Genomic DNA, 54,455 nt, shown 5'->3' on the forward strand with positions numbered 1-54,455 from the left:
TCGCCCTCCCGTTGGCGGTGATGCTGCGCATGGGGGCCGCCACGGTGGGCGCCACCTTCTCGATCGACCGTGAGGGCGCCTTCGCCATGGTCACCGAGCGGTTCGGGACGAACTCCCAACAGTACCGGGGCGTGCTGTCGATGTACATCTTCGGCTCGGTGTTCGGGGCGGTGATCATCAGTCTCATCGCGTCACTGGCGTCCTCGCTGGGGATCTTCGACTGGCGGGCGCTGGCGATGGGTGCCGGTGTGGGGTCGGGGTCGATGATGGCCGCGGGCACGGCGTCGGTGACGGCGGCGCACCCGGAGTTCGCCGACCAGATCCTCGCGCTGAGCACCACGGCGAACCTCATCGCCTCGATCGCCGGCGTCTACCTGGGGGTCTGGGTCGCGCTGCCGCTGGCGGACCGGTTCTACCGCTTCCTCACCCGGCGTCAGGGTGAGAAGGACGGGGCGGCCGACAAGGTCCTGAAGACCTCGGGGGACCTGGCTGCCGCGGTCACCGACGTACCGCTGGTGAAGATGCCGTTGTGGATCTCCCTGGCGATCATCGGCCTCGCCGGCGTCGCGGTCTCGTCCGTGCTCGCCGGGGGCTTCTCCTGGGACATGGTCCTCACCTTCCTCGCCCTCTCGGCGCTGACCACGCTGGGGCTCACCGTCGCCAGGCTCACCCGGGGCAAGGTGCCGGCGATCATCGTGGTGATCACGGTGGGCACCCTGCTGACGGTCCCGGCGTCGCCGGTGGCGCCGTGGCTGCTGGAGATCTCGTCGAGTGTGGACTTCCTCGCCGTGATCACCATGATGCTCACGGTGGCGGGGCTGAGTATCGGCAAGGACATCCCGCTGCTCCGCCAGATCGGCTGGAAGATCATCCCGGTCGGCGTCGTCGTCATCGTGTCGACCTACCTGGCCTCCACGGTGATCGCCGAGGGTGTGCTGCGGTTCATCGGGTAGGTCCGCGGGAACACCAGGGTGACCTCCCCGTCGACGTCGACGCGGGTCACCGGCCGCCGGTACACCGGCTCCAGGACCTCCGGGACGAGCACCGCCCCCGGCGTGCCCTCGGCGACGACCCGTCCGGCGTCGAGGACCACGATGCGGTCGCAGTAGCGGGCGGCGAGGTTGAGGTCGTGGAGCACCACGGCGGACCCGGGCAGGCCGCCGACGAGTTCGAGGATGTCGTGCCGGTAGCGGATGTCGAGGTGGTTCGTCGGCTCGTCGAGCAGGATGTGCGGGGTCTGCTGGGCCAGTGCGCGGGCGATGAGGGTGCGTTGACGTTCCCCGCCGGAGAGCCCGGCCACGTCGCGCCGGGCGAGGTCGGTGAGTCCGACGGCGTCGAGGGCGCCGGCGACCACGGCCCGGTCGTGGCCGGTGGTGCGTGCCCCGAACCCCCGGTGCGGCAGCCGGCCGAGGGTGACCAGTTCGGTGACGTTCATCGGCACGCCGGTGTCCGCGCTGTCGCGTTCCTGGGCGACGACGGCGATGCGGGTGGCGATGTCGCGGCGTCGCATGGTCGCGAGGTCGTGGCCGTCGAGCAGGACGCGCCCGCCGCTCAGCGGCACCGCCGCGTGGAGGGCGCGCAGCAGCGTGGTCTTCCCCGACCCGTTGGGCCCGACGATCCCGAGCGTCCCGGTGGAGGGCACGGTGAGAGAGACGCCGTCGACGACGGTCCGTCCGGCGCGGCTGACCCGGATGTCCTCGGCGGTGATCACCGGTTCTCCCGCAGGTAGGCGTCGAGGATCTCCACGCCGTCGAGGGCGAGCGGGGTCGGCGGTTCGGCGTGGTTCAGCAGCATCGGCAGGATGTGCTGCCGGCGTCCGGCGGTGGTGCGGTCGATGCCGGGGAGACGGTTCACGTCGTCGACGACGCGGCGACTGTTTCCGGAGCTGTACAGGGCGACGATGACGTCGGGGTCGCGGGCCACGACGTCCTCGGCGGCGACGTCGAAGACCCGTTCGGGCTGGTCGGCGTAGACGTTGGACGCCCCGGTCGCGGCGACGACGGGGGCGGCCATCGAGCCGGTGCCGTAGGCGTAGGTCGTCCCGCCGGCGGTGGGGTAGAGGACGGCGACGCTGCGTCCGGCGCCGGGGGCGTCTGCACGGGCGCGCAGGGCGTCCAACCGGTCGCGGAGCTGGTCGACGACCTCGTCGGCCCGGGCCTCCCGGTCGAAGACGGTGCCGTAGAGCCGCACCTGGTCCCAGACGTCGTCCCAGGTGACGTCGCCGTCGACCGCGCCGCAGAAGGCCGGTTCGTCGATGAGGGGTGTGCCGGTGCCGGCCAGGGTGCGACGGTTGACGGTGTCGGTGGAGCCGAGGACGAGGTCGGCGCCGGAGGCCACGACCTCCTCGCGGGAGATCTGCAGGTGGCCGGAGTCGTCGGCGCGGTCGGTGATCGAGGGGATGTCGGCGAGGGCCGCGGTGGTGGCGTCGTCGTAGTACCCGTCGGGATAGTGTCCGGCCCGGTGTGTGACGTGGTCGAGCACGCCGAGGGCGCTGAGCGTGGTCACCGCCGCGGGATTCAGCATGGTCACGTTGTCCGGGACGTGGTCGAGGGCGACGGTGTCGCCGCAGTTGTCGACGCGGACCGCGGCGTCCTGCGCCTGGGCGGTGCAGGACGCCAGGAGCAGGGAGGACGCGACGACGGCCGACGCGGTGCTGCGCTTCATGAGGCGGCCCCCTGGTGCATGCGGTGGACGAGTAGCAGGAGGAACGGGGCACCGACGAGTGCGGTGACGACACCGACGGGGATCTCCTGCGGTGCGAGCAGGGTGCGGGCACCGGTGTCGGCCCAGCACAACAGGACGGCGCCGAGGAGCGCGGCGACGGGGACGGACGCGCGGTGGGTGCCGCCGACGAGGCGTCGGGCGAGGTGCGGGACGACCAGGCCGACGAAGCCGATGGAACCGGCCATCGCCACGACGGTGCCGACGAGGAGGCACGACAGGACGAGGAGCAGGACCCGCAGCCGTTCCGGGGAGACACCGAGGGTGAGGGCGGTGTCGTCGCCGGCGGCCAGCGCGTCCACCCGCGGGGCGACGACCAGCAGGACGGCGGTGACCGCCAGGACGGTGACGACGACGGCGGCCAACGGGCCGGACCAGGACGCCAGGCCGAGGGAGCCGAGCAGCCAGAACATCACCGAGCGGGAGGACTCGGTGGAGTCGGAGGCGAAGACCATGAAGCTGGTCACCGCGGACAGGGCGTAGCCGACGGCGATGCCGGCCATGACCAGCCGGGTGGCGGTGACCCGCCCGGCGGTGCGGGCGACACCGAAGACGACGGCGGAGGCGACGGCCGCGCCGAGGAAGGCGCTGGTCTGCAGGGCGTAGTCGCCGGCGGCGGCACCGGCCCCGGTGAGGATCGCGGCGGCGGCCCCGACGGAGGCACCGGAGTTGACGCCGAGGACGTAGGGGTCGGCGAGGATGTTGCGGACGGTGGCCTGCAGGATCACCCCGGCGACGGCGAGTCCGGCACCGACCGCGGCGGCGAGGACGGCCCGCGGGGCACGGATCGTCCAGACCACCGCGTCAAGGCGGGAGAGGTCGGTGCCGTCCGGTATCTCGAGGGAGGTGCCGAGGAGGTGGTGGGCCAGGATGCGGGCGGAGTCGGCGGGGGAGACGGCGACCGGGCCGACACCGACGCTCACCACCATGGTGCCCAACAGGGTGACGGCGAGTGTGGAGGTCCACAGGACGGTCCGTCGGCGCGCCGACCGGTCGGCCGGGACAGCGGTCCGGATGTGGCCGGACGTCGCCGGGTGCTCTGCAGTGGTGATCACGGGCGACGACGCTACCGCCCCGGAGGCGGCGATGGCAGGGGGCTCCGGAGGTGGAAACGAAGGTTTTACCTGGGTGAAACACGTCGGCGGCGCCTCCGGGCACCCCACAGGCGGTGGTGGCCCACGTACCCTCGGTGGGGCAACCGAACTCTCTCAAGGAGGACACGGACATGAGCACGATCACCACACGTGACGGTGTGAACCTGCACGTCGACGACAGTGGCGACGACGGCGACCTGGGGCGGGCGGTCGTCCTGATCCACGGGTGGCCGCTGTCGGCGGAATCCTGGTCGGCGCAGACGGAGGTCCTGCGCAAGAACGGCTACCGCGTCGTCGCCTACGACCGTCGGGGTTTCGGACGGTCGGACAAGCCCGACTCCGGTTACGGGTACGACACGCTCGCCAGGGACCTGGACGACGTGCTCGCCGGGCTCGATCTCACCGACGTCACACTCGTCGGGTTCTCGATGGGTGGTGGTGAGGTGGCGCGGTACTTCAGCGTCGGTGACACCTCGCGGATCCGCAGTGTCGTCTTCGCCGCGGCGGTGCCGCCGTACATGTTGACGACCGACGACAACCCGGACGGGCCGCTCACCGAGGAGGCTGCGGCGGGGATGGCGGACGGTCTGAAGGCCGACCGGGACGCCTTCTTCGAGGACTTCACCACCGGTTTCTTCTCCGTCGGGGACGACCTGAAGGTCGCCGAGGAGACACGGCAGGAGGCGGTACGGCTCGCCCGGCAGAGCGACCAGACGGCCGCGCTGGGCTGCATGGACGCTTTCAGCACCACCGACTTCCGTGGGGACCTGCCGAAGATCGGGGTGCCGGCGCTGATCGTGCACGGCGACTCCGACGACATCGTCCCCTTCGAGGGCTCCGGTCGGCGGACGGCGGAGGCCGTGCCGCACAGCCGGACCACGGTCATCGAGGGTGCGCCGCACGGCCTGAACGTCAGCCACGCGGCGGAGTTCAACGCCTCCCTGCTGGAGTTCCTCGCCGACTGACGAGGTGCCCTGGGGAAGCCTGTCGACGATCGCACCCCATAGGTAGATTAAGAAAAACTGACCTGCGGTTTTGCATTCATAAAAAACTTATGGGGTGCGAATGCCGCCAGGCGGATGTCGTCACTACCCGGGTTGGGCGATGGACCCCGCCGGCCACCCCCACCGTGTTTCCACCCGGTAAAACCTCCGTGCGCACCACACTCCGGGCCCCGGTCGGCCACTAGCGTGGGCGGGGTGACGGCTGCCTGGCCGGCAGCAGGAAGGACGCGCCGTGGAACTCACCCCCCGGGAGCAGGAGAAGCTCCTCATCTTCACCGCTGCGGAGGTCAGCCGACGGCGGCGGGCCCGCGGGCTGGCCCTCAACGTGCCCGAGGCCACCGCACTGATCACCGAGGCCGTCATCGAGGCGGCCCGCGACGGCCGCACCGTCGCTGAGGCGATGGCGATCGGCGCGCAGGTCCTGGGCCACGACGACGTGCTGGACGGCGTCCGCGACCACCTGACCCTGATCCAGGTCGAGGCGACGTTCCCGGACGGGACGAAACTCGTCAGCGTCCACGACCCGATCGGGATGTGACCGGATGTCCGTCGAACCGTCCACCGTCCTCTACGCCGGCGCCGAGGCACCGACACCCGCCGCACTGCAGGACGCCACGGGTGTCGCGGTGGCCACCGCGCCGCGTGACCTCGCCGGACATGCCGAGCGGGCGCGGGCGCAGGACGTCCCGCTGGTGGTCGTCCCGGCGGGGACGGGACGGGCGCTGACGTCGGTGACCCAGGCCGCCCAGGCGTTGCGGTGGGCGCAGCGCTCCGGGACGCAGGTGGTGCTCGCGCCGTCGTTGGTCGACGCCACCCGGGCGATCGCCGAGATGCGACGCCACCTGCGGTCCGCGGCGACGGGGTACGACGCCGTGCTGTTCCGTGCCGGCACCGTCGACCCGTTCGCCGACGCCGAACTGCTGCGCCGTGTGCGCCTGGCGCAGCAGTACTCCGAGGACCTGCTGGTGGAGGTCGCTTTCGAGGGGTCCTGGCCGTCGGTGGACACCGCCCGCGGACGGCTCGGCCTGCTCGGGGCGACGCAGGTCGCCGAGGTCCGTGCGGACCTGGGCGTGTACCCGGGGACGGATGCGGCAACCCCGTTGTTCCGCCCGTCGTCCCTGGCCACGGCGGTGCAGCGGGCGGTGCACACCGCCCTGCACCGGCTCCACGACCACGGGGACGACGGCGTCGCCGGCGGTCTGCTCGCCGACCACGCGACCGGGTTCGCCCACTCCCACGGCCATGACCACAGCCACGACCACACCCACACCCATTAGGAGACACCGATGCCCGGACCGACCGTCGAGCTGAACCAGGGGCGTTCCACGGCCACCCTGCGCGTGTCGAACACCGGCGACCGGGCGGTGCAGGTGGGGTCGCACTACCACTTCTTCGAGGTCAACCCGGCCCTCAGCGTCGACCGGGAGGCGGCGTGGGGGATGCACCTGGACATCCCGTCCGGGCTGGCGGTGCGCTTCGAGCCCGGTGACACCCGCGAGGTGGACCTGGTGGCCTTCGGCGGACGGCGCGTCCTGCACGGTTTCGCGGGCCTCGTCGAAGGGCACCTCGACGACCCGGCGGTGAAGGCCCGTGCCCTGGAGGACCTGCCGGGGTTCCTCGCCACCAACGACCCCCTGACCGACCTGGAGACACGCCCATGAGCACCATCGACCGGTCCCGCTACACCGAGATCTACGGGCCGACCACCGGCGACACGCTCACCCTGGCGGACACCTGCCTCACCGTCCGCGTCGAGCACGACCATCTCGCCGGCTCCTACGGGGACGAGTCGGTGTACGGCGGCGGGAAGGCGGTGCGCGACGGCATGGCGCAGGACCCCACCGCCACCGCCGCGTCCGGGGCGCTCGACACCGTGATCACCGGGGTCGTCGTCCTCGACGCGGTGGCCGGTGTGGTCAAGGGCGACGTCGGCATCCGCGACGGCCGCATCGTGAAGATCGGCAAGGCCGGCAACCCCAACACGCAGGACGGCGTCGACCCCGACCTGGTCATCGGCCCGGGCACCGAGGTCATCGCCGGGGAGCACCGGATCCTCACCGCCGGGGGCGTGGACACCCACATCCACTACATCACCCCGCAGCAGGCGGAGCACGGCCTGGCGAACGGTGTCACCACGTTCTTCGGCGGCGGTACCGGCCCGGCGGAGGGCACCCTCGGCACCACGTGCACCCCCGGGCCGTCCGGTGTGCGCTTCATGCTGCGGGCCGCCGAGGGCATGCCGGTGAACACCGGTTTCCTGGGCAAGGGGTCCGGCTCCCTGCCGGAGGCGCTGGCCGAGCAGGTCCGCGCCGGGGCGGCGGGGCTGAAGATCCACGAGGACTGGGGTGCCACCCCGGCGACGATCCGCACCGCGGTGGACGTCTGCGACGAGTTCGACGTCCAGCTCGCCATCCACACCGACACCCTCAACGAGGGCGGCTTCTTCGAGTCCACGGCACGCGCGTTCAAGGGACGCCCGGTGCACACCTTCCACTCCGAGGGTGCCGGCGGCGGGCACGCCCCGGACATCCTGCGCGTCACCGGGATGCCGAACGTGCTGCCCGCCTCCACGAACCCCACGCTGCCCTACACGGTGAACTCGGTGGAGGAGCTGCTGGACATGGTGATGGTCTGCCACCACCTGTCGCACGACATCCCGGAGGACGTGGCCTTCGCCGATTCCCGGGTACGCGCCGAGACCATCGCCGCGGAGACGGTGCTGCACGACCTCGGCCTCATCAGCATCTTCAGCTCGGACTCCCAGGCGATGGGGCGCGTCGGCGAGTCCTGGATCCGCGCGTTCCAGACCGCCCACCACTGCCGGGAGCAGCTCGGGCCGCTGGAGGAGGACGCCGGCCGAGGCGACGACAACAACCGGGTGCTGCGCTACGTGGCGAAGATGACGCTCAACCCCGCCCTCGCCCAGGGCATCGGCGGGTACGTGGGCAGCGTGGAACCGGGGAAGCTGGCGGACCTGGTGCTGTGGCCGGTCGACTCCTTCGCCGCGAAGCCGCGCCTGGTGCTGCGCCAGGGCAGGATCGCCTACGCGCGGATGGGCGACCCGAACGCGTCGCTGGCGACGCCGCAGCCGGTGCTCTACCGCGGGCAGTTCGCCGGCTACGGCACCGCACTGCAGGACACCCGGGTGACGTTCATGTCCGCCGCGTCGATCGCCGCCGGGGTGCCGGAGCAGCTCGGGCTGCGCTCCACCGTCCTGCCGGTCGCGGGCACCAGGGACATCGGCAAGAAGGACATGGTCCGCAACGACCGCATCGCCGACATCGCCGTGGACCCGGACACCTACCGGGTCACCGTGGACGGGGTCGCCGCGACGATCGACCCGGCGACGACGCTGCCACTGGCGCAGAAGTTCTTCCTGTTCTGATGCTCCCGTTCCTGCAGGCCCTGACCTACGCCGACTCCGCCTACCCGTCCGGCCGCTACACCCTGTCCCACGGTCTGGAGGGCCTGGTGCAGGCCGGACGGGTCCGCGGGACGCGGCAGGTCACCGACGCCCTGCTCGACCACCTGCGGTACACCGCCGGGCCCGGCGACGGGGTCGCCACCGCCGTCGCGACGACGGCCGTCGACCTGTCCACCCTGGTGGACCTCGACCATGAACTGTCGGCGACGAAGGTCACCCACGAGCTGCGTCGGGCGTCGACGCGCGTGGGACGCCAGATGCTGCAGGTCACCGGGCAGGTCGCCGGACGTCTCGGCGAGGAGCCGTCGGGCGTCCTGCGGGACTACGCCGCCGCGGTCGCCGCGAAGGAGACCCCCGGCAACCAGGCCGTCGCCGCCGGGGTGGTACACGCGTCCCACGGCATGGACGGGGCGACGGCGGTCGCCACCGAACTCACCGGCCTCGCCGTCGGCTGGGCGGGGGCGGCGCTGCGGCTGCGCCAGTGCGACCACATCGGCGCCCAGGTCGCCGTCGCCGCGTCTCACCCGGTGATCGCCGAGGTCACCGACCGTGCCGTCCGCACCGCCCGGGACCTCCTCGCCGACGGCGACTGGAGCCTGCTGGGGCGGGCGAGCCCCGGCAGCGACCTCGCCTCCGCCGCGCACGAGACCGCCCCCGCCCGACTGTTCATGAGCTAGAGAGGACACGACCATGACCGCACCGAGTACACCCGACCCCGTCACCGGCACCGGATCACCGCTGCGCATCGGCATCGGCGGGCCCGTCGGCTCCGGGAAGACCGCCCTGATCGAGGCCCTCGTACCGCGCTTCGTCGCGGCGGGGCGCCGGGTCGGGGTGATCACCAACGACATCTACACCCAGGAGGACGCCATGCACGTCCGCCGGGAGCTGGACGGCGTGATCGGCCCCGACGTGGTCATCGGGGTGGAGACCGGGTCCTGCCCGCACACCGCGGTGCGCGACGACCCGACGATGAACCTGATGACCGCCGCCGACCTGCTCGACGACCACCCGGAGATCGACACCCTGTTCTTCGAGTCCGGCGGCGACAACCTCACGCTGACCTTCTCCCCGGCGCTGGTGGACGTGTTCGTCTTCGTCCTGGACACCGCCGAGGGGCAGAAGATGCCGAAGAAGCGGGGGCCGGGCATCACCGAGTCGGACATCCTGGTGATCAACAAGACCGACATCGCCCCCTACGTGCGCTGTGACCTGGCGGTGATGAACGCCGACGCCGTCGACGTCCGCGACGGCGCCTCCGTGGTCCTCACCGACTGCTTCTCCGGGCAGGGGATCGCCGACCTGCAGCGGCAGCTGGAGGGGTACCGGGGGTGAGTCTCACCCCGCCGGTCCCGCACGAGATGGCGGCCTTCGCCGGGGAGCGGCCCGGCGTCGGGGCGGTGCCGGTGGGCCGTCCCGGCAAGGTCGGGATCCTCGACGTCACGCTCGGCGTCCGTGACGGTCGCACCGGGGTGGACTCCCGGTTCGTCAAGGCGCCGATGCAGCTGACCCGCCCGTTGTACATCGACCCGGCCGCCCCGGGCCAGGCGTTCCTCTACATCCGTACCACCGGCGGGGGACTGGCCCAGAACGACCGCGTCCGACAGCGTGTCTCGCTGGCGCCGGACGCCTGCGCCACGGTGACCACCCAGGCGGGCACGCCGGTGCACCGGATGGACGCCGGGATGGCGTCGCAGTGGGTGAGCCTGCACGTGGCCGACGGCGCGGTGTGCGAGTACCTGCCCGGCCAGACGATCCTCTTCGCCGGGTCGAGGCTGCTGCAGACCACCGACGTCGACGTCGCGCCCGGGGGCACGCTGCTCGCCGCGGAGGTGACCCTGACCGGCCGGCTCGCACGCGGCGAACGCGACGGTTTCGACGCCCTCGCCCAGCGCGTGCGGGTCACCCGTGCCGGCCGTCCGCTGCTGTCGGACACGCTGTGCGTCACCGGTGCCACCGCGCACTCCGCGATGCTGCTGGCCGGCTGGCCGGTGTGGGGCACGGTGCTCGTCGTGCCGCCGTCCCCGTCCACCGTCCCGGCGCTGCTGGATGCGGTGCGCGCCGTCCTGCCGGCGGCGTCGGGGCGGCTCACGGCCGCGGCGTCGACGATGGTCGGTGACGGCGGGGTCACCGTGCGCGTCGCCGGCGACGACCCGGTCAGTGTGCGGGCGCTCGTCGGGTCGGTGCACGGTCTGGCGCGGGAACACCTGCTGGGGCGGGGCGCAGTCGACCTGCGGCGGATGTGAACGCGTCGATCTGTGCGTCGGTGTGCGTGGCCATCACCGTGGCCCGCAGGATCGCCCGGCCGCGCGGCACGGTGGGGTAGCGGATCGCCGGGACGTGGAACCCCTCCTGGCGCAGCGACTCCGCCACGGCCACCGCCTGTGTCTCGTCGCCGACCGGGACCGGGACGATCGGGGTGCCGGAGGCGTTGTGCACGCCGAGCCCCCGGCGCAGACGGTGCACGTTGTCCTGCAGGCGCCGGACGTGGCCCGGGTCGGTGCGCACCAGCCGGACCGCCGCCAGGGCCGCGGCGACGGTCGGTGCGGGGGAGGCGGTGGAGTAGATGAAGGGCCGTGCCTGGTTGCGGACCAGGTCACAGGTGGTGGTGTCGGCGCAGAGGAAACCGCCTTCCGCGCCGAGCGCCTTGCTCAGCGTGCCGACCAGGACGTCCGGCGCGGGGGAGCGGGGTGCCGCGCTGCCGCGCCCGTCGCCGAGGGTGCCGATGCCGTGGGCGTCGTCGACGAGCAGGGGGCAGCCGTGCTCGCGTGCCACGGCGACCAGCCCGTCGACCGGGGCGACCGTCCCGTCCATGGAGAACACCCCGTCGGTGACTATGAGGCCGTGCGGCGTGGTCCGGGTGCCGAGCAGCCGGCGCAGCGCGGGGAGGTCCCGGTGGGCGTAGACGTGGACGGTGGCTCCGTTGCCCTTCGCCGCCCGGCACCCGTCGATGATGCTGGCGTGGTTGCGTTCGTCGGAGTAGACGGTGACGGTGTCGTCGGCCAGGACGGTCAGGGCGGAGAGGTTCGCGGCGTAGCCGGTGGGGAACAGGACGCAGTCCGGGTAGCCCAGCCAGTCGGCGAGCTCCTCCTCGAGCCGGCGGTGCAGGGTGGTGGAGCCGGTGGTCAGCCGGGAGCCCCCGGCGCCGGTGCCGAAGGTGCGGGTGGCGTCCACGGCGGCGGCCACGACGTCCGGGTGGTGGGACAGTCCCAGGTAGTTGCTGGAGGAGAACAGCAGCCGTCGGTCACCGTCGACGTCGACGACGGGGTGCTGTCCGCTGGCCAGGTCGACGGTGGTGCGGCCCAGTCCGGCCGCGCGCCAGGTGCGCAGACGGTCGGTGAGGTGGGGGCTCAGACCGGTGGGGGTGGTCACGGCGGCTCCTTGGTTGAAGGATGTATTGAACACTGTATTGAACGGTGTATAGCCTGGTGGCGTGAATAGTGTAGACCACAGCACCGAGCACTGGGCCCCGTCGCGTGTCACCGACGCCGACCGGCGGCACGTCTGGCACCCCTACGCCCCACGCCACGGCGCGGCGGAGAACCTGCCGGTGGCCGCCACGTCCGGCACCCGCCTGCACCTGGCCGACGGCCGCGAGGTCATCGACGGCATGAGCTCCTGGTGGGCCGCGTGCCACGGGCACGGGCACCCGCACCTCCGTGCCGCCGCGCACCGGCAGATCGACCGGATGAGCCACGTGATGTTCGGCGGGTTGACCCACCGCCCCGCCGCGGAACTCGCCGAACGCCTCGTCGCCGCGGTTTCCGTACCTGACGGGCCTGACGGGCCTGACGGCACCGACCTGCGCGGCGACCCGCTGACATCGGTGTTCTTCTCCGACTCCGGCTCGGTGGCGGTGGAGGTCGCGATGAAGGCGGCGCTGCAGTACCAGCGCGGCGTCGGACGTCCCGACCGCACCCGCTTCCTGACCTGGCGCGGCGGCTACCACGGCGACACGCAGGGGCCGATGGGCGTCTGCGACCCCGACGGCGGCATGCACGCCCTGTGGACCGGGGTGCTCACCCCGCAGGTCTTCGTCCCCGCCCCACCGCCCCGCGGCAGTACCGCCGAGACCGTCGACACCTACCTGGCGCAGATGCGCGCCACCATCGAGGACGGGGACGTCGCCGCCGTCATCGTCGAACCGGTGGTGCAGGGCGCCGGCGGCATGCGCTTCCACGACCACGCGCTGGTCACCGGGCTGCGCCGGGTCTGCGACGAGACCGGGGCGCTGCTGGTCCTCGACGAGATCGCCACCGGGTTCGGGCGCACCGGCGACATGTTCGTCGGCACCGCCGCCGGGGTCGTCCCCGACATCCTCTGCCTGGGCAAGGCGCTCACCGGCGGGTTCATGAGCTTCGCCGCCACGCTGACCACCGACCGCGTCGCCGCCGCCGTGGACTCCGCGCCCGGGGGCGGGGCGTTGATGCACGGCCCGACGTTCATGGGCAACCCCCTGGCCTGCGCCGTCTCCCTGGCGGCGCTGGACCTGGCGGAGTCCGGCTACTGGCGCGACCGGGTGCCGCGCATCGCCGCGCTGCTGCGGGAGGGGCTGGAACCGCTGCAGGACGGTGCCGACGGTGCCGACTGTGCCGACGTCCGCGTGCTGGGGGCGATCGGCGTGGTGGAGACCCGCAGCCCGGTGGACGTCGCGCGGGTCACCGCCGCACTCGTCGACCGCGGGGTGTGGCTGCGGCCCTTCGGCCGGCTGCTCTACACCATGCCGCCGTTCACCTGCACCGACGACGAGGTCCGCCGGATCACCACCGCCATGTGCGAGGCGGTGGTGCAGCCGTGATCCTCCTGGTCACCGGTACCGGAACGGACGTGGGGAAGACGGTCGCCACCGCCGCGCTCGCGGTCTGCGCCGAGGAGGCCGGACACCACGTCACCGTGGTCAAACCCGTGCAGACCGGGGAGCCGCCGGGGCACGGGGACCTGCGCACCGTCACCGCGCTGACCGGGATCACCGACACCCACTGCTTCGCCACCTGCCCCGAACCGCTGGCGCCGGTGGCCGCGGCACGACGGGCCGGCGTGGAACTGCCCGCGCTGGACGAGACCGCCCGACGGATCCGGGCCCTCGACGGTCCGGGGCGGGTCGTGCTGGTCGAAGGTGCCGGGGGACTGCTGGTCAGTCTCGGTGACCATACGCTGGCCGATCTCGCCGTCCGGCTCGGAGCGCCGGTGGCCGTGGTGACGACGACGTTCCTGGGCAGCCTCAACCACTGTGCCCTCACCCTCGAGGCGCTGGAGCGCCGCGGTATCCGCTGCCTGGGGACCATCGGCGGTTCTGTGCCCCCTGTCCCCACCGCGACCGACGTCGCCACCGCGACCACGCTGGAGGAACTGACGGCCGGCCCGTGGCTCGGCGGCATCCCCGCCAGTGCCGGGGCGCTGGACCGGGCGGTGTTCCGCGCCGGTGCACCGCGGTGGCTGGACCTGCCGGAACCGTAACCTCCGGGAAACCCCTACGGGACGCTGCCGGAAAAACGGCGGCCGTAGCGTCCGGTGGCATGACCCAGACAGCAACCCAGACAGCACCCCATCCAGCACCCCGACCGACATCCCACCCCGCCGCGCCGTCCAGCCCGGTGGGCACCGAGGACTTCTCCCTCCGGTTCGCCCCGCGCCACTACCGCAGGTGGACGCCGGCCGCCGTCGCCGCCAGCGCGCTGGGCGGTATCGCCTACCTCGCCGACTTCTCCATCGGCGCGGCCATCGGCGTCGAGCACGGCACCACCAACGCCGTCGGCGGCATCGTCATCGCTGCGGTGCTGATCTTCGTCTCCAGCTTCCCGCTGGCCTACTACGCCGCCCGCTACAACGTGGACCTCGACCTGATCACCCGCGGCTCCGGGTTCGGCTACAAGGGGTCGGTGATCACCAACCTCATCTTCGTCTCCTTCACCTTCATCCTGTTCGCCACGGAGGGGGCGATCATGGCGCAGGGGCTGAAGGTCGGGCTCGGGCTGCCGCTGTGGGCCGGGTACGCGGTCAGCTCACTGATGATCATCCCCCTGGTCGTCTACGGCATGAAGCTGCTGTCGAAACTGCACTCGTGGACCAACCCGCTGTGGCTGGTGATGATGTTCGTCCCCCTGGCCGTCCTGGTCGTCCAGGAGCCGTCCTCGGTGGGCACGTTCCTGGAGTACGGCGGCGAGAACAACGCGCCGGTCTCCTTCGCGGCGATGATGCTCGCCGCCGCCGTGTGCCTGTCACTGACCGCCCAGATCGCCGAGAACATCGACTACCTGCGGTTCATGCCGCCGAAGACGGACGCCAACCGCCGTTCCTGGTGGGCCGCGGTGGTCTGCGGCGGACCCGGCTGGGTGGTGCTCGGGGCGGTCAAGCAGATCCTCGGTGTCTTCCTCGCGGTGTACATGATCTCGGTGGTGGGCCAGAACGCGGACATCGCCGTGGAACCGGTGAACCAGTTCATGACGGAGTACCGCCAGATGATGCCCAGCTGGCTGGCGGTGACCCTGGCGGTGGTGCTGGTGGTGATCTCCCAGATCAAGATCAACACCACCAACGCCTACTGCGGGTCGCTGGCCTGGACGAACATCTACTCGCGCACCACCAACCGCTACCCGGGGCGTGTGTGGTTCGTGGTGCTCAACGTGTCGATCTCCCTGGCGCTGATGGAGTTCAACATGTTCAGCGTGCTCAGCTTCGTGCTGAGCTTCTACTCCAACCTGGCGATCGCCTGGATCTTCACCGTCGCCGCGGACATCGTGGTGAACAAGTACCTGCTGGGGATCTCGCCGCGGCGCCCGGAGTTCCGCCGGGGCATGCTCTTCGACTACAACCCGGTCGGGATCGTGTCGGTCCTGTTGTCCGGCGGGGTGTCCATCGCCATGTTCTTCGGTGCGTTCGGTGACGCCGTGGCACCGTTCTCCCCGCTGGTCGCCGCCGGGATCGCGGTGGTCGTCACCCCGCTGACGGCGGTGCTGACGAAGGGCCGCTGGTACCTGCGCCGCAGCTCGGACGGCATCGACCTGCCCATGGAGGACGCCGACGGCAACCCCTCGGACGTGCGGCTGACCTGCGCGGTGACCGGTGAATCCTGTGAGCGTCCCGACATGCTGGCCTCCGCCGTGCCGGGGCCGGACGGGGAGACGAGGTACATCTCCTCGTTGGCGCTGACCCTGGACGCCTCGGGGGAGCACGTCCTACCCTTGGAGCATGACCCTGCCCGATGATCTGCCCGCTGACCTGCAGACCGCCGTCCGCGACGCCCGACGCGTCGAGGTGTTCACCGGCGCGGGGATGAGCGCGGACTCCGGCCTCGACACCTTCCGGGACGCCACCACCGGGCTGTGGAGCCGGGTGGACCCGCAGGCGCTGGCGAGCGTCGACGCCTGGTCCCGGGACCCCGGGCCGATGTGGGCCTGGTACCTGTGGCGCGCCGCGAAGGCCCGCGCCGCCGTCCCCCACGCCGGCCACCGGGCGGTGGCGGCCTGGCAGGACGCGCCGGGCGTGTCCGTGCACGTGACCACCCAGAACATCGACGACCTGCACGAACAGGCCGGCAGCAGCGACGTCTCGCATCTCCACGGCAGCCTGTTCGCCTTCCGCTGCGCCGTCTGCGGCGCGCCCGCCGACGAACCGGACCTGCCGTCCCTCGACGACGCTCCGGCCGACCGCCTTCCGCCCCCGGCGTGCCGGGACTGCGGGGGACTGGTGCGGCCGGGCGTGGTCTGGTTCGGCGAGTCGCTGCCGCAGGCTGAGTTCGCCGCGGCCGAGGAGTCCATGCGGACCTGCGACCTGGTGGTCGTCGTCGGGACGAGCGGGGTGGTGTACCCCGCGGCCGGCCTGCCGCGGATCGCGGCGTCCCGGGGCGTGCCCGTCGTGGAGGTCAGCCCCGACGACACCGACCTGACACCCCTGGCCACCTGGTCGCTGCGCACCACCGCGGCCGTGGGGCTGCCGCAGCTGCTCAGCTGAAGCGGACCTCGTCGATGCTCAGGGCGTCGCCCGGGGGAACCTGCGCCTTCGCGATGTCCACGTAGTGGCCCGCGTGGGTGACCAGCCCGGTGCGCTCCTCCGGGGTCAGCTCACGCCGGACCTTCGCCGGGAGCCCGGCGGCGAGCACACCGTCCGGCACGTCCTGCCCCTCCAGCACGGTGGCGCCGGCGCCGATGAGCGTCCCGGCGCCCACCGACGAGCCGCTGAGCAGGGAGGACGACATGCCGACCAGGGTGCCGTCGCCCACCCGGCTGCCGTGGACGAGCGCCTGGTGCCCCACGGTCACGTCGTCGCCGAGCACACTGGACGTCCCGGTGTCGACGTGCAGCACGCTGTTGTCCTGGATGTTGGTGCGCGCACCGATGCGGATCGCCCCGACGTCGGCACGGATGACGACGCCGTAGAAGACCGAGGAGTCCGGGCCGATCTCCACGTCGCCGATGATCACCGCCGTCGGGGCGATGTAGGCGGACTCGTGGATACGCGGCACCCGTCCGTCGAACGGGAGGATCAGGGGGCCGCTGGTACGGGGGTTCTGGTAGATGTCCATGTTCCCCACTCTAACGACCCCGTCAGTCGATGAGCCCCACGCTGCGGATCCACTCCACCACCATCTGCTGCGACGGTTCGACCAGATGCGGGGCCATCTCCGCGGTCTGCCGGCGCAGCCCGCCGACATCCACCCCCTGGTGCACCAGGTCGGTGTGGTGCCCCAGCAGCCACCGTTCGACATGCTCCGGGACGATCTCCGGATGGAACTGCAGCCCGAGGGCGTGGTTCGACCGGAACGCCTGGACCGGGGTGTCGTCGTCGTAGGCGAGACGCTGCACCCCGGCCGCTGCCGCCGCCGGGCCGACCGGCAGCTCGATGCGGTCACCGTGCCAGTGCAGGACGGGACGGCCCTCCAGGGCACGCAGCGGGCCGGACGCCCCGGCGTCCGTGAGCGTCACCGGCGACCAGCCGATCTGCATCGGACCGGAGGACGGGACCACCCGGCCGCCCAACGCGAGGGCGAGGAGCTGCGCGCCGAGGCACACGCCCAGCACCGGCCGTCCCGCGGCGTGGCGGGAACGGATGAGCTCGATCTCGTCGGCGAGGTACGGGTAGTCGCCGTCCTCGGCGTTGACCGGACCACCCATCACCACCAGCAGGTCGGCGTCCACCGGGCCGGGCGGGAAGTCGACGCCGACATCGACGTAGGTGGGCCGCAGGAGCCCGTCCCACGAGCCGGCGTCCTCGAAGGAGACGTGCCGCAGGACGGTGGTGCTGAGGTCGGTGTCTGCCATGCCGCCCAGGATACGTGCATCATGGAGGTATGGCTCATGTGCTGATCGTCCACCACAGTCCGACCGACAAGCTCCGCATGATCGCGGCCACCGTCGTCGACGCCGCCCGCGACGCGGCCGCCCAGGTCAGTGAGCAACTCGACGAGCCCCTGGAGATCCGGGAACGCGACGCCCTGGACCCGGACGGCGACGAGCTCCACGACGCGGCGGCGGTGATCCTGGGGACCACCGCGAACTTCGGGTACATCTCCGGGGCGCTGAAACACTACCTGGACTCCACGTTCCTGCAGAACCAGGACCGGGACAAGCTGTACTCCTACTGGATCCGCGGCGGCTACGACACCACCGGCGCCGAGAACGCGCTGGAGAAGATCGCCACCGGGTTCGGCTGGACCTCAGCCGCCGAACCCGTGGCCTTCACCGGCGACGTCGAGCCCCACCTCGACGAACTCCGGGCCCTGGCGGAGAACACCGTGGGCGCCTACTTCCTGTCCGCCAGCACGTAGGACGCGCCGGCCACGCCGGCGGTCACGGCGAGCACGGCCGGCCAGGAACCCATCTTCTTCGCCAGCGGGTGGGAGAGGCCGAAACCGGCGACGTAGGCGGTGGTCAACCCGGCGGTCAGCGCCGGGCCACCCTTGGCCAGCCAGGTCCGTCCGGCGTACACACCGGCGGCGGCGAGCAGGACCCCGCCGAGGGGCCGGACGCCGGTCTCGCGGGCGCTGACCCACCCGCCGACGAGGCCCAGGGTGGTGACGGCGGCGGTGTTGACGTCCGTGGCGTTCTTCAGTGTCATGTCCATGCGTGCCAGGCTACCCTTGAGGCGAACGCCGCGAAGACAGACCGGAAGACAGACTGGAGGAAGCACCACCGTGACACAGTTACCCGACACGCTGCTGACGAGACTGTGGGGCATCGACCTGCCGATCGTCGGAGCCCCGATGGCTGGCCGGGCCGGCGGTGACCTCGCCGCCGCGGTGAGCCGCGCCGGGGGACTCGGGATGATCGGCGTGGGTGCGTCGACGTCCCCGGAGTGGATCCGGGAACAGGCCGCGGTCGCCCGTGAGGGAGGCAACTTCGGCATCGGGCTGATGGTCTGGGCCCTCACCGAGGAGGTGTTCGACGCCGCGGTCGAGGCCGGTCCGACCGTGGTGTCGCTGGCCTTCGGCGACCCGTCGCCGTGGGTCGTCCGCGCACACGCCGCCGGGATCAGCGTGGTGGCGCCGGTCAACGACATGCCGCAGGTCCGCCAGGCCCTCGAAGCGGAGGTGGACGTGCTCTGCGTGCAGGGCACCGACGCCGGCGGACACACCGGCCGGATCGGGACGATGCCGCTGATGCAGCAGGTGCTCGGCTACACCGCGGTCCACGCCCCGGGCGTCCCGATCGCGGTGGCGGGCGGGGTGGGTACCGGACGTGGGCTCGCCGCCGTCCTCGCCGCCGGGGCGGACGCGGCCTGGATCGGGACGGCCCTGCTGGCGTCGCCGGAATCGCTGGGGTCCGAGGAACTCAAGGCCGCGGCGGTGACGTCGTCCTCCCGCAGCACGGTGCTGACCGGGATCTACGACCGTGCCGAGCAGGTCGCCTGGGACACCGCGACATGGCCGACACGGACCGTGCGCAACGACTTCGTCGACCGCTACGGCGACGACGCCTCGGTGACCGACGAGGAACTCGTCGCCGCGCGCGCCCCGGGCGGACGCTACGCCGACGACCTCAAGCTCCACGCCGGGCAGGCCGTCGGGCTCGTGCGGCAACGCGAACCGGCGGGGGAGACCGTCGCACGGATGGCCCAGGAGGCCGGCGAGCTGCTGAAACGGTTCTGACGGGGCGGGGTCGGCAGGGGGCGGTCGGGGTCAGTCGGGCAGGTCGGCGACCATGGCGGCGACGGTCGCCCGCGCGGACTCCTCGGTGACACGACCGGCCATCAGCAGTGACCCCAGGCCGTGCCCCAGCGCCATGGCGGTGTTGACGATGCTGCCGGCGGTCTCCTCCCCGAGCTCCGGTACGGCGTCCAGGCAGGCGGCCGTGAACTCGGCACCGGTCGCCGCGAGATGGGCGCGGTAGGCGGAGGCCGCCGGTTCGGTGCCGGTGACCGCCATGTGCTCCATGGACACGCTGATGCGGTGGAACGCCCGGGTCTCGTCGTCGACGGGGAGCGTGGCCGCGAAGTACCCGCCGATGACGGACCGCAGGGAGGCGTCCCGGGAACGCTGTTCCCGCCACCGGCGGATGCTGCGGTCCGACAACCGTTGCAGGGACGCGGTGAGCAGGGTGTTCTTGTCCTTCCCGTAGTACTGGACGAGGCGGAGGGACACACCGGCCTCCGCGGCGACGGCACGCATGCTCACCGCCTGGATCCCCCCTGTGCCGATGAGCCGGTCGACGGCGTCGAAGATCCCGTCCCGGCGGGTGGTTGTACGCATGTACCGGATCGTAACGTGTGACTGGTGTGACTCACTGGCAGGGTCGCGTAGGGTGGGAAACGCCATGACTGCTGTACCTGAGCACGCGCCCTGTCTCGACGTCGACCTCACGGCCACGCCCTGGCTGTACCCCGGACCCTGGCCCACCACCTCCGGGACGCTGACCGCCGACGGGTATTTCCCCGGCGAGGTCGGGCTGGTGGGGATCGCCGACGACCTCGACCGCACGGCCGTCGTCGCCGTCGGCTCCAATGCGTCGCCGGGGGTGATGCGCAGCAAGCTGAGGACCCACGGGGTCTCCCCGGTCGTCCCGTTCATCCGGGCGTGCGTACCCGACACGGCGACCGCCTTCACCGCCCACGTCAGCCCACGCGGCTACATCGCCGCCGCACCGTACCGGCGTCCCGGTGCGCAGACCACGATGTGGGTCAGCTTCCTCGACAAGGAACAGCTGGAGTGCGTGGACGAGACCGAGTCGCCGAACTACGACCGCATCCACGTCGACGACACCGTCATGCTGGACAACTGCGAGGAACTCCACGGCTACGACATCTACCGGAGCAGCTGGGGGTTGATCCCCGACGTCCAGCACCACACGGGACGCGACATCGCGCCGGTACCGTTCGCCCGGCGCCAGGCGCAGAGCCGGGTGTTCCGGCATATGCGGGAAGGACTGGTCGGCGCCGTGCCGTCGCTGCCGGACGGTAGCAGTGAATCCGTCGTCACGACCTTGTGGGAGGACCGGGCGCTGGCGGGGAAGGTGTCGGAGGAACTGCACGAGGTGGCCATGGACGACGGGTACTGACCGCCTCGGGCGCGTACCTGTGACCCCGGCACCCGGGGAGGGGCGGGGTGTTGGGTTGTCCCGGGTGGTCCGGACGTCAGTCGGGCTCGGGGTCGTCGGGGGTGTCGTGCCAGGCCCGGGCGAGTGGTCCGGTCGCGTGGGTGGTGTAGCTCCGGCCGTCGGGACCGGTCCAGTGGATGGTGAAGCCGTCGTCCGGGGTGGAGCAGGTCCACGTCCCGGCGGTCTTCAGCCGGTGGTGGGGGCGGCACAGTTTCTGGCCGTTGCGGACACTCGTCGGCCCGTCACTGGTGGGGTCGGTGGCGGGGGAGTTGACGATGTGGTCGTTCTCGCACAGGTTCGCCGGGACGGTGCACTGGGGGAACCGGCAGGTCGCGTCGCGCCCCTCGAGGTAGTTCCGGTCCTGCAGGAGGAACGGGTAGCCGTCGGACTCGGGATGCTCGGCGGGGTCGAGCGGGATCTCCTTGACCGTCGTCGCCGCCCCCTCGAACCGGTCCGCGGTGCGGGCGTCGACCCAGCCGACACCGGCGACATACCCGGCACCTGTGCCGTGGATGCCGTCCCGCGTCGCACGGAACAGGTTCACCCGGATGGTCATGGTCTCCGGGGTGTTGCCGAGCAGTTCCATCAGGATCTGCGCCTTGAGCTGTGACGGGGTGGGGAGGGAGGTCTGCTCCTCCTCGGGGAGCAGCAGGCGTTCACGGCGCAGCCCGGCGAGCAGATCGCGCACCTTCTTCTCCAGGCCTGCGTCGATCGCGGCACTGGTGGTCTCGCACCCGGCGGTGAAGATGAAGGTGTTGCCCCGGCGACGGAGCGTCGCGGAGTCCTCTTCGGCGACGGCGGTCTCCGCGGCCAGGCCGGGCGCGATGTCCAGGATGGCCTCGTCGACCCGGTCGCGCAGTTCGGTGAGCGACACCGGCGCGGTGGCGGCCCGCAGCCACGGGGTGACGTGCGTGTTCACGGCGGCGTCCAGGTGACCGAGGATCTCCTCCTGCCGGGCGAGCGGAACGGTGACCATCTGCCGGTTGAGCCTGCCCCAGACCAGGTCGAGGTGCTCCGCGGTGACCACCCCGCTGCCGACGACGGCCGCGAAGAGCTCGATGTTCCGGGCTGCGAGATCGGCCGAGTGTGCGAAGCGGACCGCGTCGGCGCGGGACCGTCCCCGCAGCGCCGTGGCCGCGGACATCCGGGCGTCCCCGGGGAGCGACATCAGATGGGCCACCAGCACCATCTCCCCCATGTTCAGGTGGCGCTGGATCGCGTCGACGCCCGTCACGGGCGCTGCCGGTGTCGTCGGTGTCGTGGTCGTCACTGTGATCCCCCCTTTATGTTTGCTTCCTGAAGTGTATACTGGGCCACGGACACAGTCAACAGTATGTTCGAATCGACAGGGAGAATGATGGGATCACTGGACATCGCCCGTGTGTACGACATCCGGAACGGTGGTGGTGTCGCCGCGGCCACCTTCCTCGTCGACAGGTTGTGGCCCCGGGGAGTGTCGAAGGCCAGTCTCCCGCTCACGGGCTGGCTCAAGGAGCTCACGCCGTCGGACCAGTTGAGGAGGGATTTCCACGGCGGCGCCCTGGACTGGGGGCAGTTCGGCGACGCCTACCGTGCCGAACTCGACGAGCGGCACGCCGACGGTGCGCTGGACGGTGACCTCGCCACCCTGGCGCAGGAGCTCGGCCACCGGGACGTCCTGCTCCTCTTTGCCGGGAAGGACACCGAACATACGCACGCACGGGTGCTCCGGGACTGGCTCAGTGGCCACCTGGAGGACGCGTGAGGGTCACGGATGCTCCGGCCAGGAGTGCTTCGGGTACCGGCCCCGCAGCTCCCGCCGCACCCCATGGTAGGCGCCGTCCCAGAACCCCTCCAGGTCGTCGGTGATCGCCACCGGGCGTTGCGCCGGGGACAGCAGCTGGAACTGGACGCGTCGGCCGGCGATCTCCGGTGACTCACGCAGCCCGAAGCAGTCCTGGAGCTTCGTCGTGACGACGGCAGGGCTGTCCGCCCCGGCGTCGCACTCCGGGTACGCGATCCGCACGGTACGGCCGCCCGGCAACGTCAGCGTCTCGGGGGCGAGCTCGTCGACCGGACGGTCCCAGGGGACCAGCCCGCGCAGCAGCCCCGCCAGGTCCGGGCGCTGTCCGGCGGCGAGTTCCGGGACCACGAAATCGACGAAGGCGCCGCCGTGCCGCACGTCCGGGTACCCCGGCACACCGTGGTTGTGCAGGTACTGGACGCGCCGCCGGAGGTCACGGGCGTGCGACGACCACTCCAGGGCGTCCAGCCCGTGGGTCTGCAGCCCCGCCCGGACCGCCTCGGCACGCACCCCGGCGTCGACGTCCCGCAGGGCGACCGGGGTGGAGGACAGCTCGACAGCGCCGAGACGGCGGACCCGACGGGCCTGGAGCTTCCCCGTCGCGCCACCGGGTGTCCAGGTGCAGGTCACGGTGTCGACGTGCAGGGGTGACGCGGCGGCCAGCGCGAGATCCCGGGACAGCGGGACCGCGGAGTGCACGACCGCCCCGGTGGCGTCACCCGGCACCCGGCCCAGGTCGGCGACGGCGATCCACCCGGCGGACCCGGCCCGTCCGTCACGCCACACCGCCCCGGTGCCCGACGTGGTGAGGTACCGGGACGAATCGCCGACCCGACGGGCGACCAGCCCCGGGAAAGCGCAGGCCAGGGTGTACGCCACCGCGTCCTCCCCGGACAGGTCGGGCGTCCCGGTGGCGGACGGTGACAGCAAGCGCCGGAAACGCTCCACCACCGGATCACGCCGGCGCGCGTCCTGCGCCTCCCGTACGTCACGCACCGCCGCGACGAGGTCCGGCACCCGGGCGTCGCCGTCCACCACGGCCAGGACGGCGGCGACGGTACGCACGTCCACCCGCCGGCAGGCCTCGAGCCCGCCCCGCGCGAGCCGCGGGTCGGTGGGAATCGCCGCGAGGCGCCGTCCCTCCTGCGTCGCACGTCCCTGCGCGTCCACCGCGCCGATCGACCGCAGCGTGCGCTCCGCGGCGTCCGTCGCCGCCGTCGGGAAAGGATCCGGCAACGGCAGGTCGCCGCCCCGCGGAGACCCCCAGCAGGCGACGTCGAGCAGGGCGGACGTCAGGTCGCTGGTCGCCACCGCCGGTGGCGCGTACGCCGGTGCCTTGACGAACTGCTCCGCGGTCACGCACCGGTAGACCGTCCCCGGCCCCTCACGCCCGGCCCGGCCGGCACGCTGGGTGCAGGACGCCTGGCTCGCGGTCTCGGTGACCAGGACCGGCATGTCCCGCGTGGTGTCACGGCGCGACACCCGTGCCAGGCAGGAGTCCACCACGACCCGCACCCCCGGCACCGTCAGGGAGGACTCCGCGACATCGGTGGCCACGACCACACGACGGACTCCGTCGCCGTGACCGGCCACGATCCGCGCCTGCTCCGCTGTCGACAGGCGACCGTGCAGGGCGGTGGCCGGGATCCCCCGGGCCGTCAACGCCGCGGCGACCGACTCCGTGTCACGGATCGTCGGGACGAAAGCGAGCACATCGCCCCCGGTCGCCGCCGTCTCGTCGATCGCCTGCACCACCGTCGACTCCACCAGCTCCGCCACCGCACGCCGCGACCGCCGGTCCCGGTTGGACATCGACGAGGCGGAACCGGCGTACCGCACGTCCAGCGGGTGGATGGGGGAGGGGACGTCCACCAGCGGCGCCGGCCCCGCGCCGCCGCCCAGCAACGCGGCGAACCGGGCCGCCTCCACCGTCGCCGACATAGCGACCACGGTGAGGTCGTCGCGCAGCTCCCGCAGCTGCGCGAGCATGGCGAACACCAGGTCGGACTCCAGGTGGCGTTCATGGATCTCGTCGACGACCACCGCCGCCACACCGTCCAGGTCAGGGTCGGCCAGCAGGCGGCGCAGCAGCACCCCCGGGGTCACCATCTCGATCACGGTGGAGGCGCCGGCCTTGCGGTCACCGCGGACGGTGTACCCCACCTCGTCGCCGAGGACGGACCCCCGCAGCGCGGCGATACGCGCGGCGGACCCCCGGGCGGCGACACGCCGCGGCTGGGTGACCACGACCCGCCCCGGGACCCGCCCCGGGGACGTCGCCGTCACATGGTCGAGCACGTACTGGGGCGCCAGGGTGGTCTTGCCGGTGCCGGGCGGTGCCTGCACCACAGCGGTGCCCCGGGTGCGCAGCGCGTCCAGCAGGGCCTCGCGTCCGGCGGCGAAGGGAAGGTCGGTCACACAGATCAGGGTAACCACCCCCGGCACCGTCCCGACAGGAGGTCTACAGTGGTCCTATATGAGCCTGAAGGATAAAGCGGTCACCGTCGCCGGCAGGATCACCGACGCGGTACGTATAGGAAATGGACTTGACCAGCGTGACCTGGCCCCGGTGGGGTGGTACGCCCACGGGCGGGCGGTACAGCGTCTCCAGGACAGTTTCCACGCCGTCCCTCCCGGGCAGCGCGTCCGGTTGGCCAAGAAGACCTCCAACCTCTTCCGCGGGCGGTCCGGCGACGCGGTCGGGCTCGACGTCTCCGGCCTGCACGGCGTCATCGCCGTCGATCCCGTCGCACGCACCGCCGACGTCCAGGGCATGTGCACCTACGAGGACCTCGTGGACGTCCTGCTGCCCTACGGGCTGGCACCCACCGTCGTCCCGCAGCTGAAGACCATCACCCTCGGCGGGGCGGTGACCGGGATGGGCGTGGAATCCACGTCCTTCCGCAACGGGCTGCCGCACGAGGCCGTCCTGGAGATGGACGTGCTCACCGGCACCGGTGACGTCCTCACCTGCTCGCCGACGCAGAACGTCGACCTCTACCGCGGTTTCCCCAACTCCTACGGGTCGCTGGGGTACACCGTGCGGCTGAAGGTGCGCTGCGAGGAGGTCAGCTCCTACGTGGACCTGCGCCACGTGCGCTTCGACGACGTGCAGTCGCTCACCGACACCCTCGACCGCGTCGTCGTCGACCGGGAGTACGACGGCGAACGCGTCGACTACCTCGACGGCGTCGTCTTCAGCCTCACGGAGAGCTACCTCGTCCTGGGGCGCGCCACCGACGAACCGGGCCCCACCAGCGACTACACCCGTGAGCGCAGCTACTACCGGTCCCTGCAGCACCCGTCGGGCGTCCTGCGCGACAAACTGACCGTCCGCGACTACCTCTGGCGCTGGGACGTCGACTGGTTCTGGTGCAACCGCGCCTTCGGCACCCAGGACCCCACCATCCGCACACTGTGGCCCCGCGACCTGCTGCGGTCCAGTTTCTACTGGAAGATCATCGGGTGGGACCGGCGCTTCGACATCGCCGACCGCATCGAGGCGTACAACGGCCGTCCCGCCCGCGAACGTGTCGTCCAGGACATCGAGGTCACCCCGGACAACCTGCCGGAGTTCCTCACCTGGTTCTTCACCCACTGCGAGATCGAGCCGGTGTGGCTGTGCCCCATCCGGTTGGCCGACGACTCGGGCGAACACACCCCCTGGCCCCTGTACCCGCTGTCGCCCGGCGACACCTGGGTGAACGTGGGCTTCTGGAGTTCGGTGCCCGTTGACCTCATGGGGGAGGACACCCCACCCGGGGCCTTCAACCGCGAGATCGAGCGGGTCGTCTCGGACCTGGGCGGCCACAAGTCGCTGTACTCCGAGGCGTTCTACACCGAGGAGCAGTTCGCCGCGCTCTACGGCGGTGACCGTCCCGCCCGGCTCAAGGCGGTCTTCGACCCGGACGGCAGGTTCCCCGGGTTGTACGAGAAGACCGTGCGGGGTGTCTGACGGGTACCACGGACACCACAGGCACAACCATGCAGCACAGATTCACGATGACCAGAAGGAGAGAGATGAGCAGGGGATTCACGCCGCTGACGGTGGGAGAGATCGTGGACAAGGTCATCACCCCGCCCGCACCGTTCCGCGTGACCGCCTTCGACGGTTCCACCGCAGGCCCGGCCGACGCGGAACTGGTCCTGGAGATCACCTCGCCGGACGCGCTGGCCTACATCGTCACCGCGCCCGGCGACCTGGGCCTGGCACGCGCCTACATCACCGGCAGCCTGCGGGTCACCGGGGACGACCCCGGCCACCCGTACCTGGTCTTCGACCACCTCCAGCACCTCTACGACCAGCTCCGCCGCCCCTCGGTGAAGGACCTGCTGGACATCGCCCGGTCGCTGAAGGCCATGGGTGCGGTCAAGCTGCAGCCCGCACCCGACCAGGAGACACTGCCGGGCTGGAAGAGGGCCGTCCTGGAAGGGCTGTCCCGGCACTCCCCCGAGCGTGACAAGGAGGTCGTGAGCCGGCACTACGACGTGGGCAACGACTTCTACGAGCTCTTCCTCGGCGACTCGATGGCCTACACCTGCGCCTACTACCCGGAGTACGACGGGGAGGACCAGGTCACCGGGCCCGACGGGACGTGGGGCTACGGCCACTGGGAAAAGGGGACGGCCGCGAACGGGCCGCTCACCGAAGCGCAGGACAACAAGCACCGTCTCGTCTTCGACAAGCTGCGGCTCTCCCCAGGCGACCGGCTGCTCGACGTCGGGTGCGGCTGGGGCGGCATGGTGCGCTACGCCGCCCGTCACGGGGTGAAGGCCGTGGGCGTCACCCTCTCGCGGGAGCAGTACGAGTGGGGCAAAGCCAGGATCGAGGAGGAGGGTCTCCAGGACCTCGCCGAGGTCCGCTGCATGGACTACCGGGACGTGCCGGAGTCCGACTTCGACGCGGTCAGCGCCATCGGCATCCTCGAGCACATCGGTGTGCCCAACTACGAGGACTACTTCACCCGCCTGTACGGCAAGCTGCGTCCGGGTGGCCGGATGCTCAACCACTGCATCACCCGCCCGCACAACCGGAAGACCAGGACCGGCCAGTTCATCGACCGCTACATCTTCCCCGACGGCGAGCTCACCGGCTCCGGCCGAATCATCACGATCATGCAGGACACCGGCTTCGACGTGGTGCACGAGGAGAACCTCCGCCCGCACTACCAGCGCACCCTGCACGACTGGTGCGAACTGCTGGCCATGAACTGGGACCGGGCGGTCCACCTGGTCGGCGAGGAGACCGCCCGGCTCTTCGGGCTCTACATGGCGGGCTCCGAATGGGGCTTCGAGCACAACGTGATCCAGCTCCACCAGGTGCTCGGCGTGAAACCGGACGAGGCGGGACGTTCCCGGGTGCCGGTCCGTCAGTGGTGGAGGTCCTGACGGTAACGTCGGGGCAATGAGAACGATCACCAGAGGCGCTGCGGTGGCGGTGCTGTGCGCACCGTTGCTGCTCAGCGCCTGCACCATCGGCGACGTGGGGCAGCAGGACGCGACGACGGCGGCGGCGGAGACGACGGAGGCGGCCACCGCGACGTCCGCAGTCAGCGACGTACCGGAGGACCCGGACCAGCCCAACGCCGAGCCGGTGGAGACCGACCCGGACGCCCCCGGTGCCCGGGGCCTGGCCGTCGGCGACTGCGTGGCCGACATGGGGCAGCTCGACGGCACCGGTGAGATCGACGTCGTCGACTGTGCCGAACCCCACGCCGGGGAGGTCTACGCGCAGGCCGACATCGCCGGCAAGACCCTGTTCCCCGGCGCCGACCCGCTGGGCCAGGAGGCCGGGGAGATCTGCGGCGGCGACGCCTTCACCGGCTACGTCGGCCTCGGGTACGACGTGTCGTCCCTGGACGTGGTCACCATGATGCCGTCGAAGGAGAGCTGGGCGCAGGACGACCGCACGGTGACCTGTGTCGTCACCGACCCGAACCTCGGGCAGATCGAGGGGACCCTCGCGCAGAGCTGGCGTTAACGCTCCAGCAGGGTCTCCAGCTTCTGCCGGTTGGACTCGCGCAGGTGCGCCACGGTCAGTGCCCAGGCCTCGGCGCCGGGCATCCGGAGCCGTCGGTCGATGTCCGCGTCGAGGGCGTCCACCATGGCGTTGACCGTCCCGGGGGCCGGGCGGGTGCGGGGAGCGATCATCGTCACGGCCTCCGCCGAGCCCCACACCGCCGGATCGGCGATGAAGAGGTGGCCCTGGGCCGCCGCATAGCCGAGCGCGGCCTCCCGCAGGTCCGACAACCGGTCGTCGGTGATCTCGCCGGCCGTCCACGCGTCCTCCACCAGCGGGACGCGGTCGACCGGTTGGTGGGCGTCCACGATGCCCTCCACCAAGGGGGTGGGGAGGGTGTCGAGGGTGCGTGCGGCCGCGGAGTAGACGTCCGCCGCGTCGAGGTAGGGGCGGCCCACGACGATGGTGCGGGCCAGCTCACGGCTGGCGGTCATGAACGACAGCAGGGTCGTCAGTTGCTCCGCCGGGGCCGAGTTGAAGCTCCGGACGTCCCGGACCGCAGGCGATGCTGCCGGGCGGGTGGCGAACAGCGGGGAGAACGGTGGCGTGTACATGGCCCCATCCTCGCGCCCGTCTGTTTCCGGGCGGTTACCGTTCCGGGAAGAACTCCGGCGCCAGGGCGTCCAACGCCTCCACCACGACGTCGGTCTCGTCGGTGTCGGTGACGGTGATGCGCACGCCCTCACCGTCGAAGCAGCGCACGGCGATGCCGTACCCGGCGATCGCCTCCTCGAAGGCGCGGGCCCGCTCGCCCAGGTCGAGCCACACGAAGTTGGCCTCCGAGGGGATCCGCCACGCGTCCGGGATGTGCCCGAGCACGCGGGTGCGCTGGGCGGCGGTCTCGTCCGTGCGGGCCGTCAGCTCGTCCTTCGCGGCGATGCTCGCCACGGCCGCCGCCTGCGCGACGGCGTTCACGCTGAACGGGATGCAGACCTTGTTCACCGCCTCGATGAACTCCGGCCGCCCGACCAGGTAGCCGACCCGCAGCCCGGCCAGCCCGTAGGCCTTCGAGAAGGTCCGGGCGACCGCGAGGTTCGGGTACTCGGCCAGCAGGCCGAGTCCGTCGGGGAAGCCGGCCTCGCGGACGTACTCCACGTACGCCTCGTCCAGCAGGACCTGCACGTCCGACGGGACGGCGTCGAGGAACCCGACGAGTTCCTCCCGGCTCACCGTCGTGCCCGACGGGTTGTTCGGGTTGCAGACGATCACCAGGCGGGTCTTCTCCGTGACGGCCGCGGCCAGGGCGGGGAGGTCGTTGCGGTGGTCCGGGGTGAGCGGCACCTCCACCGCCTCCGCCCCGGCCACGCGGGCCAGGATGGGGTAGGCCTCGAAGCTGCGCCACGGGTAGACGACCTGGTCGCCGACGTCGCCGCCCCGGCAGGTCGCCTGGACCGCCTGCTGGATCAGTGCGGAGGACCCCGCCCCGACCGCGATGTTCCCGGCGTCGAGCAGCAGGGAGGACGGTCCGCCCAGCCAGTCGGCGATGGTGCTGCGCAGCTCGTGGGCGACCATGTCCGGGTAGCGGTTCGCCCGGGCGAGGGCCTCGGCCGCCGCGCGGGTGACGCCCGGCAGTGGGCCGCGGGACGACTCGTTGCTCGACAGCTTCAGGGGAAGTCCGTGGGGGCTGCCGGGGACGTACGGGGGCACGGAGGCGAGGTCGGCGCGGATCATGGTTTTCAGCCTAGTCCCCGCGTTGTTTTGAAATGAGGCGGGGGCCTGATGTATCGTTCGTTGCGTCGTCACCCGTGACGGCATGGAGGCGTGCCAGAGCGGCCGAATGGGACTCACTGCTAATGAGTTGTCTGCTTAACGGCGGACCGGAGGTTCAAATCCTCTCGCCTCCGCCACTTCAGTTTCCTCAGGCTTTTCGTGAGGACGTGTCGTCAGCCGTCCGGTTCTTGTGGTGAGTTACCGGACATTCAGGGCGCGGTCCCGCTTTACGGGGTGTGTGGTGTACCCCGGGCCCGCGTGACACGTCCCGTCTGGTGGTGTGCCGGGGATTCTGGAGTCGCTGGAAACAGCGTCGCGCCCGTAGCTCAACGGATAGAGCATCTGACTACGGATCAGAAGGTTGGGGGTTCGAATCCCTCCGGGCGCACGCTTTTCTTGAACCGCCCCCGGCAGTCGTCGGGGGCGGTTTTCGCGTGTCGGCCGTCAGCGGGGCACGTCGTACACGAGTTTGACCACACCGTTCGGGTAGCTCTCCGACGTGCGGAGCCGGAGCCGGCGGGCCGGGCGGTCGTCCCGGTTGAACAGGCTTTTCCCGGCGCCCAGGAGCACAGGGAAGACCAGCAGGTTGTACTGGTCGATCAGGTCGGCGTCCGCCAGTGACCGGGCGAGTGTGGCGCTGCCGTGGATGAACACCGCGCCGCCGTCCTGCTCCTTGAGGGAGGCGACGTCGGCGGTGGACGACAGGATGGTGGTCTCGCCCCAGCCGGAGACGGTCCGGCTCTCGTCCAGGGTCGTGGACACGACGTATTTCGGCAGGTCCCGGTACTCGGCGTGGTCGGGGGAGTCCCGCCATACCGGGGCGAAGGCCTCGTAGCTGCGGCGGCCGAGCATCATCGCCGACGTCTCCTCCAGCTCCTCGGCCTTCAGCGCGAACGCCTCGGGTATGTAGTCGGTCTCCATGACCCAGCCGCCGCTCGGGTGGCCTTCGGCGGTGGACCCGGGGGAGTCCACGACGCCGTCGAGGGACATGAACGCGGTGTACACCAGTCTTCTGGCCATGGCGGGGACACTCCTTTCAGTGGTGGGTGGTGAGGATCACAGTTTAGCCTGACATGGTGTGGTCCGCCTGTTACCGTCGCGGCATGGCCACCTTCACCACCCTGATCACCGGCGCGAGTTCCGGGCTCGGCGCCGAACTCGCACGCCAGTCCGCCGACCTCGGCCACGACCTCGCCCTCTGCGCGCGGAGGACGGGGCGGCTCGACGAGCTCTCCGCCGAGATCACCGCGTCCCGCCCCGGCGTCACGGTGCGCACCTACACGCTGGACGTCACCGACCCGGACGCGGTGCGCGACGTCTTCCGGCGGGCCGACGCCGACGCCGACGGCGGGCTCGACCGCATCGTCGTCAACGCCGGGCTGGGCAAGGGGCGCACGATCGGGTCCGGGCATCCGGAGGCGAACCGGGAGACCGCCACCACGAACGTCCTCGGCGCGTTGGCGCAGACCGAGGCGGCGATGGAGATCTTCCGCGCGAAGGACGCCGGGCACCTCGTCCTGCTGTCGTCGGTCTCCGCCCTGCGCGGCAACCGCCGGGCGCTGACCACCTACGGCGCCACCAAGGCGTTCGTGGCGAACATGGGGGAGGGGTTGCAGGCGGAGCTGGCGGCCGCCGGCAGTCCCGTCGACGTGACCGTGCTGTTCCCCGGGTACATCCGTTCGGAGATGACCGCCCAGGCGGAGGGCAGGACCCCGCTGCTGGTGGACACGCGGACAGGGGTCCGTTCCATGGTGGCCGCGATCGAGGGGCGCAAGCGCCGGGCGCTCGTCCCGGGGTGGCCGTGGCGTCTCGTCGGCCCGGTGCTGAAGGTGCTCCCGCTGCGGCTCCTGTCCCGGGTCACCTAGGGTCCTGAAACGGGGTTCCACCAGGTGCTTTGTCGCTTCGCCGGCCGGCGTGTAGGCTATAGTCTCGTTGCAGAGATGCAACGGCGCGCCCGTAGCTCAACGGATAGAGCATCTGACTACGGATCAGAAGGTTGGGGGTTCGAATCCCTCCGGGCGCACGCTTTTCTCGACAAGGAACCCCCGGTTCGCACACGGTGCGACCCGGGGGTTCCTCTCATGTCCGGGGCGTGAACTTCGCCGCGGTGCGGATGAAACCACCGATGACGTCGGGCCACCGGGCCACCTGGTACGGGGAGTCGGCGGTCATCAGCCGGGAGCCGGGCAGCAGCGCATGCAGTTCCTCGGCGACGGCCACCGGGTGCGCGGGGTCACCGGTCCACGCCAGGATCAGCGTCGGGACGCGTCGTTCGCCGAGGGCGGCGATCCGCGACCGGGACGGCAGGTCGTTGCCCGCCGCACCACGGAACACCGTCGGCAGCAGCGCCTCCGGGACGTCCGGCAGGGTGAACGGGACGTCCGGGTCGCGTGCCGGGGGAGCGGGTTCGGCCCGCGTGGTGTCCGCGTAGGCGGCGAGTCCGTGCTCCTCGACGAACCGTGCGGAGCGTTCGTAGATGCCGGCCCGGTTGCCGCGCAGTTCCCAGGCGGTGGGCGGGATGCACAGGGTCATCGAGGCGTAGGTCGCCCCCGCCGCCGCGGACGTCAGGATCGTCGCCGCCCCCATCGACTGGCCGACGGCGTGGACGGGGGCGTCCGGCGAGTAGTCGTCGACGATGCGCTCCAGGTCCCTGGCCAGCGACGGCCACCGGTAGGCCGCGGGGTGCGCGGGCCCCGGTGACCGCCCGTGTCCGCGGGCGTCGTAGCGGAGCACCCGCAGACCGTCCTGACCTGCGGTGAGGTCGAGTCCGAGGGCGACGTCACGGGCGCGGCTGGACGTCAGCCCGTGGAGCTGCACCACCGGGGTACCGTCGGTGGGGCCCCAGACGTCGTGGCTGAGGGGTATGGAACTGGGGGGTATGGAACTGGGGGGTGTGGAGGTGTCGGTCAGGCGACTCATGGTGGACATCCGTACGTAATCCCGCGGCCCTATCGTCCGTGGGTATGAGACTGACAACTGTAGCCGCGATGGAGCTGCCCGCAGGGCAGGTCCACGTGTTCGACATGACCGTGGCCGTGTCCCCGGACCCGGCGCACCCGACGGCGGCGTCCTTCGACCAGGCCCGGCACGCCGCCGCGGGCACCCGGCCCGGCACCTGGATGGCCGTCGCCTTCGTCGTGCCGCCGGTGGGCCGCGGACGCCTCGCCGAGGCGTGGCACCGCCTGGTGCAGCGTCACGGGACGCTGCGCACGGTACTGCGGGACGACGGCGACGGGATCAGGGTCCACCCCGTGGCGGTCACCGGCGGACGGTGGCGGCACGTCGGCGACGGGGCGGACGACCCCCGCGCCGTCCTGCGCCGGGTCTTCGACCGGGCCTGCGCGCCCTTCGCCGCACCGTCGCACCGGCTGGCGGTCGTGGAGCACGCCGACGGTACCTGCACGGCGGTGATCGGGCTGGACCACAGCCACACGGACGCCTGGTCGCTGCTGGTCCTGGTGCGCGACATGCTCGCCGCACTCGGTGGTGCCGGTGGTGCCGGTGACCTGCCGCCGGTGCCGTCCTTCGCCGCGCACACCCGCGCGCTGGAGGCGCTCCCACCGGCGCCGGACCACGTCCGGGACCGGTGGCGGGGGATCATGGACCGCGGCGACGGCGGGATGCCGGTCTTCCCGCTGAGCCTCGGCGACGTCTCGGAACCCCGGGACGAGGTGGTCGAGGTCATCGACGTGCTCGACGCCGCAGGGCTGGGGCGGCTGGAGCAGGTCGCGGCGCGTCGGGGCGTCCGGCTGCTGCCGTTGACGGTCAGCGTCCTGACGCAGGTCAACCGGGACATGCACGCCGGTGCACTGCGCGCGGTGTTCCCCGTCCACTCCCGCCGCGGTCCGGCGGACGACCCGGACCGGTGGGCGGGGTCGGTCGGGTGGTTCATCACCAACTCGGTGCTGGAGTGCGACTCCACCGACCCGCAGGCCTGTGCCACGGCGGTCCGTGACGCGGTCGCCCTGGGGGCGTACCCGTTGGCGCCCTTGCTGCGGCCGTGGGGAGGGATGCCGGCGACACCGGGGATGTTCGCCCTGTCGTGGCTGGACAACCGGCGGTTGCCGGTGCAGGTGCCGACGGAGGCCCGTCCGCGGCATGTCTCGGCGTGCATCCGGACGGACGGGGTGATGGCGTGGTTCGTCCTCAACGACGACGGGATGCACCTGCGGGTGCGCTGCCCGGACACCCCGTCGGCGGTGGCGAATGTCGGCGAGTGGGCCCGCCGGGTGGCCGCGGGGTTGCGTGCGGCCGGTTCAGACGACGCCGTTCTCGTAGGCGAAGACCACGACCTGCGCCCGGTCGCGTAGCCGCAGCTTCTGCAGCACGTTGCGGACGTGGGTCTTCACGGTCTCCTCGGAGATGAACAGGGCGGTGGCGATCTCGGCGTTGGAGCGTCCGGTGGCGATCTGTTCGACGGTCTCGCGTTCCCGCGGCGTCAGCGACGCCAGTTCGGGTGGGTCGCGGCGTGGCGGGGTCCGTGGTGACCGGGCGACGGCGTCGGCGATGAGCCGGCGGGTGACGGTCGGCGCGAGCAGCGCCTCGCCGGTGACCGAGAGCCGCACGGCGCGGGCGAGTTCGTCGGCGGGGGCGTCCTTGAGCAGGAACCCGGAACAGCCGATGCGCAGGGCCTCGTAGACGTAGTCGTCGAGGTCGAAGGTGGTGAGCATGATGATCCGCGGGGCGGGGTCCAGGCCGAGCGACAGGATCCGCCGGGCGGCCTCGAGCCCGTCCATCACGGGCATGCGCACGTCCATGAAGACCACGTCGGGGCGCAGGCGGGTGACCTGGTCGACGGCCTGGGCACCGTCGGCGGCGTCCCCGACCACGGTGACGCCGTCGCGGGAGTTGAGCAGGGCGGCGAACCCCTGGCGGACCATCGCCTGGTCGTCGACGACGAGAACGGTGCTGTCGGTCATGTCGCTCACGTTACCGGGTGGTCACCGGGACGCCCGCGGTGACGGTGAACCCGCCGTCCGCGGCGGGCAGGGCGGTGAAGCTGCCGCCGACGGCGCGCACCCGGGCGGACATGCCCTGGATCCCCGCCCCGCCGCTGTGCTCCGGGGGGACGATGGCGTCGCTGGCGGCCGGGCCGTTGTCCACGGTGAGCGTGACCCAGCCGTCCTCCACCGTGAGGTCGACGAGCACCCGGCTGCCGGGCGCGTGGCGTGAGGCGTTCGACAGGCACTCCTGCAGCACCCGGTGCAGGACGACCCCGGTGGTGTCGTCGAGTGAGGACACCGCCAGGTCGAGGCTCTGCGCCGGCCAGCTCACGTCCATCCCGGCGCGGCGTGCGGCCTGCAGTGTCGGGCCGATCTGGTCGGCGCCGACCGGGGTGGTGTCGCCGGTCTCGGCGTCGCTGCGCAGCACGCCGAGCAGTTCGCGGACCTGGTTGAGTGCCTCGCGGGCGGTGTCGGACAGTGAGTCGAACTCCGCGTGGATCGCCGGGGTGACGCCCTGCAGCCGGTAGGGGGCGGACTGGGACTGCACGACGATCATCGACATCTGGTGGGCGACGACGTCGTGCAGGTCCCGGGCCAGGCGGTTGCGTTCCTCGGCCATGACCCGCATCTCGGACTGTTCGCTGGTGCGGGTCTCTTCACGCCGCAGGTCCCGTCGGGAGGCCAGCAGCCAGCGCAGCAGCAGGAACACCACGGTCCATACCGCGGTGCCCACGATCCATCCTCCGATGACCTCAGCGGGGTTGGTGAGCATCAGCGCCAGGGTGCCGACCACCGCGACGGCCACGGCGTTGCGTGGGCCGCGCAGCACCACGACCGCCAGGGTGAAGGCCAGTGCGAGGTGGAAGGGGACCGGCCAGCCGAGTGCGAAGTCCATGTTGTAGCGGAACGGCACACTCACCAGGCAGGCCAGCGCCACCGTCAGCCACGACGACCAGGGCCGCCACAGTGACGCCAGCACCGGCCATGTGCCCGCGGCAGCAACCAACGGAACGACTGCCACGCGGAACGGGGACGTGGCGGTGAAGAACTCATGGGTAACGAAATACGTGGGCCAGGCGACGGCGAAGAGGATCGCCGTGAAGACGACCACGAGGAACAGGACGAGCGGAGGAACGCCGGCATGGGCTGCACCACGGTTCACCGCGCTCTGTACCGGACGGACCACCGGGGTCAGACGGGACATCCGGGAGGTGCGGGTCGGGGAGGCCGGGTTCTTCGTGCGTCTCATGGTGGGAGACGCTAGTCGGTGTGCCGGTGGCCCGGATCCCCCTGGAGAGGGAGATCGACAATCACCCTGCAGGGGGATCCCCGCGGCGGGTGCCGGTTCCTAGCGTTCCGGGCCATGAACCCCATGACGTCACGCCGAAGAATCCTCACCGCCGTCTGTGCCACCGTGGTCGCCGCCGCACTGGTCGTGCCGCCGGCCGGGTCGGCGGCGCCTGCCGGGCCACGGGGTGGTGGACCCGTCGGTGCCGTCGCGGCGGCGGAGACCCTCGCCGCCGGTGGCACCGGGAGGTCCTACTTCCCGGACGCCCTCGTCGCCGAACTCGGCTACCGGCCGGGCACGCACGACGGATACGCCGAGAACCCGGACGGGGACTGCTCGTCGCCGGTGCCGTTGCCGGACTCGTTCGAACCGGCGTGCCGGACCCACGACCTGGGCTACGACCTGCTGCGGGTCGCTCACCGGATCGGGGAGCCGATCCCGTCGGGCACCCGCCGGGCGTTGGACCGGCGGATGGCGGCGCAGATGCGGGCGTCCTGCACCGACAACGGGTGCCGGGTGATGGCCGCGGTGGCGCACACCGCCGTGGCGGCGAACACGCTGCGTCAGCGCAACGGTGCCCCGGTGGAGGAGTGGTTCCCGTGGTGATGCAACTGGACGCGGCGACACCGGGCCCGGCGCCGGAGGAGACGCCCCGGCCACGGCGGCGGTGGGTGGTCGTGCTCGTCGCGCTCATCCTGTGGCAGGCGGTGGGTCCGCTCGGCGGGGCGCTGTGGTGGGTCTTCGACGAGGGGCCGCTGCGGCAGCAGCCCCGCGACGTCCTCACCGAGGCGTCCCCGGTCGGGGCGGTGCGGGTCTTCGGCGACCACCCCGGGCAGGACGTCGGCCGTGCCGCGCGGGAGACCGTCGACGACCTCGTCGCCGCCGGTGGGTTGGCCCGGGACGTGGTGGTGGTCGCCCTGCCGACCGGCTCGGGGTGGGTCGACCCCGTCCAGGTCGAGGCAGTGGAGGCGTGGGCGGGCGGCGACGTGGCCACGGTGTCGGTCCGGTACGCCCGCACCCCCTCGGCGGTGGCGTACCTGATGCGGCCCGACCTCGCCGAGGACTCGGCGACGGCGCTGCTGCAGGAGGTCGTCGACCGCGTCGCCGGGCTGCCGGAGACCCGGCGTCCGGACGTGGTGGTGCAGGGGCAGAGCCTCGGCGTGGCGGCGGGCACCGCTGCGGTGCAGCGACTTGCCACCCCGGGGGAGTCGGCGGTGTCGGCGCAGTTGTGGCAGGGGCGTCCCGGGACCGTGGACGCCCCGGCCGCCGACCGGTGCACCGTCGACCGGGTCAACGACGACGACCCGGTGGCACGCCTGGACCTGCGGTTGCTCGCCTCCCCGGTGGTGGCGGCGCGGGTGCTGGCGGACCTGCCGGGCTCGGCGTCGACGACGCCGGGGACGCGGCACAGCTACCGGCCCGTCCTCCCGCCGCGCGAGTGCCTTACACTGAATGCGAGCAGAGAATTTCAGGGAAGCGTAAGGGGATGACAGTGGCCGACAATGCTGGCGATGGCGACAATGACGGCTATGGCGGCTGGGGCCGCCGGGCCGACGAGGACTCCACCCGCGCGTTCCGTCCCGCCCCGGGCGGCGGGAACCCCTACCCGCAGTGGGGGCAGGCCGCCGGCGGCCAACCCGACTGGGGCCAGGCGCCGACTCCGCCTACCCAGCCCGCCCCGCCGCAACCCACCCCGCCGCCGGGACGCAGGGCCGGCGGGGTCCTGCTGGTCCTGATCCCGGTGCTGATCATCATCCTGGTCGTCGCCGTGCTGGTCTGGAAGTGGGACGACCTCTTCGGCGGCTCCGACGGCTCCGACGGGGCCACCGCGCCGACGGCCACCAGCCAGGCGCCGACCGCCGGGGCCGGCGGGGAACAGACCACCGGGGACGCCCCCTCGGAGACCAGCAGTGCCGCACGCCCCGACCGCGCGGACCTGCCGTCCGGGGCGGAACCGGTCAACGCCGCGGCCCGTAACGACGAACCCACCGGCAACTTCAACTCCGTCTACAAGTCACCGCCCGTCGGCGGCAGCTACACCAGCGACGACTTCGCCCAGGCCGTCCGCGACGCCTTCGTCGAGGCCTACCTCGACGACCGGGAGACCGACCAGACCCTCGACGTCCGCAGCCCCGTCACCGGGGACAGCTACCGGATGACCTGCACCGACGAGGGAAGCTACGTCCACTGCGCCGGAGGGAACAACGCGAATGTCTACATTGCGTGACCGGACGGGACGCACCGGCGCCGCCGCAGCTGCCGCAGCGGCGGTCCTGCTGCTCACCGGGTGCGTCATCGGCGAGGTCGACCGGCCGGGGGAGACCACCGCCACGGGCACGGCCGACACCACGGCCAGCACCACGAGCAGTATCGCGGGCGGCACCGCACCGTCACCGACCACCACCGCACCGGACGCGCCCGACGCCGGTGCCGACATCGACGTCGCCGAGACCGGCGGCAGCGTCGGCGTCGCGCTGCTCGACGACGGGGCCCTGCGCACCGGTGGTTCGCTGGCCGACCTCGCCGACGCCGCCTGGTCCACCAGCAAAGTGCCGCTGTCCATCGCCGCGCTGAACGCCGCGCCGGGTGACGACGCCCTCGTCGGGCAGATGAGGCAGGCGATCACCGTCTCCGACAACGCCGCCGCCGAGGCCCTCTGGGGCTCTCTCGGCGACCCGGGGCAGGCCGCCGCCGCGGTACAGGACGTCCTGCGCGCCGGGGGCGACACGACCACCACCGTGCCCGCCGAGAGACGCCGCGCCGAGTTCAGCGTCTTCGGGCAGACCACCTGGACCCTCGACGACCAGGTCACCTTCGCCGCGGGACTGCGCTGCATCCCCGGCTCGGAACCGGTCCTCGAGGCGATGGGGCAGGTCAGCCCCGCCCAGTCCTCCGGGCTGGGGCAGTTCGACGGCGCCCGCTTCAAGGGCGGCTGGGGCCCCGACACGGACGGCACTTACCTGCTGCGCCAGTTCGGGCTGGTGCCCGCGGAGGACGGCACGACGGTCCCCGTCGCCGTGGCCGTCACCGCAGACGACGGGACCTACGAATCGGCGCAGCGGGTGCTCGACGCGGCCGTCACGTCGGTACGCGACACCGTCACCGGTGCTCACGGTGAGGCGGCCGACGGCGACTGCTGAAAACGCCACGACGTGGGCTAGTGTCGATGGCTGTGGTACGCAGGAGAACAACAGGAACGCATCACCGGGCCGCGGAGACCCAGACGAACCCGCTCAGCCTGTGGGTCGTCGGTGGACTGCTGCTGGCCATCCTGAGTGCGGCGGTGTTCCTCAACGGGCTCTCCGCCGACGACGGTGACGAGGCGGAACGCCGGCAACGCGCCCTCGAACAGGATGTCGCCGCATCGTCCGCACCGACCGCCGAGCAGGAGGCGGAGAGCATCCGGGTCGCCCTCGCCGCGGTCACCGACGAGATCGGCGCGGAGTTCGGTGTCACCACCGGGGCCACCATGCGTGCCGGCGGCGGGATCGTGCACGTCGGGGAACTGCAGGAGGCCCGCGCGCTGTCGTCGGTGAAGGTGCCGGTGTCCATCGCCGCGGTGCAGAAGAGCCTGCGGGACGGCCGCCCCGTCGAGGACCTGGTGCCGGACATCGACCGGGCCATCACCGTCTCCGACAACGACGCCGCCCTGCGGCTCTGGCAGACCCTCGGCGACGACGACGAAGCCGACGCGGCCGAACTCGGCGCGGTCCTGGGCCAGGGCGGCGACCCCACGGACACCACCGTGGACTGGAGCCGCGACGACTACGAGGGTTTCGGCGACATCGTCTGGACCCTCGACCACCAGGCCATCTTCGCCAACCAGATGGCTTGCGTGCTCGGCTCCGGGCAGGTGCTCGACGCGATGGGGCGGCTCTCCGACGAACACCGCACCGGGCTCGGGCAGCTCGAGGGAGCCCGGGTGAAGGGCGGCTGGGGTGACACCGCCGACGGCAGCTTCATCCTGCGTGAATTCGGGCTCGTCGGCCCCGTCGGCGCCCAGGTGCCCGTCGCCGTCGCGGTGATCCCCGAGGACGGGCAGGAGGAGACCGCACGGGCCGCCGTCAGCGAGATGGCCCGGCGGATCGCCCCGCTCGTCGACGAGGCGTCCGCCAACGGCGGCGCCGCCGAGTGCCAGGTGGGGTAGACGCCCCTCAGAACACGTCGATCCGGGCACCGAGGGTCTCGGCGTAGTGCAGCTGGTCCAGCCATCCCGGGGCGCCGGGCTGCACCCGGATGAGCGGCCGGTTGGCCGGGGTCTCGCGGGTCCGGCCGGCGAAGGCCTCGTACCGCAGGCGGGCGTCGTGACCGTCGTGTGCCATCGTACCGATGCCGTCGTCGGGGTCGGTCAGGGCGTCCCGCGCGGAGGTCAGCAGGGCGAGCGTCTCGTCCAGTGCCGTGACCAGGGCGTCCCGGTTGTTCTCGCACATCGCCTGCACCAGGTGCGGCGCGGTCCCCGCCACCCGGGTGCCGTCGCGGAAGCTCGTCGCCGCCAGGGACAACGCCAGCGCCCCGCCCCGGTCCGCGGTGATCGACAGGGCCTCGGCCACGACGTGCGGCAGGTGGGAGATCCGGGCCACCGCACTGTCGTGCGCGGCGGTGCGCGCCGGCACCACCACCGCACCGGTGGTCTCCGCCATCTCCACCACCCTGCGCCACACGTCCACCCACGCCGGGTCGTCCTGCGCGTTGTCGTGGGTGACCACCCACACCGCGTCGCGGAACAGGCCCACGGTGGTCGCGTCCCACCCGGAGTCCGCCGTCCCCGCCATCGGGTGGCCGCCGACGTAGCGTCCGGCCAGCCCGTGGGCGGTCACCGTCTCCAGCACGTCGCCCTTCACACTCACCACGTCGGTCAGCCCGCAGTCCGGGGCGTGCGCGGCGACCGCCTCCAGCAGCGTGGGCAGTGCGGGGACGGGGACGCCCAGCACCAGGAGCGCGTCCTGCGCCGCGGCGCGGTGCAACGTCGCCACCAGGTCGGTGGAGGCGTCGACACCGTCGGCGGTGGCGGCCTCCACCGTCGCCGTCGACCTGTTCCACCCGAACACCGGGCGGCCCGCCTCGCGCAGGTCGCGTACCAGGCTGCCGCCGATCAGGCCGAGGCCGAGGACACAGACCGGGCGGGGGGTGGGGGACAGGGGAGCGTTGTTCACCTTTCAAGTGTGGCACAGTGCGACTACGGTTAGCGACCATGAGTGGATTCGTCCTCGCAGCCGAACTCGCCGAGGGAGACACCGGCGGCGCGTCGTGGCGCCTGCGCGTCCTGGAGAAGAGCGTCCCCGACGGGCTGCGGCCCCTGCTGGCCGGGCTCGGACGGCTGCGTGCCGCCGGCGTGCTGCTCGGCGTCGTCTGCGTCGAGGACGACTGGTGCGCGCTGGTGCGCCCCGGCCCGCGTGGTCCCCAGCTGCTGCTCAGCGACGCCTCCGTGGTCGTCGAGGACGACGACGAACCCGGGATCGACCTTGCCCGGGACATCCTCGCCGAACTCGACGTGGACGGACCCACCGACGACGACATCGACAACGCCGACGACCCCGACGCCCCCTGGCCCGAGGGCGACTTCGACATCCTCGCCGACCTCGGCGTCAGCGAGCAGGTGCTTTCGGTGATCCTGGACGACGGGAACATGCTCGCTACCGAGCAGCTCATGCGCGTCGCCGAGGAGCTCGGCTTCGACGACGACCTCGCCGACGTCCTCGACGGTCTCGGGTACACCGGGTGGGAGTGACCGGCACCGGGCTGCCCCGCCCCCTCCGCGACGTCCGCGACGACGCCCTGATGCGACGGGCGCTCACCGTCGCCCGTTCCACACCGCAGGTCGACGTCCCCGTCGGCGCCGTCGTCCTGGGCCCCGACGGGCGGGAACTGGCCTGTGCCACCAACCGTCGGGAGTCCGACGCCGACCCCACCGCACACGCCGAGGTGCTCGCCCTCCGCGCCGCGGCGCGGGCCCACGGCGACGCATGGCGGTTGGAGGACTGCACCCTCGTCGTCACCCTGGAGCCCTGCGCCATGTGCGCCGGCGCGGCGGTCGGCGCCCGGGTCGGACGCATCCTCTTCGGTGCCCGTGAACCACGCACCGGGGCGTGCGGTTCGGTGGTCGACGTGGCCCGGGAGTCTCCGCTGCACACCGTCGCGGTCCGTGGCGGTGTGCTGTCACACGAGTGCGAGGTCCTGCTCAGCGACTTCTTCCGCCGACGGCGCTGACCGGCTATCCTGGAGTGCGTCCGAGCACGATCCCAGTCGACGTCCCTCACGGAGGATGAGCATCATGGATATCGGTGGAATGGCCGACAAGGCCAAGAAGGCCGTCAACGACAACCGCGACCAGGTCGAGAAGAAGGCCGGCGAGGCCATCGACAAGGTCGTCGACGGCGACAAGGCGGACAAGGCGAAGGGTGCACTGAAGAGCGGACTCGACAAGCTCTCCGGCAGCTGACGACCGGCGTTTTGCCGGTTGGGCCGCAGGTGATGTAGCCTAGTCCGCGGTGGCGTGACCGAGCGGCCGAAGGTACTCGCCTCGAAAGCGAGCGTCGTGTAACAGCGACCGGGGGTTCAAATCCCTCCGCCACCGCCACAGGAACCCTCCCGGGACACCGGGAGGGTTCTTCTCGTTGCTGTGGATCCGCTGCGAACAGGGCGTATGCGGCGGAGGCAGGGCCGCAGAAGGACTAGGATTGTCTCTCGCACTGTGCTCCTACGTGGAAGGCTGACCTCTCCGTGGCTCTTTTCCTGTTCCGACTCGGCCGGTGGTCCTACCTGAGGCGGTGGCTCGTCATCGGGATCTGGGCGGTGCTGCTCGCCGCGGTCGGCGGTGGGTCGATGGTGCTGCAGAAGGGCTACAACGACGTCTTCAGCATCGACGGCGTGCCGTCCCAGCACGCCACCGAGATGCTCATGGACGAGTTCCCCGGCACCGACAACCCCGCCGAAGCGGCGGACGTCAACCTCGTCTTCCAGGCCCCGGAGGGGGAGAAGCTCAGCGACGAGAAGTACATGGGCGTCCTCGACGAGGTCGTCGCCGCCGTCCGCGCCAACGTCGAGGACTTCGGCGACGACTCGTCCTTCGGCAACCCGGTCGTCTACAACGACGAACAGTCCCGGACGGTCATCGACACCTCCACCGAGATGGGGCTGCCCCGGGCGGTCGCCGAGGCCGACGCCGCCAACGTCGCCACACTCAGCCCCGACGGGCGGACCGGCACCACCTCCTTCGGTTTCGATGTGGACCTGCCCGCGGACGTCACCCCGGCCGACAAGGACGCCGTCAACGACGCCCTCGACATCGCCCGCGACGCCGGGCTGAAGGCCGAGGCCGGCGGCGCCGGCTTCGGCGACCCCATCGTCATCGAACCGATCAGCGAGGCCGTCGGCCTGCTGGCGGCCTTCATCATCCTGTTCATCACCTTCGGCTCCCTCATCGCCGCCGGCATGCCGCTGATCAGCGCCGTCGTCGGTGTCGGCCTCGGCGCGCTGGGCATCACCGGCGCCACCGCCCTCGCCCCGCTGAACAACATCACCCCGGTGCTGGGCATCATGCTGGGCCTCGCCGTGGCCATCGACTACGCCCTGTTCATCATGAGCCGCTACCGCGACGAACTCCGGCACGGACGGTCCAGACCCGACGCGACGGGCCTGGCGGTCGGCACCGCGGGATCCGCGGTGGTCTTCGCCGGGCTGACCGTGATCATCGCGCTGGTGGGGCTGCGCGTCGCCGACATCGAGTTCCTCACCTACATGGGCTACGCCGCCGCGGCCACGGTGCTGCTCTCCGTCCTCGTGGCGCTCACCCTGGTGCCCGCCCTGTTCGGCGCCTTCGGCGACCGGGTGTTCCGGAAGGACGCCGCGACCGGTGCGAAGGTGCGCGGGGGCATAAGCCTCGAGGAGGCCGACGCCGCGGTGGCGGAGCGTCGCGCCCGCCGCCGGCACGGGAAGAAGGCACGTCGGGCGCCGTCATCCGGGACGTCGGCAGGGACGTCGGCGGGGACCCGGTGGGTCCAGCTGGTCCACCGTGCACCCGGCGGCTTCCTGCTGGTCGTGGTCGTCTCACTGGTCCTGCTGACCCTGCCGGCGATGAACCTGCAGCTCTCCCTGCCGTCCGACAAGACCTCCCCGGTGGACAGCACACAGCGGCAGTCCGCGGAGATGCTGGAGGAGGGGTTCGGGCCGGGACGTAACTCGCCGTTCCTCGTCATCGTGAACACCGACGACGTGGACCCGGACTCCGCCGCCCTGTCACCACTGGTCTCCGCCGGCATCGAGCCCGCCCAGGCCGCGTTCGTCACGGTGAAGGACCGGCTCGGCAACAACGTGGGCGTGAAGCACGCCCAGCTCATCGGCGCGTCCGAGGACGGCTCGACCGCGCAGATCCTCGTCACCCCGGAGACCGGCCCGACCGACGAGCGCACCGCCCAGCTGATCCAGCAGCTCCGGTCGCAGCAGCAGGTGCTGGAGGACGAGACCGGCGTGGACATGGGCATCACCGGCCTGGTCCCCATCCAGCAGGACGTCACCGACCGGCTGTCCGACGCCATGCCCGTCTACCTCGCCCTGGTCGTCGGCCTGGCCCTGGTACTGCTGCTCATGGTCTTCCGCTCGCTGATGGTGCCGGTGATGGCCGCCGCCGGGTTCCTGCTCTCCGTCGGCGCGGCCTTCGGTGTGACCGTCCTGTTCTGGCAGGAGGGGCTCTGGGGCCTGATCAGCTCACCTGGCCCGCTGATCAGCTTCATGCCGATCTTCCTCATCGGCGTCACCTTCGGCCTGGCGATGGACTACCAGGTGTTCATCGTCTCGCGGATGCGGGAGCGGTTCACCCTGCACAGTCACGAGGCGGCGAAGACCAGCAGGTACAACGCCGTCGAGGACTCCGTGATCGGCGGGTTCGGGCTGGGTGCGAAGGTCGTCACCGCCGCGGCGCTGATCATGATCTGCGTCTTCGCCTCCTTCATCGCCCAGCCGCTGCCGTTCATCCAGATCTTCGGGTTCGCCCTGGGCGTCGGCGTGCTGTTCGACGCCTTCTTCATCCGCATGACCCTGATCCCCGCGCTGATGTTCCTCTGCGGGCGCGCCACCTGGTACATGCCGCGGTGGCTGGACCGCATGCTCCCCTCCGTGGACGTCGAGGGTGCCAAGCTCGAGGACGCCTACGCCACCGGGAAGGTCCGGCGGATGGAGGACTGACACCGGTCAGTGGATCTTCCCCGGGTTCTGCTGGACCTGGATCCCGCCGATCCGCCCGTCGCCGGTGAGTTCGAGGGAGACCACCCTGGTCATGTCGGTGGAGACGGCGTGCAGGGCCGGGCCGGCCACGGTGTGGACGACCGACACCCGGGGCATCCCGTACTTTCCGACCAGACCGGTGAGGAACCGGGTGACCCGGTCGGCGCCGTACACGGGGTTACGGGCCGCCCGCGAAAGACCACCGGAGTCGGTCCACAGGACGCACCCCTCCGACAACTGTTCGACGAGGCTGCCGAGGTCGCCGGCGTCCAGGGCGGTGGCGAGCGCGTCCAGGGTGGCCCGGTCGACGAGCCGTGGCGCCGGGTCGGTCTCCTCTCCGTGGGGTCCGGCGAGTGTGGCGCGTGCCCGGCGCAACCGCTGGCGGGTGGCCGCCGGGGTGCTGCCGACGACCCCGGCGATCTCCTGGTGGGACATGTCCGCGACCTCGGCGAGGACGAGGATCACCCGGTCCACCGGGCGGAGCTCCTGGAGGATCCGGACGAACGCCAGGTCGACGCCTTCCCCGAGGACGACGCGGTCGGCGGTGTCCGCGACGACGACCTCGGGGAGCCATGGCCCGGTGTAGGTCTCGCGGCGTTTCGCCGCGGTCGTCGCCGCGTCGAGGGACAGGCGGGAGACCACCACCGTCAACCAGGCCGGCACGTCCTGCGGTTCCTGCGCCGTACCGGTGACCCGGTGCAGGCGCAGCCACGCCTCCGAGACGGCGTCTTCGGCGTCCTCCCAGGTGCCGAGCACGGTGTACGCCAGGCCGAGCAGACGGGGGCGTTCCCGGGTCCAGGTCGGGGTGGTCGTCATTTCTGCGAGAGTACGCCGAGCCGGTTCCACATGTTGATCGCCGCGATCTCGCTGATCAGCGCGCCGGTGGTCTTCTCCCCGAAGTGTTCGACCACCTGTTCCTGCAGGGCCACGTCGAAGTCGGCGTCCTCGCTGAGCCTGGTGCCGGCCGTGGTGAAGGCCAGGACGAGGTTGTCGGACGTGCTGAACCGGGTGTCGGTGCCGTCCGGTGTCCAGTCGCGGACCGCGTCGATCCAGTCCTGGCCGAAGTCGTGCTTCAGTGCCTCGTCGGAGTGCATCCCGATACAGAAGCTGCAGCTGTTGAGGAAGGACGCGCGCAGCTCGACGAGCAGCCGGGTCCGACGGTCGAGGCCGCTGCGGGCGGCGAATTCGAAGGCCCCCGCCGCGGCGTAGGTACGTTTGTGGGTCTTCATCAGGTCGAGGTGGGTCATGGTCGTCTCCTTACCGTGGGGTGAGCCGGATGTCCCAGGGAAGACGAGATCAGCAGTGTATCCGTGACAAGTCGCAGGTCAGCGGTTATGTAAGGGTGGTGAGAACTCCACCGTCCGCCCGCAGTGCGGCACCGTTGATCGCGGACGACCGAGGGCTGGCGAGGAAGGTCACGAGGTCGGCGACCTCCTCGGGTTCGATAAAGCGTTGCAGCAGTGAGGTGCCCGGCACCATGTCCTGCTTCAGGTCGTCCGTCGGCACCGCCTGTGCCGAGGCGATTGCCTCCACGACGTGTGCCACGCCGTCCGAGTATGTCGGTCCGCCGAGGACGGTGTTGACGGTGACACCGGTGCCACGGGTCAGTTTCGCCAGCCCGTTACTCACGGCCAGCGACGCAGCCTTCGTTGCCCCGTAGTGGATCATGTCACCGGGTACGTTCACTGCCGACTCCGTGCCGATGAAGATCACGCGGCCCCAGTTCCGGGTAAGCATGCCGTCCAGCAAGCCGCGCGCCAGACGCACGCCACTCATCAGGTTGACATCGACGTATCGTTGCCATTCTTCGTCGCCGGTCGCCATGAAGGGACGGACGTCGAACTGTCCGACGTTGTTCACGAGGACATCTACGGCGCCGAGGTCGACGAGCAGTGACTGCACGGCCTCTGTGACGGAGAGGTCGGCTGTGATGCCGGATACCCGTGAGTTTGGAGCGTCAGCCTGCAGTTTCGTGACGGCGTACTCCACGCGGGCCGGCTCACGGCCATTGACCACGACGTCTGCTCCTTCGGCAGCGCAGGCGGATGCCACGGCAAAGCCGATTCCCTGGGTTGATCCGCTGATGAAGATACGTTTTCCGGTGAGTCGAAGATCCATGGTGTCCCGTCGTCCGATGTTTAATTTCCTAGGAAAGTGAATGCTACGTCCGATCACTTTCCCGTTCAAGTAAGTGCGTAGGATGGTGCCATGCCCGAGACATTCGACCGCACTGAACTCGAGACATGGGCGTCGTTGGCAACGCTCCTGGAGTGGTTGCCTGCGGCGCTCGATGAACAGATGCAACGGGACTCCGGGATCAGCCACTTCGAATACGGGATCCTCTACGCGCTCTCGCAGGCCGAGGAGTCCACGCTCCGGATGAGCCAGCTCGCTGACTACGCCAACAGCACACTGTCACGGTTGTCACGGGCGGTAGCCAGGTTGGAGAAACGGGAGTGGGTGTCCCGCATGCCTGATCCGTCGGACGGTCGTGTCACCGTAGCTACTCTGACGGCTGCCGGGAAGAAGGCGGTGGGTGCTGCGGAGCCCGGCCACGTCGCCCTCGTCCGGCGCCTCGTCTTCGATGCCTTGACGGACACCCAGGTCTCGCAGCTCTCCGAGATCACCCGGCAGATCACCGGCACGATACGCGAGGGTCAGGGCTGGCGCCCGCGCAGCTCCGGGGGAGTGTCGGCGTAGTAGCGGCCGAGGAACTCGTCGCGGTACTCCTCGAAACGGCCCTCCTCGATGGAGGCCCGGATATTGCGGGTCAGCGTCGCCATGAAGTGGATGTTGTGCAGGGTGCACAGGGTGCCCGCCAGGAACTCCTTCGCCCGCAGCAGGTGGTGGATGTACGCCCGGGTGTAGTTCTCGCACACGTACCCGCCCAGTTCGCCGTCGACGGGGATGAAGTCACGGCGGTGGCGGCCCGCCATCAGGTTCAGGCGTCCGTCCAGCGTGTACACCCCGCCACGACGCGCCAGCCGGGTCGGTGCCACGCAGTCGAAGGTGTCCGCGCCCGCCGCGATCGCGGTGAACAGGTCGTCCGGCTCCGAGATCCCCAGCATGTGACGGGGCTTGTCCTCCGGCAGCTCGTCGCAGACCCAGCCGGTGATCGTCCCGAGGTTCTCCTTCTCTAGGGCGCCGCCGATGCCGAACCCGCCGAACCCACGGCGTCCGGCGTCCTCCGCCTCCCGCGACAGCTCCACCAGGCCCCGCGCCGCCTGTCGTCGCAGGTCCTCGTACTGGGCCCCCTGCACCACACCCCACAGGGACTGCAACGGCCGGTGACTGCGCTCGACGGTCAACCGGTCGTGCTCCACGAGGCAGCGTCGCGCCCACCGGTGCGTCCGTTCCACCGACTCCTCCTGGTAGCGGCGCGTGTCCACCAGCGTGGTCAGCTCGTCGAAGGCGAACATGATGTCCGCACCCAGCCCGTGCTGGATCTGCATCGACTTCTCCGGGGTGAACCGGTGCGTCGAGCCGTCGATGATGCTGCGGAAGTCCACGCCGTCCTCGTCCACCAGGGCCATGCGTTCCTTCTTCGCCGCCCGGATGTCGCCCTCGGTGAGGTCCGCGACGTCCATCGCCAGCACCTTCTTGAACCCGACACCCAGGCTCATCACCTGGAACCCGCCGGAGTCGGTGTAGGTCGGGCCGTGCCAGTTCTCGAACGCCGCGACCCCGCCTGCCGTGTCCACGATGTCCTCACCCGGCTGCAGGTACAGGTGGTAGGCGTTCGACAGCATCGCCTCCGCACCGGTGGACCGGACCTGTTCGGGCGTCAGCGTCTTCACCGTCGCCTTCGTGGCGACCGGGATGAACGCCGGGGTGTGGATGTCACCGTGCGGTGTGTGGATCACCCCCGTGCGGCCGTGGACAGGTGCGCCGTCGACGGAACCGACCCGGGTGCCGAGGTCGAAGGTCGTGTCCTGCGCTGCAGGGGCCGGGGAGACGGCGGGCTCAGTCATGGTCGGTCATTCTATCCGACCTCCCCGGCAACCTGTGTGCCGCTGACAGGTTCCGCCGCTACCCTCGGCGGGCGGACACTACCGTACCTCCCAAGGAGAAGCCTCCATGACCACTGCACGTCAGATCGTCCTCGCCAGCCGCCCGCACGGGGCGCCGACCGCGGAGAACTTCCGCACCGAGGAGATCACCCTGCCGCAGGTCGGCGACGGGGAACTCGAACTGAAGGTCACGTACCTCTCCCTCGACCCCTACATGCGCGGCCGGATGAGTGCCGCGAAATCCTACGCCGAGCCGGTGCCCGTCGACGGCGTGATGCAGGGCGAGACCGTCGCCGAGGTGACCGTGTCACGCCACCCCGACTTCGAGGTCGGCGACCTCGTGCGCGCCCACACCGGGTGGTGCACCCACGCCGTGGTCCCCGCCGACCGGGTCCGGACCCTGCAGACCCACGGCGCCCCGGCGACCGCCGCCCTCGGCGTCCTGGGCATGCCCGGGTTCACCGCCTACGCCGGGATGACGGTCATCGGCCGGCCGAAGAAGGGAGAGACCGTCGTCGTCGCCGCGGCGTCCGGCCCCGTCGGCTCGATGGTCGGACAACTCGCCCAGCTCGCCGGGGCCCGCGCCGTCGGCATCGCCGGCGGCCCGCGCAAATGCGCCTTCGTCCGGGACGAACTCGGTTTCGACGCGGTGGTGGACCACCGTGACCCCGACTTCGCCGCGCAGCTCGCCGAGGCCTGCCCCGACGGCGTGGACGTGTACTACGAGAACGTCGGCGGTACGGTGTGGGACGCAGTCCTGCCGCTGCTGAACACGTTCGCCCGCGTGCCGGTCTGCGGCCTGGTGGCCCAGTACAACGCCACCGGTACCGGCGACAGTGACCGCCTGCCGGCCACCATGGGTGCGGTCCTGGCGAAGAGCCTGCTGATCCGCGGGTTCATCCAGAACGAGTTCGCCGACGAGTACTACCCGCAGTTCCTCGCCGAGATCGGGCCAAAGGTCGCCGACGGCACCATCGCCTACCGCGAGGACATCGTCGACGGCTTCGACAACGCCCCCGAGGCGTTCATCGGGCTGCTCGAGGGGAAGAACTTCGGCAAGCTCGTCGTGAAGGTCAGCTGAGTCAGGGGCTGTCCCTGCTGCCCCGGCCACCCGCCAGCCCGCCGAACAGCGCATACGCCAACGGCAGCAGCGACAGCACCATCATCGTGGTGCCCACGGTCTGCGCGGCCCCGCCGTCACCACCGCGCAGCACCGCGCCACCGACGACCAGCCCGACGAAGACGATCGCCGCGACCACGCGCACCGCCGCGCGCTCCAGGCGCTTGAGCTGGCGTTCGACCTGTGGTGTGTTGACCGACAGGTCGCCGCTCTCGATCATGGTGATCGCCGTGTCCAGGCGGTGGGGCAACCGCCCCAGCACCCGGACCGTGGCCGCCGTCGTGCCGATGGCGCGGTGCGCCAGGTCCTTCGCCGAGGCCCCGGCACGCTCCCGGACCAGCCGGGCGGCGAACGGCTCCACCGAATCCCAGATGTTGAACGAGTGGTCCAGGGTGGAGCACAGCCCGGACAGCATCGACACCGCCCGCATGATCAGCAGGAGGTTCTCCGGCAGCTGGAACGGCATCGAGCGGATCACGTCCCGGAACCGCGCGGCGAAGTCCTCGAACTCGCGGGGGTCGACACGCTGCAGGTCCATGACCCCCATCCCGCCGAACCGGGCGAACAGCTCGGTCACCGCCACCTGCAGTTCAGCGGTGTCCGCGGTGGGCAGCACCACCCCCAGGCGCTGCATCGCGGTGACCATGCCCGGGCCGTCCTGCATGCCCACGGCCACCACCAGGTCCTGGAGCCGCGACTTGAGCTCGTCGTCCACGGTGCTGGTCATCCCGAAGTCGATGAAGGTCAGGCGGAACCCGCCGGGGCCGCGGGAGGCGTCCGGGGTGACGAAGATGTTCCCGGGGTGCGGGTCGGCGTGGAAACGGCCGGTCACGAACAACTGCGTGAACATCGACTCGGCGAGCGTCGCCGCCACCCGCGACGGGTCGACACCGGCGGCGCGCAGGGCGTCGACGTCGCTGACCTTGACCGCCGTGACGTCCTGCAGGGTCAGGACGCGCCGGGTGCTGCGTTCCCACACGACGGCGGGGGCGTCCACGCCGGGGTCGGCGTCCGGCCCGGAACGGAAACCGGTGAGGAAGGCGTCGGCCTCCGCCGCCTCGTGCAGGTAGTCGATCTCCTCGTAACTGGTGCGGGCGAACTCCTCCACCAGCGCCGGGACGTCCGCGCGGGCGGCGATGAACCGGATCCGCGACAACCACCCGGCGATACGCCGCAGCGCGGCCAGGTCCACCTCGACGATGTCGGCGATACCCGGACGCTGGATCTTCACCACCACGTCCCGGAACCCGACGTCCGCGGCGTCCTGTGCCCGCAGCGTGGCCTTGTACGCCTGCCCCAGGGACGCCGCCGCCAACGGTTCCGGGCGGACGTCGTCGAACGCCCGCGACAGCGGCATGCCGAGCTCGTCCTCCGCCAACGAGACCATCGCCGCGGCGTCCTCCGCGGGCACCTTGTCCTGCAGCTCGGCGAGCTCCCCGGTGACCGACGTCGGCAGGATGTCGATACGGGTCGACATGAACTGGCCGACCTTGATCATCAGCCCGCCGAGCCCGGTGGCCAGCACCCGGAACCGGGCGGCCGCACGGACGAACCGGCGTTCCTGCCCACGGCGGCTGAGTGCGCGCAGGCCGAGACGTGGCAGCACCAGCTCGAACCACCACATCTGCACCATCAGCCACAGGCCGAAGGCGGTGATGCGGCGGTAGCGGCGGCGGAGCTCCCGCCGCCCGGGGCGGTCAGGCCCCGTCGGAGCTGCCGGCACTGTCTGCACTGTCGGCCCCGTCGGCCCTGTCGGCCCCGTCGGCCCTGTCGGCCCTGTCGGCCCTGTCTGGATCGCCGTCCTCGGCGAGGATGCCGTAGATCCGGCGACGGGTCTCGTCGAGCAGCGAGGTGGCGCGACGGCGCTGGTCCTCGGTACCGCTGAGGGCGACCTGGTGCACCGCCTGAGCCAGTTTCACGCCCGCCTTCGGCAGCTCACCGCGGCCGTCGAACAGCCGGGTGAACGCCTCCCACGGTGCCGCGGCGGCCGGGGAGGCGTCCTCGGCGACCTCGCCCGCCTCGGCACGTCCTGCCTCGGTCAGGGTGTAGGTCCGCCGGCCGTCGCTCTCCTCCACGGTGGCCAGCCCCTCGTCGACGAGGAGCTGCAGCTCCGGGTAGACCTCGGCGGCCCCCGGTGCAGCGTCGCCGTCCTGCTCCGCGATCTCCCGGACGACCTGTCCGCCGTGGCGGGGGCCGTGGGAGAGGACGTCGAGGACCGCGGCGTGCACACTGCGGGCGGGCTGCTGCGGACGGTGCGGTTGCCGGGACCGGTGCAGTCGTCCGCCCTGGTCAGGGACGGGGACCTGGAAGGGCAGGTAGTCGCGTACGTTGTCGAGCAGGTTCCACAGTGCCTCGGGGTCCGGGGCGCCGTCGTATCGGTTCTGGTGAGGGTATCCCATGTCAGCGCCTCCCTGCGCCTGGTGACGGATCGGTGGACCACATCAACGCTACCCGCGCTCGCTGTCCGGCACCTGGGAGCGTTCCGTCCGGCCGTTGGCACGGAGCACCTCGACCGCATGCACCGTCGCATGGCCCCGCCACTCCAGGGACGCGGAAGCCGAGTAGCTGGTGAAGTCCACCGGCCAGCCACCGTCGGCGCACTGCGCCTGTTCGAGCCGGTCCAGGTCCGCGACGACGGCCCGGACGTCGAGTAACTCCCGCACAGGACGTCCCGGGACAGGGGCGAAGTCCAGGAGTCGGAGCGTTTCGCCTTCTGCCCCGCCCTCGACGGGGACCGCCCCGTCCACCGGCACGAACCTGGCCATGTCCCTGAGCAGGTCGGCGGTCACCCTGCCGTCCGCGGCGCCGCTGTCACAGGCGGCGTCGAGGAACCGTAGGGAGAAGGAGAGGACGTACGCGAACGGCGGGGAGGCGCTGCCGGTGATGGTGGTGACGGCGTCGAGGCAGTAGCGGGTGGCCGTCGCGAGCCACGGGTGGTCCCGCACGGTTGCGTCGGTGCGGGCGAGCAGATGCGCCTGTGCGGCGACCGCCGCGGTGATCTGCAGCGAGGATTCGGGGTGTCCCGCCTGTACCGCCTGTGCCGAGTCGACCCAGAACGGGGCACAGCCGGTCGGGTCGGTGATAGGCGACGCGAACGGCAACCCACCGTCCGGGAGGGTCACCGACTGCAGCCAGTCGAGCAGTGGAACGGTGTGCGGCGATGTCGCGGGAGCCGCGGTGACCAGTGCTTCGAGGGCGTGGAGCGCGCCGGCCGGCTGGCTTTCCGCCGCCCGCAGGTCCGGTTCCAGGCCCCAGCCGTACCCGCCGTCAGGGTTCCGGTAGGCGTCGAGGCCACGGATCACGGCGTCCTGCCCGGTGCCGGTCGTCAGGACCTCGAACCGTCGACGGTCGAGGACGCGGGCATGGGAGGTCATGAACCGTGACGCGAGGGTGAGGTCGATGCCCATGGCCCCATACTCCCCGAAAACCCCCGGCACCGTCCGGTAGCGCCGGGCACCGTTATCCTGAAGACCATGACTTCCCTCCGGGCCAACGGACGCTACGCACCCAGCCCCAGCGGCGACCTGCACCTCGGCAACCTGCGTACCGCCGTGCTCGCCGAGGCGTGGGCGCGCACCACCGGCCGCGGGTTC

At 71.4% G+C, this 54,455-nt stretch carries 58 protein-coding genes and 4 tRNA genes (2 of these 62 only partly in view); 38 read left to right on the forward strand and 24 right to left on the reverse strand.

All coding sequences use genetic code 11. The annotated features are described in order from the left end of the window. Positions 1 to 953: the 3' portion of a DUF3100 domain-containing protein gene (locus MUN33_RS08785; RefSeq protein WP_244804548.1), read on the forward strand. Its footprint begins 400 nt before the window's first position; only the last 953 of its 1,353 coding nucleotides appear in the window; its start codon lies off the left edge, out of view; it ends in the stop codon at positions 951 to 953. Here the strand turns inward: MUN33_RS08785 and MUN33_RS08790 are convergent. The 3 genes from MUN33_RS08790 to MUN33_RS08800 are packed head-to-tail and all read right to left on the reverse strand — an operon-like array spanning position 902 to position 3,737. After that, complete coding sequence (locus MUN33_RS08790; protein WP_244804549.1) at positions 902 to 1,711, reverse strand: ABC transporter ATP-binding protein; 810 nt, start codon at positions 1,709 to 1,711, stop codon at positions 902 to 904. The two genes, MUN33_RS08785 and MUN33_RS08790, sit on opposite strands and share 52 nt — an antisense overlap. Further along, positions 1,708 to 2,664, reverse strand: a complete 957-nt coding sequence (locus MUN33_RS08795; protein ID WP_244804550.1) for an ABC transporter substrate-binding protein — start codon at positions 2,662 to 2,664, stop codon at positions 1,708 to 1,710. The genes MUN33_RS08790 and MUN33_RS08795 overlap by 4 nt, the downstream gene beginning before the upstream one ends. Beyond that, on the reverse strand, positions 2,661 to 3,737 hold the full coding sequence (locus MUN33_RS08800; RefSeq protein ID WP_244804679.1) for a FecCD family ABC transporter permease: 1,077 nt from the start codon (positions 3,735 to 3,737) through the stop codon (positions 2,661 to 2,663). The genes MUN33_RS08795 and MUN33_RS08800 overlap by 4 nt, the downstream gene beginning before the upstream one ends. A gap of 209 nt (positions 3,738 to 3,946) precedes the next feature. Here MUN33_RS08800 and MUN33_RS08805 point away from each other — a divergent pair, with 209 nt between their 5' ends. The 8 genes from MUN33_RS08805 to MUN33_RS08840 all read left to right on the forward strand — a co-directional run bounded on the left by MUN33_RS08805 (position 3,947) and on the right by MUN33_RS08840 (position 10,489). Continuing rightward, positions 3,947 to 4,780: an alpha/beta fold hydrolase gene (locus MUN33_RS08805; RefSeq protein ID WP_244804551.1), complete on the forward strand. Its 834-nt coding sequence runs from the start codon at positions 3,947 to 3,949 to the stop codon at positions 4,778 to 4,780. A gap of 271 nt (positions 4,781 to 5,051) precedes the next feature. Then, positions 5,052 to 5,357: an urease subunit gamma gene (locus MUN33_RS08810; protein ID WP_244804552.1), complete on the forward strand. Its 306-nt coding sequence runs from the start codon at positions 5,052 to 5,054 to the stop codon at positions 5,355 to 5,357. A 4-nt stretch (positions 5,358 to 5,361) separates the two neighbouring features. After that, a complete protein-coding gene (locus tag MUN33_RS08815) occupies positions 5,362 to 6,096 on the forward strand; it encodes a hypothetical protein (protein WP_244804553.1) in 735 nt (244 codons plus the stop codon). A 9-nt stretch (positions 6,097 to 6,105) separates the two neighbouring features. Further along, entirely contained in the window at positions 6,106 to 6,480 is a 375-nt protein-coding gene (locus MUN33_RS08820; RefSeq protein WP_244804554.1) for an urease subunit beta, read from the forward strand. Further along, a complete protein-coding gene (ureC, locus tag MUN33_RS08825) occupies positions 6,477 to 8,204 on the forward strand; it encodes an urease subunit alpha (protein ID WP_244804555.1) in 1,728 nt (575 codons plus the stop codon). Before MUN33_RS08820 ends, ureC begins: the two co-directional genes overlap by 4 nt. Further along, complete coding sequence (locus tag MUN33_RS08830; protein ID WP_244804556.1) at positions 8,204 to 8,920, forward strand: urease accessory protein UreF; 717 nt, start codon at positions 8,204 to 8,206, stop codon at positions 8,918 to 8,920. The genes ureC and MUN33_RS08830 overlap by 1 nt, the downstream gene beginning before the upstream one ends. Positions 8,921 to 8,933: 13 nt before the next feature. Beyond that, positions 8,934 to 9,578, forward strand: a complete 645-nt coding sequence (gene ureG / locus MUN33_RS08835) for an urease accessory protein UreG (RefSeq protein ID WP_244804557.1) — start codon at positions 8,934 to 8,936, stop codon at positions 9,576 to 9,578. After that, a complete protein-coding gene (locus tag MUN33_RS08840; RefSeq protein ID WP_244804558.1) occupies positions 9,575 to 10,489 on the forward strand; it encodes an urease accessory protein UreD in 915 nt (304 codons plus the stop codon). Before ureG ends, MUN33_RS08840 begins: the two co-directional genes overlap by 4 nt. Here the strand turns inward: MUN33_RS08840 and MUN33_RS08845 are convergent. Beyond that, positions 10,401 to 11,615 carry an aminotransferase class I/II-fold pyridoxal phosphate-dependent enzyme gene (locus MUN33_RS08845; RefSeq protein WP_244804559.1) on the reverse strand — a complete coding sequence of 405 codons (1,215 nt, stop codon included), beginning with the start codon at positions 11,613 to 11,615 and terminating at the stop codon, positions 10,401 to 10,403. The two genes, MUN33_RS08840 and MUN33_RS08845, sit on opposite strands and share 89 nt — an antisense overlap. A 61-nt stretch (positions 11,616 to 11,676) precedes the next feature. Here MUN33_RS08845 and MUN33_RS08850 point away from each other — a divergent pair, with 61 nt between their 5' ends. The 4 genes from MUN33_RS08850 to MUN33_RS08865 are packed head-to-tail and all read left to right on the forward strand — an operon-like array spanning position 11,677 to position 16,193. After that, a complete protein-coding gene (locus MUN33_RS08850; RefSeq protein WP_244804560.1) occupies positions 11,677 to 13,041 on the forward strand; it encodes an adenosylmethionine--8-amino-7-oxononanoate transaminase in 1,365 nt (454 codons plus the stop codon). After that, positions 13,038 to 13,700 (forward strand): dethiobiotin synthase, encoded by a 663-nt coding sequence (gene bioD, locus MUN33_RS08855; protein ID WP_244804561.1) that lies wholly within the window; start codon positions 13,038 to 13,040, stop codon positions 13,698 to 13,700. Before MUN33_RS08850 ends, bioD begins: the two co-directional genes overlap by 4 nt. 59 nt (positions 13,701 to 13,759) lie before the next feature. Beyond that, entirely contained in the window at positions 13,760 to 15,448 is a 1,689-nt protein-coding gene (locus MUN33_RS08860; protein ID WP_244804562.1) for a purine-cytosine permease family protein, read from the forward strand. Beyond that, positions 15,432 to 16,193, forward strand: coding sequence for an NAD-dependent deacylase (locus tag MUN33_RS08865; protein WP_244804563.1), 762 nt, complete (start codon positions 15,432 to 15,434; stop codon positions 16,191 to 16,193). The genes MUN33_RS08860 and MUN33_RS08865 overlap by 17 nt, the downstream gene beginning before the upstream one ends. Here MUN33_RS08865 and MUN33_RS08870 read toward each other — a convergent pair. Together MUN33_RS08870 and MUN33_RS08875 are read right to left on the reverse strand one after the other, a co-directional pair. Then, positions 16,186 to 16,764, reverse strand: a complete 579-nt coding sequence (locus MUN33_RS08870) for a gamma carbonic anhydrase family protein (protein ID WP_244804564.1) — start codon at positions 16,762 to 16,764, stop codon at positions 16,186 to 16,188. The two genes, MUN33_RS08865 and MUN33_RS08870, sit on opposite strands and share 8 nt — an antisense overlap. Positions 16,765 to 16,786: 22 nt before the next feature. Then, positions 16,787 to 17,500, reverse strand: coding sequence for a glutamine amidotransferase-related protein (locus MUN33_RS08875; RefSeq protein ID WP_244804565.1), 714 nt, complete (start codon positions 17,498 to 17,500; stop codon positions 16,787 to 16,789). Between the two features lie 29 nt (positions 17,501 to 17,529). Here MUN33_RS08875 and MUN33_RS08880 point away from each other — a divergent pair, with 29 nt between their 5' ends. Next, a complete protein-coding gene (locus tag MUN33_RS08880; protein WP_244804566.1) occupies positions 17,530 to 18,006 on the forward strand; it encodes a flavodoxin family protein in 477 nt (158 codons plus the stop codon). On the opposite strand, the gene MUN33_RS08885 is transcribed toward MUN33_RS08880, so the two are convergent. Then, entirely contained in the window at positions 17,982 to 18,302 is a 321-nt protein-coding gene (locus tag MUN33_RS08885) for a hypothetical protein (protein ID WP_244804567.1), read from the reverse strand. The genes MUN33_RS08880 and MUN33_RS08885 overlap by 25 nt on opposite strands. A 70-nt stretch (positions 18,303 to 18,372) precedes the next feature. Here MUN33_RS08885 and MUN33_RS08890 point away from each other — a divergent pair, with 70 nt between their 5' ends. Beyond that, positions 18,373 to 19,326, forward strand: a complete 954-nt coding sequence (locus MUN33_RS08890) for an NAD(P)H-dependent flavin oxidoreductase (protein ID WP_369414946.1) — start codon at positions 18,373 to 18,375, stop codon at positions 19,324 to 19,326. Between the two features lie 30 nt (positions 19,327 to 19,356). Here the strand turns inward: MUN33_RS08890 and MUN33_RS08895 are convergent, their stop codons facing one another. Continuing rightward, entirely contained in the window at positions 19,357 to 19,926 is a 570-nt protein-coding gene (locus tag MUN33_RS08895; RefSeq protein WP_244804568.1) for a TetR/AcrR family transcriptional regulator, read from the reverse strand. Positions 19,927 to 19,990: 64 nt separating this feature from the next. Between MUN33_RS08895 and MUN33_RS08900 the strand changes: the two genes are divergently transcribed. After that, positions 19,991 to 20,731 (forward strand): hypothetical protein, encoded by a 741-nt coding sequence (locus MUN33_RS08900; protein ID WP_244804569.1) that lies wholly within the window; start codon positions 19,991 to 19,993, stop codon positions 20,729 to 20,731. Positions 20,732 to 20,807: 76 nt separating this feature from the next. On the opposite strand, the gene MUN33_RS08905 is transcribed toward MUN33_RS08900, so the two are convergent. Then, positions 20,808 to 22,040 (reverse strand): HNH endonuclease signature motif containing protein, encoded by a 1,233-nt coding sequence (locus tag MUN33_RS08905; RefSeq protein WP_244804570.1) that lies wholly within the window; start codon positions 22,038 to 22,040, stop codon positions 20,808 to 20,810. Positions 22,041 to 22,124: 84 nt separating this feature from the next. Between MUN33_RS08905 and MUN33_RS08910 the strand changes: the two genes are divergently transcribed. Beyond that, entirely contained in the window at positions 22,125 to 22,514 is a 390-nt protein-coding gene (locus tag MUN33_RS08910) for a DUF488 domain-containing protein (protein ID WP_244804571.1), read from the forward strand. Between the two features lie 3 nt (positions 22,515 to 22,517). Here the strand turns inward: MUN33_RS08910 and MUN33_RS08915 are convergent, their stop codons facing one another. Further along, positions 22,518 to 24,977, reverse strand: a complete 2,460-nt coding sequence (locus MUN33_RS08915; RefSeq protein ID WP_439647847.1) for an ATP-dependent RNA helicase — start codon at positions 24,975 to 24,977, stop codon at positions 22,518 to 22,520. A 52-nt stretch (positions 24,978 to 25,029) separates the two neighbouring features. Here MUN33_RS08915 and MUN33_RS08920 point away from each other — a divergent pair, with 52 nt between their 5' ends. The 3 genes from MUN33_RS08920 to MUN33_RS08930 all read left to right on the forward strand — a co-directional run bounded on the left by MUN33_RS08920 (position 25,030) and on the right by MUN33_RS08930 (position 28,533). Next, positions 25,030 to 26,508 carry an FAD-binding oxidoreductase gene (locus MUN33_RS08920; protein WP_244804573.1) on the forward strand — a complete coding sequence of 493 codons (1,479 nt, stop codon included), beginning with the start codon at positions 25,030 to 25,032 and terminating at the stop codon, positions 26,506 to 26,508. A 65-nt stretch (positions 26,509 to 26,573) separates the two neighbouring features. Next, positions 26,574 to 27,941 carry a class I SAM-dependent methyltransferase gene (locus tag MUN33_RS08925; protein ID WP_244804574.1) on the forward strand — a complete coding sequence of 456 codons (1,368 nt, stop codon included), beginning with the start codon at positions 26,574 to 26,576 and terminating at the stop codon, positions 27,939 to 27,941. A gap of 16 nt (positions 27,942 to 27,957) precedes the next feature. Next, on the forward strand, positions 27,958 to 28,533 hold the full coding sequence (locus tag MUN33_RS08930) for a septum formation family protein (protein WP_244804575.1): 576 nt from the start codon (positions 27,958 to 27,960) through the stop codon (positions 28,531 to 28,533). Here MUN33_RS08930 and MUN33_RS08935 read toward each other — a convergent pair. Both MUN33_RS08935 and MUN33_RS08940 read right to left on the reverse strand, forming a co-directional pair. Continuing rightward, the gene (locus MUN33_RS08935; RefSeq protein WP_244804576.1) at positions 28,530 to 29,126 is read right to left on the reverse strand and encodes a hypothetical protein; all 597 of its coding nucleotides are present in this window, start codon (positions 29,124 to 29,126) and stop codon (positions 28,530 to 28,532) included. The genes MUN33_RS08930 and MUN33_RS08935 overlap by 4 nt on opposite strands. Positions 29,127 to 29,160: 34 nt before the next feature. Continuing rightward, a complete protein-coding gene (locus MUN33_RS08940) occupies positions 29,161 to 30,243 on the reverse strand; it encodes a histidinol-phosphate transaminase (protein ID WP_244804577.1) in 1,083 nt (360 codons plus the stop codon). An 84-nt stretch (positions 30,244 to 30,327) separates the two neighbouring features. On the opposite strand from MUN33_RS08940, the gene MUN33_RS08945 reads away from it, so the two are divergent. Then, positions 30,328 to 30,419 (forward strand) — tRNA-Ser (locus tag MUN33_RS08945). A gap of 178 nt (positions 30,420 to 30,597) precedes the next feature. Then, positions 30,598 to 30,670: transfer RNA gene (locus MUN33_RS08950), tRNA-Arg, on the forward strand. 56 nt (positions 30,671 to 30,726) lie between these two features. Here MUN33_RS08950 and MUN33_RS08955 read toward each other — a convergent pair. Continuing rightward, on the reverse strand, positions 30,727 to 31,302 hold the full coding sequence (locus MUN33_RS08955; protein ID WP_244804578.1) for a dihydrofolate reductase family protein: 576 nt from the start codon (positions 31,300 to 31,302) through the stop codon (positions 30,727 to 30,729). An 83-nt stretch (positions 31,303 to 31,385) separates the two neighbouring features. On the opposite strand from MUN33_RS08955, the gene MUN33_RS08960 reads away from it, so the two are divergent. Continuing rightward, positions 31,386 to 32,147, forward strand: a complete 762-nt coding sequence (locus tag MUN33_RS08960; RefSeq protein WP_244804579.1) for an SDR family oxidoreductase — start codon at positions 31,386 to 31,388, stop codon at positions 32,145 to 32,147. An 85-nt stretch (positions 32,148 to 32,232) separates the two neighbouring features. Beyond that, a tRNA-Arg gene (locus tag MUN33_RS08965) sits at positions 32,233 to 32,305 on the forward strand. A gap of 56 nt (positions 32,306 to 32,361) precedes the next feature. Here the strand turns inward: MUN33_RS08965 and MUN33_RS08970 are convergent. Continuing rightward, positions 32,362 to 33,102 (reverse strand): alpha/beta fold hydrolase, encoded by a 741-nt coding sequence (locus MUN33_RS08970; protein WP_369414947.1) that lies wholly within the window; start codon positions 33,100 to 33,102, stop codon positions 32,362 to 32,364. 143 nt (positions 33,103 to 33,245) lie between these two features. Here MUN33_RS08970 and MUN33_RS08975 point away from each other — a divergent pair, with 143 nt between their 5' ends. Then, positions 33,246 to 34,592: a non-ribosomal peptide synthetase gene (locus MUN33_RS08975; RefSeq protein WP_244804581.1), complete on the forward strand. Its 1,347-nt coding sequence runs from the start codon at positions 33,246 to 33,248 to the stop codon at positions 34,590 to 34,592. Here the strand turns inward: MUN33_RS08975 and MUN33_RS08980 are convergent. Further along, complete coding sequence (locus tag MUN33_RS08980) at positions 34,539 to 35,201, reverse strand: response regulator (RefSeq protein ID WP_244804582.1); 663 nt, start codon at positions 35,199 to 35,201, stop codon at positions 34,539 to 34,541. The two genes, MUN33_RS08975 and MUN33_RS08980, sit on opposite strands and share 54 nt — an antisense overlap. 10 nt (positions 35,202 to 35,211) lie before the next feature. Further along, on the reverse strand, positions 35,212 to 36,474 hold the full coding sequence (locus MUN33_RS08985) for a sensor histidine kinase (RefSeq protein ID WP_244804583.1): 1,263 nt from the start codon (positions 36,472 to 36,474) through the stop codon (positions 35,212 to 35,214). Between the two features lie 114 nt (positions 36,475 to 36,588). Between MUN33_RS08985 and MUN33_RS08990 the strand changes: the two genes are divergently transcribed. Genes MUN33_RS08990 through MUN33_RS09010 form a run of 5 tightly spaced genes read left to right on the forward strand, consistent with a single transcriptional unit; the run spans position 36,589 to position 40,660 of the window. After that, entirely contained in the window at positions 36,589 to 37,119 is a 531-nt protein-coding gene (locus MUN33_RS08990; protein WP_244804584.1) for a hypothetical protein, read from the forward strand. Further along, a complete protein-coding gene (locus MUN33_RS08995; protein WP_244804681.1) occupies positions 37,119 to 38,003 on the forward strand; it encodes an alpha/beta-hydrolase family protein in 885 nt (294 codons plus the stop codon). Before MUN33_RS08990 ends, MUN33_RS08995 begins: the two co-directional genes overlap by 1 nt. A 2-nt stretch (positions 38,004 to 38,005) precedes the next feature. Further along, a complete protein-coding gene (locus MUN33_RS09000) occupies positions 38,006 to 38,740 on the forward strand; it encodes a hypothetical protein (protein WP_244804585.1) in 735 nt (244 codons plus the stop codon). Continuing rightward, a complete protein-coding gene (locus tag MUN33_RS09005) occupies positions 38,724 to 39,653 on the forward strand; it encodes a serine hydrolase (RefSeq protein WP_244804586.1) in 930 nt (309 codons plus the stop codon). Before MUN33_RS09000 ends, MUN33_RS09005 begins: the two co-directional genes overlap by 17 nt. Before the next feature lie 26 nt (positions 39,654 to 39,679). Continuing rightward, positions 39,680 to 40,660 carry a serine hydrolase gene (locus tag MUN33_RS09010; protein WP_244804587.1) on the forward strand — a complete coding sequence of 327 codons (981 nt, stop codon included), beginning with the start codon at positions 39,680 to 39,682 and terminating at the stop codon, positions 40,658 to 40,660. 7 nt (positions 40,661 to 40,667) lie between these two features. Here the strand turns inward: MUN33_RS09010 and MUN33_RS09015 are convergent, their stop codons facing one another. Continuing rightward, positions 40,668 to 41,666: a prephenate dehydrogenase gene (locus MUN33_RS09015; RefSeq protein ID WP_244804588.1), complete on the reverse strand. Its 999-nt coding sequence runs from the start codon at positions 41,664 to 41,666 to the stop codon at positions 40,668 to 40,670. A gap of 38 nt (positions 41,667 to 41,704) precedes the next feature. Here MUN33_RS09015 and MUN33_RS09020 point away from each other — a divergent pair, with 38 nt between their 5' ends. From MUN33_RS09020 to MUN33_RS09040, 5 genes are all read left to right on the forward strand, one after another. Beyond that, positions 41,705 to 42,241 (forward strand): tRNA adenosine deaminase-associated protein, encoded by a 537-nt coding sequence (locus MUN33_RS09020; RefSeq protein WP_244804589.1) that lies wholly within the window; start codon positions 41,705 to 41,707, stop codon positions 42,239 to 42,241. A gap of 50 nt (positions 42,242 to 42,291) precedes the next feature. Then, on the forward strand, positions 42,292 to 42,720 hold the full coding sequence (locus MUN33_RS09025; RefSeq protein WP_244804682.1) for a nucleoside deaminase: 429 nt from the start codon (positions 42,292 to 42,294) through the stop codon (positions 42,718 to 42,720). Between the two features lie 64 nt (positions 42,721 to 42,784). After that, on the forward strand, positions 42,785 to 42,952 hold the full coding sequence (locus MUN33_RS09030; RefSeq protein ID WP_244804590.1) for a hypothetical protein: 168 nt from the start codon (positions 42,785 to 42,787) through the stop codon (positions 42,950 to 42,952). A gap of 48 nt (positions 42,953 to 43,000) precedes the next feature. Next, positions 43,001 to 43,090: transfer RNA gene (locus tag MUN33_RS09035), tRNA-Ser, on the forward strand. A 143-nt stretch (positions 43,091 to 43,233) separates the two neighbouring features. Then, complete coding sequence (locus tag MUN33_RS09040) at positions 43,234 to 45,693, forward strand: MMPL family transporter (RefSeq protein ID WP_244804591.1); 2,460 nt, start codon at positions 43,234 to 43,236, stop codon at positions 45,691 to 45,693. 6 nt (positions 45,694 to 45,699) lie between these two features. Here MUN33_RS09040 and MUN33_RS09045 read toward each other — a convergent pair whose 3' ends face one another. The 3 genes from MUN33_RS09045 to MUN33_RS09055 all read right to left on the reverse strand — a co-directional run bounded on the left by MUN33_RS09045 (position 45,700) and on the right by MUN33_RS09055 (position 47,850). Continuing rightward, positions 45,700 to 46,548: a sigma-70 family RNA polymerase sigma factor gene (locus MUN33_RS09045; RefSeq protein WP_244804592.1), complete on the reverse strand. Its 849-nt coding sequence runs from the start codon at positions 46,546 to 46,548 to the stop codon at positions 45,700 to 45,702. Beyond that, positions 46,545 to 46,979 carry a carboxymuconolactone decarboxylase family protein gene (locus tag MUN33_RS09050; RefSeq protein ID WP_244804593.1) on the reverse strand — a complete coding sequence of 145 codons (435 nt, stop codon included), beginning with the start codon at positions 46,977 to 46,979 and terminating at the stop codon, positions 46,545 to 46,547. Before MUN33_RS09050 ends, MUN33_RS09045 begins: the two co-directional genes overlap by 4 nt. Before the next feature lie 85 nt (positions 46,980 to 47,064). Next, positions 47,065 to 47,850 carry an SDR family NAD(P)-dependent oxidoreductase gene (locus tag MUN33_RS09055; RefSeq protein WP_255806704.1) on the reverse strand — a complete coding sequence of 262 codons (786 nt, stop codon included), beginning with the start codon at positions 47,848 to 47,850 and terminating at the stop codon, positions 47,065 to 47,067. A gap of 90 nt (positions 47,851 to 47,940) precedes the next feature. Between MUN33_RS09055 and MUN33_RS09060 the strand changes: the two genes are divergently transcribed. After that, entirely contained in the window at positions 47,941 to 48,432 is a 492-nt protein-coding gene (locus tag MUN33_RS09060; protein WP_244804595.1) for a MarR family winged helix-turn-helix transcriptional regulator, read from the forward strand. On the opposite strand, the gene tgt is transcribed toward MUN33_RS09060, so the two are convergent. Next, positions 48,390 to 49,703 (reverse strand): tRNA guanosine(34) transglycosylase Tgt, encoded by a 1,314-nt coding sequence (gene tgt, locus MUN33_RS09065; RefSeq protein ID WP_244804596.1) that lies wholly within the window; start codon positions 49,701 to 49,703, stop codon positions 48,390 to 48,392. The two genes, MUN33_RS09060 and tgt, sit on opposite strands and share 43 nt — an antisense overlap. A 106-nt stretch (positions 49,704 to 49,809) precedes the next feature. Between tgt and curA the strand changes: the two genes are divergently transcribed. Then, positions 49,810 to 50,823 (forward strand): NADPH-dependent curcumin/dihydrocurcumin reductase, encoded by a 1,014-nt coding sequence (gene curA / locus MUN33_RS09070; protein WP_244804597.1) that lies wholly within the window; start codon positions 49,810 to 49,812, stop codon positions 50,821 to 50,823. A gap of 1 nt (position 50,824) precedes the next feature. Here the strand turns inward: curA and MUN33_RS14165 are convergent, their stop codons facing one another. From MUN33_RS14165 to MUN33_RS09085, 3 genes are read right to left on the reverse strand one after another with little or no spacing between them, the layout of a single operon-like run. Next, on the reverse strand, positions 50,825 to 52,585 hold the full coding sequence (locus MUN33_RS14165) for an ABC1 kinase family protein (protein WP_369414948.1): 1,761 nt from the start codon (positions 52,583 to 52,585) through the stop codon (positions 50,825 to 50,827). Next, complete coding sequence (locus MUN33_RS09080; RefSeq protein WP_244804598.1) at positions 52,560 to 53,261, reverse strand: PadR family transcriptional regulator; 702 nt, start codon at positions 53,259 to 53,261, stop codon at positions 52,560 to 52,562. The genes MUN33_RS14165 and MUN33_RS09080 overlap by 26 nt, the downstream gene beginning before the upstream one ends. Before the next feature lie 48 nt (positions 53,262 to 53,309). Further along, positions 53,310 to 54,269 carry a hypothetical protein gene (locus tag MUN33_RS09085; RefSeq protein ID WP_244804599.1) on the reverse strand — a complete coding sequence of 320 codons (960 nt, stop codon included), beginning with the start codon at positions 54,267 to 54,269 and terminating at the stop codon, positions 53,310 to 53,312. A gap of 66 nt (positions 54,270 to 54,335) precedes the next feature. Between MUN33_RS09085 and gluQRS the strand changes: the two genes are divergently transcribed. Beyond that, positions 54,336 to 54,455, forward strand: partial view of a tRNA glutamyl-Q(34) synthetase GluQRS gene (gluQRS, locus tag MUN33_RS09090; protein WP_244804600.1) — the beginning only. The gene runs 801 nt beyond the window's last position; the window shows 120 of its 921 coding nt (coding positions 1–120); it begins with the start codon at positions 54,336 to 54,338; its stop codon lies beyond the right edge, outside the window.

The organism is Corynebacterium kalidii, from assembly GCF_022869005.1.
Classification (GTDB): Bacteria; Actinomycetota; Actinomycetes; order Mycobacteriales; family Mycobacteriaceae; genus Corynebacterium; species Corynebacterium kalidii.

Bases quoted from the DNA above. Each gene is read 5' to 3' on its own strand.
- MUN33_RS08795 (WP_244804550.1), bottom strand. From the start codon at position 2,664: ATGAAGCGCAGCACCGCGTCGGCCGTCGTCGCGTCCTCCCTGCTCCTG.
- MUN33_RS08805 (WP_244804551.1), top strand. From the start codon at position 3,947: ATGAGCACGATCACCACACGTGACGGTGTGAACCTGCACGTCGACGAC.
- MUN33_RS08815 (WP_244804553.1), top strand. From the start codon at position 5,362: ATGTCCGTCGAACCGTCCACCGTCCTCTACGCCGGCGCCGAGGCACCG.
- MUN33_RS08820 (WP_244804554.1), top strand. From the start codon at position 6,106: ATGCCCGGACCGACCGTCGAGCTGAACCAGGGGCGTTCCACGGCCACC.
- ureC (WP_244804555.1), top strand. From the start codon at position 6,477: ATGAGCACCATCGACCGGTCCCGCTACACCGAGATCTACGGGCCGACC.
- MUN33_RS08830 (WP_244804556.1), top strand. From the start codon at position 8,204: ATGCTCCCGTTCCTGCAGGCCCTGACCTACGCCGACTCCGCCTACCCG.
- ureG (WP_244804557.1), top strand. From the start codon at position 8,934: ATGACCGCACCGAGTACACCCGACCCCGTCACCGGCACCGGATCACCG.
- MUN33_RS08860 (WP_244804562.1), top strand. From the start codon at position 13,760: ATGACCCAGACAGCAACCCAGACAGCACCCCATCCAGCACCCCGACCG.
- MUN33_RS08865 (WP_244804563.1), top strand. From the start codon at position 15,432: ATGACCCTGCCCGATGATCTGCCCGCTGACCTGCAGACCGCCGTCCGC.
- MUN33_RS08870 (WP_244804564.1), bottom strand. From the start codon at position 16,764: ATGGACATCTACCAGAACCCCCGTACCAGCGGCCCCCTGATCCTCCCG.
- MUN33_RS08875 (WP_244804565.1), bottom strand. From the start codon at position 17,500: ATGGCAGACACCGACCTCAGCACCACCGTCCTGCGGCACGTCTCCTTC.
- MUN33_RS08880 (WP_244804566.1), top strand. From the start codon at position 17,530: ATGGCTCATGTGCTGATCGTCCACCACAGTCCGACCGACAAGCTCCGC.
- MUN33_RS08885 (WP_244804567.1), bottom strand. From the start codon at position 18,302: ATGGACATGACACTGAAGAACGCCACGGACGTCAACACCGCCGCCGTC.
- MUN33_RS08895 (WP_244804568.1), bottom strand. From the start codon at position 19,926: ATGCGTACAACCACCCGCCGGGACGGGATCTTCGACGCCGTCGACCGG.
- MUN33_RS08900 (WP_244804569.1), top strand. From the start codon at position 19,991: ATGACTGCTGTACCTGAGCACGCGCCCTGTCTCGACGTCGACCTCACG.
- MUN33_RS08910 (WP_244804571.1), top strand. From the start codon at position 22,125: ATGATGGGATCACTGGACATCGCCCGTGTGTACGACATCCGGAACGGT.
- MUN33_RS08920 (WP_244804573.1), top strand. From the start codon at position 25,030: ATGAGCCTGAAGGATAAAGCGGTCACCGTCGCCGGCAGGATCACCGAC.
- MUN33_RS08925 (WP_244804574.1), top strand. From the start codon at position 26,574: ATGAGCAGGGGATTCACGCCGCTGACGGTGGGAGAGATCGTGGACAAG.
- MUN33_RS08930 (WP_244804575.1), top strand. From the start codon at position 27,958: ATGAGAACGATCACCAGAGGCGCTGCGGTGGCGGTGCTGTGCGCACCG.
- MUN33_RS08935 (WP_244804576.1), bottom strand. From the start codon at position 29,126: ATGTACACGCCACCGTTCTCCCCGCTGTTCGCCACCCGCCCGGCAGCA.
- MUN33_RS08940 (WP_244804577.1), bottom strand. From the start codon at position 30,243: ATGATCCGCGCCGACCTCGCCTCCGTGCCCCCGTACGTCCCCGGCAGC.
- MUN33_RS08955 (WP_244804578.1), bottom strand. From the start codon at position 31,302: ATGGCCAGAAGACTGGTGTACACCGCGTTCATGTCCCTCGACGGCGTC.
- MUN33_RS08960 (WP_244804579.1), top strand. From the start codon at position 31,386: ATGGCCACCTTCACCACCCTGATCACCGGCGCGAGTTCCGGGCTCGGC.
- MUN33_RS08975 (WP_244804581.1), top strand. From the start codon at position 33,246: ATGAGACTGACAACTGTAGCCGCGATGGAGCTGCCCGCAGGGCAGGTC.
- MUN33_RS08980 (WP_244804582.1), bottom strand. From the start codon at position 35,201: ATGACCGACAGCACCGTTCTCGTCGTCGACGACCAGGCGATGGTCCGC.
- MUN33_RS08985 (WP_244804583.1), bottom strand. From the start codon at position 36,474: ATGAGACGCACGAAGAACCCGGCCTCCCCGACCCGCACCTCCCGGATG.
- MUN33_RS08990 (WP_244804584.1), top strand. From the start codon at position 36,589: ATGAACCCCATGACGTCACGCCGAAGAATCCTCACCGCCGTCTGTGCC.
- MUN33_RS08995 (WP_244804681.1), top strand. From the start codon at position 37,119: ATGCAACTGGACGCGGCGACACCGGGCCCGGCGCCGGAGGAGACGCCC.
- MUN33_RS09005 (WP_244804586.1), top strand. From the start codon at position 38,724: ATGTCTACATTGCGTGACCGGACGGGACGCACCGGCGCCGCCGCAGCT.
- MUN33_RS09010 (WP_244804587.1), top strand. From the start codon at position 39,680: ATGGCTGTGGTACGCAGGAGAACAACAGGAACGCATCACCGGGCCGCG.
- MUN33_RS09020 (WP_244804589.1), top strand. From the start codon at position 41,705: ATGAGTGGATTCGTCCTCGCAGCCGAACTCGCCGAGGGAGACACCGGC.
- MUN33_RS09025 (WP_244804682.1), top strand. From the start codon at position 42,292: ATGCGACGGGCGCTCACCGTCGCCCGTTCCACACCGCAGGTCGACGTC.
- MUN33_RS09030 (WP_244804590.1), top strand. From the start codon at position 42,785: ATGGATATCGGTGGAATGGCCGACAAGGCCAAGAAGGCCGTCAACGAC.
- MUN33_RS09045 (WP_244804592.1), bottom strand. From the start codon at position 46,548: ATGACGACCACCCCGACCTGGACCCGGGAACGCCCCCGTCTGCTCGGC.
- MUN33_RS09050 (WP_244804593.1), bottom strand. From the start codon at position 46,979: ATGACCCACCTCGACCTGATGAAGACCCACAAACGTACCTACGCCGCG.
- MUN33_RS09055 (WP_255806704.1), bottom strand. From the start codon at position 47,850: ATGGATCTTCGACTCACCGGAAAACGTATCTTCATCAGCGGATCAACC.
- MUN33_RS09060 (WP_244804595.1), top strand. From the start codon at position 47,941: ATGCCCGAGACATTCGACCGCACTGAACTCGAGACATGGGCGTCGTTG.
- tgt (WP_244804596.1), bottom strand. From the start codon at position 49,703: ATGACTGAGCCCGCCGTCTCCCCGGCCCCTGCAGCGCAGGACACGACC.
- curA (WP_244804597.1), top strand. From the start codon at position 49,810: ATGACCACTGCACGTCAGATCGTCCTCGCCAGCCGCCCGCACGGGGCG.
- MUN33_RS09080 (WP_244804598.1), bottom strand. From the start codon at position 53,261: ATGGGATACCCTCACCAGAACCGATACGACGGCGCCCCGGACCCCGAG.
- MUN33_RS09085 (WP_244804599.1), bottom strand. From the start codon at position 54,269: ATGGGCATCGACCTCACCCTCGCGTCACGGTTCATGACCTCCCATGCC.